This is a genomic window from Tenacibaculum sp. Mcav3-52 (genome assembly GCF_022347665.1).
Taxonomy (GTDB): domain Bacteria; phylum Bacteroidota; class Bacteroidia; order Flavobacteriales; family Flavobacteriaceae; genus Polaribacter; species Polaribacter mesophilus.
In genome coordinates, this window is record NZ_JAKRGE010000003.1 from 173,015 (window position 1) to 230,685 (window position 57,671).

General features: G+C 31.4%; 48 protein-coding genes and 1 pseudogene (2 of these 49 running past the window's edge). 15 read left to right on the top strand and 34 right to left on the bottom strand.

Annotated features, from left to right (window positions below; all coding sequences use genetic code 11):
• Nucleotides 1-536, bottom strand: the start of a protein-coding gene (locus MHM83_RS09925; protein ID WP_239179543.1) for a helix-turn-helix domain-containing protein. 1,168 nt of this gene lie to the left of the window's left edge; 536 of the gene's 1,704 nt are visible here — the first part of the coding sequence; its start codon is at nt 534-536; the stop codon falls past the left edge of the window.
• A gap of 253 nt (nt 537-789) precedes the next feature.
• Here MHM83_RS09925 and MHM83_RS09930 point away from each other — a divergent pair, with 253 nt between their 5' ends.
• A complete protein-coding gene (locus MHM83_RS09930; protein ID WP_239179545.1) occupies nt 790-1,224 on the top strand; it encodes a hypothetical protein in 435 nt (144 codons plus the stop codon).
• Between the two features lie 66 nt (nt 1,225-1,290).
• On the opposite strand, the gene MHM83_RS09935 is transcribed toward MHM83_RS09930, so the two are convergent.
• The 6 genes from MHM83_RS09935 to MHM83_RS09960 all read right to left on the bottom strand — a co-directional run bounded on the left by MHM83_RS09935 (nt 1,291) and on the right by MHM83_RS09960 (nt 7,374).
• Complete coding sequence (locus tag MHM83_RS09935; protein ID WP_239179547.1) at nt 1,291-3,519, bottom strand: M1 family metallopeptidase; 2,229 nt, start codon at nt 3,517-3,519, stop codon at nt 1,291-1,293.
• A 71-nt stretch (nt 3,520-3,590) separates the two neighbouring features.
• Nucleotides 3,591-4,082 (bottom strand): DUF6702 family protein, encoded by a 492-nt coding sequence (locus tag MHM83_RS09940; RefSeq protein WP_239179549.1) that lies wholly within the window; start codon nt 4,080-4,082, stop codon nt 3,591-3,593.
• Nucleotides 4,083-4,111: 29 nt separating this feature from the next.
• Nucleotides 4,112-4,909 (bottom strand): carboxypeptidase-like regulatory domain-containing protein, encoded by a 798-nt coding sequence (locus tag MHM83_RS09945; protein ID WP_239179551.1) that lies wholly within the window; start codon nt 4,907-4,909, stop codon nt 4,112-4,114.
• A gap of 90 nt (nt 4,910-4,999) precedes the next feature.
• Nucleotides 5,000-5,776: a carboxypeptidase-like regulatory domain-containing protein gene (locus tag MHM83_RS09950; protein WP_239179553.1), complete on the bottom strand. Its 777-nt coding sequence runs from the start codon at nt 5,774-5,776 to the stop codon at nt 5,000-5,002.
• A 4-nt stretch (nt 5,777-5,780) separates the two neighbouring features.
• Nucleotides 5,781-6,593, bottom strand: a complete 813-nt coding sequence (locus MHM83_RS09955) for a carboxypeptidase-like regulatory domain-containing protein (protein ID WP_239179555.1) — start codon at nt 6,591-6,593, stop codon at nt 5,781-5,783.
• Nucleotides 6,594-6,597: 4 nt separating this feature from the next.
• Nucleotides 6,598-7,374 carry a carboxypeptidase-like regulatory domain-containing protein gene (locus MHM83_RS09960; protein WP_239179557.1) on the bottom strand — a complete coding sequence of 259 codons (777 nt, stop codon included), beginning with the start codon at nt 7,372-7,374 and terminating at the stop codon, nt 6,598-6,600.
• 145 nt (nt 7,375-7,519) lie between these two features.
• Here MHM83_RS09960 and pepE point away from each other — a divergent pair, with 145 nt between their 5' ends.
• Complete coding sequence (gene pepE / locus MHM83_RS09965) at nt 7,520-8,227, top strand: dipeptidase PepE (protein WP_239179559.1); 708 nt, start codon at nt 7,520-7,522, stop codon at nt 8,225-8,227.
• A gap of 409 nt (nt 8,228-8,636) precedes the next feature.
• Complete coding sequence (locus MHM83_RS09970) at nt 8,637-9,263, top strand: JAB domain-containing protein (protein WP_239179561.1); 627 nt, start codon at nt 8,637-8,639, stop codon at nt 9,261-9,263.
• 144 nt (nt 9,264-9,407) lie between these two features.
• Here the strand turns inward: MHM83_RS09970 and MHM83_RS09975 are convergent, their stop codons facing one another.
• The 8 genes from MHM83_RS09975 to MHM83_RS10010 form a co-directional block, all read right to left on the bottom strand.
• Nucleotides 9,408-10,628 (bottom strand): DNA cytosine methyltransferase, encoded by a 1,221-nt coding sequence (locus MHM83_RS09975; protein WP_239179563.1) that lies wholly within the window; start codon nt 10,626-10,628, stop codon nt 9,408-9,410.
• A 3-nt stretch (nt 10,629-10,631) separates the two neighbouring features.
• Complete coding sequence (locus tag MHM83_RS09980; RefSeq protein WP_239179564.1) at nt 10,632-11,420, bottom strand: Eco47II family restriction endonuclease; 789 nt, start codon at nt 11,418-11,420, stop codon at nt 10,632-10,634.
• A 386-nt stretch (nt 11,421-11,806) separates the two neighbouring features.
• Nucleotides 11,807-11,986 carry a hypothetical protein gene (locus tag MHM83_RS09985; protein ID WP_047787850.1) on the bottom strand — a complete coding sequence of 60 codons (180 nt, stop codon included), beginning with the start codon at nt 11,984-11,986 and terminating at the stop codon, nt 11,807-11,809.
• A 145-nt stretch (nt 11,987-12,131) separates the two neighbouring features.
• The gene (folD, locus tag MHM83_RS09990) at nt 12,132-13,016 is read right to left on the bottom strand and encodes a bifunctional methylenetetrahydrofolate dehydrogenase/methenyltetrahydrofolate cyclohydrolase FolD (RefSeq protein ID WP_239179565.1); all 885 of its coding nucleotides are present in this window, start codon (nt 13,014-13,016) and stop codon (nt 12,132-12,134) included.
• 88 nt (nt 13,017-13,104) lie between these two features.
• Nucleotides 13,105-14,433: a signal recognition particle protein gene (ffh, locus tag MHM83_RS09995; RefSeq protein WP_073182820.1), complete on the bottom strand. Its 1,329-nt coding sequence runs from the start codon at nt 14,431-14,433 to the stop codon at nt 13,105-13,107.
• Between the two features lie 171 nt (nt 14,434-14,604).
• Entirely contained in the window at nt 14,605-15,159 is a 555-nt protein-coding gene (locus MHM83_RS10000; protein WP_159616684.1) for a DUF1572 family protein, read from the bottom strand.
• A gap of 149 nt (nt 15,160-15,308) precedes the next feature.
• The gene (msrB, locus tag MHM83_RS10005) at nt 15,309-15,776 is read right to left on the bottom strand and encodes a peptide-methionine (R)-S-oxide reductase MsrB (RefSeq protein WP_159616686.1); all 468 of its coding nucleotides are present in this window, start codon (nt 15,774-15,776) and stop codon (nt 15,309-15,311) included.
• Nucleotides 15,773-16,645, bottom strand: a complete 873-nt coding sequence (locus tag MHM83_RS10010; protein ID WP_239179566.1) for an alpha/beta hydrolase — start codon at nt 16,643-16,645, stop codon at nt 15,773-15,775. The genes msrB and MHM83_RS10010 overlap by 4 nt, the downstream gene beginning before the upstream one ends.
• A 132-nt stretch (nt 16,646-16,777) precedes the next feature.
• Between MHM83_RS10010 and MHM83_RS10015 the strand changes: the two genes are divergently transcribed.
• Both MHM83_RS10015 and MHM83_RS10020 read left to right on the top strand, forming a co-directional pair.
• Nucleotides 16,778-17,587 carry a M48 family metallopeptidase gene (locus MHM83_RS10015; RefSeq protein WP_239179568.1) on the top strand — a complete coding sequence of 270 codons (810 nt, stop codon included), beginning with the start codon at nt 16,778-16,780 and terminating at the stop codon, nt 17,585-17,587.
• A 68-nt stretch (nt 17,588-17,655) separates the two neighbouring features.
• Nucleotides 17,656-18,951, top strand: coding sequence for an MFS transporter (locus MHM83_RS10020; RefSeq protein WP_239179570.1), 1,296 nt, complete (start codon nt 17,656-17,658; stop codon nt 18,949-18,951).
• On the opposite strand, the gene MHM83_RS10025 is transcribed toward MHM83_RS10020, so the two are convergent.
• From MHM83_RS10025 to MHM83_RS10045, 5 genes are all read right to left on the bottom strand, one after another.
• Entirely contained in the window at nt 18,952-20,574 is a 1,623-nt protein-coding gene (locus MHM83_RS10025) for an RluA family pseudouridine synthase (protein ID WP_239179573.1), read from the bottom strand.
• 44 nt (nt 20,575-20,618) lie between these two features.
• A complete protein-coding gene (locus MHM83_RS10030; RefSeq protein ID WP_047787841.1) occupies nt 20,619-22,391 on the bottom strand; it encodes an AMP-dependent synthetase/ligase in 1,773 nt (590 codons plus the stop codon).
• 72 nt (nt 22,392-22,463) lie between these two features.
• Nucleotides 22,464-24,236, bottom strand: coding sequence for an AMP-dependent synthetase/ligase (locus MHM83_RS10035; protein WP_239179575.1), 1,773 nt, complete (start codon nt 24,234-24,236; stop codon nt 22,464-22,466).
• 66 nt (nt 24,237-24,302) lie between these two features.
• Entirely contained in the window at nt 24,303-25,004 is a 702-nt protein-coding gene (locus tag MHM83_RS10040) for a LytR/AlgR family response regulator transcription factor (protein ID WP_239179577.1), read from the bottom strand.
• Nucleotides 24,997-26,127, bottom strand: a complete 1,131-nt coding sequence (locus MHM83_RS10045; RefSeq protein WP_239179579.1) for a sensor histidine kinase — start codon at nt 26,125-26,127, stop codon at nt 24,997-24,999. Before MHM83_RS10045 ends, MHM83_RS10040 begins: the two co-directional genes overlap by 8 nt.
• 207 nt (nt 26,128-26,334) lie before the next feature.
• On the opposite strand from MHM83_RS10045, the gene MHM83_RS10050 reads away from it, so the two are divergent.
• Both MHM83_RS10050 and MHM83_RS10055 read left to right on the top strand, forming a co-directional pair.
• Nucleotides 26,335-27,216: an ABC transporter ATP-binding protein gene (locus tag MHM83_RS10050; RefSeq protein WP_159495142.1), complete on the top strand. Its 882-nt coding sequence runs from the start codon at nt 26,335-26,337 to the stop codon at nt 27,214-27,216.
• A gap of 3 nt (nt 27,217-27,219) precedes the next feature.
• Nucleotides 27,220-30,777, top strand: a complete 3,558-nt coding sequence (locus MHM83_RS10055; RefSeq protein ID WP_239179581.1) for an ABC transporter permease/M1 family aminopeptidase — start codon at nt 27,220-27,222, stop codon at nt 30,775-30,777.
• 37 nt (nt 30,778-30,814) lie between these two features.
• Here the strand turns inward: MHM83_RS10055 and thrC are convergent, their stop codons facing one another.
• From thrC to MHM83_RS10085, 6 genes are all read right to left on the bottom strand, one after another.
• Nucleotides 30,815-32,095, bottom strand: a complete 1,281-nt coding sequence (gene thrC, locus MHM83_RS10060) for a threonine synthase (protein ID WP_239179583.1) — start codon at nt 32,093-32,095, stop codon at nt 30,815-30,817.
• A gap of 49 nt (nt 32,096-32,144) precedes the next feature.
• Complete coding sequence (locus MHM83_RS10065) at nt 32,145-33,074, bottom strand: homoserine kinase (protein ID WP_239179585.1); 930 nt, start codon at nt 33,072-33,074, stop codon at nt 32,145-32,147.
• A gap of 2 nt (nt 33,075-33,076) precedes the next feature.
• Nucleotides 33,077-35,521 (bottom strand): bifunctional aspartate kinase/homoserine dehydrogenase I, encoded by a 2,445-nt coding sequence (gene thrA / locus MHM83_RS10070; protein WP_239179586.1) that lies wholly within the window; start codon nt 35,519-35,521, stop codon nt 33,077-33,079.
• 306 nt (nt 35,522-35,827) lie between these two features.
• Nucleotides 35,828-36,073 (bottom strand): hypothetical protein, encoded by a 246-nt coding sequence (locus tag MHM83_RS10075; protein WP_239179587.1) that lies wholly within the window; start codon nt 36,071-36,073, stop codon nt 35,828-35,830.
• Nucleotide 36,074: 1 nt separating this feature from the next.
• Entirely contained in the window at nt 36,075-37,010 is a 936-nt protein-coding gene (locus tag MHM83_RS10080) for a hypothetical protein (protein WP_239179588.1), read from the bottom strand.
• A 70-nt stretch (nt 37,011-37,080) separates the two neighbouring features.
• Nucleotides 37,081-39,513, bottom strand: coding sequence for a PAAR domain-containing protein (locus MHM83_RS10085; RefSeq protein WP_239179589.1), 2,433 nt, complete (start codon nt 39,511-39,513; stop codon nt 37,081-37,083).
• A 647-nt stretch (nt 39,514-40,160) separates the two neighbouring features.
• On the opposite strand from MHM83_RS10085, the gene MHM83_RS10090 reads away from it, so the two are divergent.
• Both MHM83_RS10090 and MHM83_RS10095 read left to right on the top strand, forming a co-directional pair.
• Entirely contained in the window at nt 40,161-40,817 is a 657-nt protein-coding gene (locus MHM83_RS10090; protein ID WP_239179590.1) for a hypothetical protein, read from the top strand.
• Entirely contained in the window at nt 40,814-41,929 is a 1,116-nt protein-coding gene (locus tag MHM83_RS10095) for a DUF262 domain-containing protein (RefSeq protein WP_239179591.1), read from the top strand. Before MHM83_RS10090 ends, MHM83_RS10095 begins: the two co-directional genes overlap by 4 nt.
• A 151-nt stretch (nt 41,930-42,080) precedes the next feature.
• On the opposite strand, the gene MHM83_RS10100 is transcribed toward MHM83_RS10095, so the two are convergent.
• A complete protein-coding gene (locus MHM83_RS10100) occupies nt 42,081-43,073 on the bottom strand; it encodes an IS110 family transposase (RefSeq protein WP_239179592.1) in 993 nt (330 codons plus the stop codon).
• 255 nt (nt 43,074-43,328) lie between these two features.
• On the opposite strand from MHM83_RS10100, the gene MHM83_RS10105 reads away from it, so the two are divergent.
• The gene (locus MHM83_RS10105; RefSeq protein WP_239179593.1) at nt 43,329-43,919 is read left to right on the top strand and encodes a hypothetical protein; all 591 of its coding nucleotides are present in this window, start codon (nt 43,329-43,331) and stop codon (nt 43,917-43,919) included.
• A gap of 163 nt (nt 43,920-44,082) precedes the next feature.
• Nucleotides 44,083-44,709 (top strand): hypothetical protein, encoded by a 627-nt coding sequence (locus tag MHM83_RS10110; RefSeq protein ID WP_239179595.1) that lies wholly within the window; start codon nt 44,083-44,085, stop codon nt 44,707-44,709.
• A gap of 65 nt (nt 44,710-44,774) precedes the next feature.
• On the opposite strand, the pseudogene MHM83_RS10115 reads toward MHM83_RS10110, so the two are convergent.
• The 3 genes and pseudogenes from MHM83_RS10115 to MHM83_RS10125 all read right to left on the bottom strand — a co-directional run bounded on the left by MHM83_RS10115 (nt 44,775) and on the right by MHM83_RS10125 (nt 48,988).
• Nucleotides 44,775-45,740: pseudogene (locus MHM83_RS10115) on the bottom strand (IS110 family transposase).
• Nucleotides 45,741-46,163: 423 nt separating this feature from the next.
• Nucleotides 46,164-47,342: an aspartate aminotransferase family protein gene (locus tag MHM83_RS10120; protein ID WP_239179597.1), complete on the bottom strand. Its 1,179-nt coding sequence runs from the start codon at nt 47,340-47,342 to the stop codon at nt 46,164-46,166.
• 5 nt (nt 47,343-47,347) lie between these two features.
• The gene (locus MHM83_RS10125) at nt 47,348-48,988 is read right to left on the bottom strand and encodes an OstA-like protein (RefSeq protein ID WP_073184167.1); all 1,641 of its coding nucleotides are present in this window, start codon (nt 48,986-48,988) and stop codon (nt 47,348-47,350) included.
• Nucleotides 48,989-49,126: 138 nt separating this feature from the next.
• Here MHM83_RS10125 and MHM83_RS10130 point away from each other — a divergent pair, with 138 nt between their 5' ends.
• The 4 genes from MHM83_RS10130 (at nt 49,127) to MHM83_RS10145 (ending at nt 53,673) form a co-directional block, all read left to right on the top strand.
• Nucleotides 49,127-50,557 carry a pyridoxal phosphate-dependent decarboxylase family protein gene (locus MHM83_RS10130; protein ID WP_239179599.1) on the top strand — a complete coding sequence of 477 codons (1,431 nt, stop codon included), beginning with the start codon at nt 49,127-49,129 and terminating at the stop codon, nt 50,555-50,557.
• A gap of 139 nt (nt 50,558-50,696) precedes the next feature.
• Nucleotides 50,697-52,151 (top strand): copper-containing nitrite reductase, encoded by a 1,455-nt coding sequence (nirK, locus tag MHM83_RS10135; RefSeq protein ID WP_125345082.1) that lies wholly within the window; start codon nt 50,697-50,699, stop codon nt 52,149-52,151.
• A gap of 29 nt (nt 52,152-52,180) precedes the next feature.
• The gene (locus tag MHM83_RS10140; protein ID WP_239179601.1) at nt 52,181-52,957 is read left to right on the top strand and encodes a formylglycine-generating enzyme family protein; all 777 of its coding nucleotides are present in this window, start codon (nt 52,181-52,183) and stop codon (nt 52,955-52,957) included.
• On the top strand, nt 52,954-53,673 hold the full coding sequence (locus MHM83_RS10145; RefSeq protein WP_239179603.1) for an SCO family protein: 720 nt from the start codon (nt 52,954-52,956) through the stop codon (nt 53,671-53,673). Before MHM83_RS10140 ends, MHM83_RS10145 begins: the two co-directional genes overlap by 4 nt.
• A 57-nt stretch (nt 53,674-53,730) precedes the next feature.
• Here the strand turns inward: MHM83_RS10145 and MHM83_RS10150 are convergent, their stop codons facing one another.
• From MHM83_RS10150 to MHM83_RS10165, 4 genes are all read right to left on the bottom strand, one after another.
• Nucleotides 53,731-54,264, bottom strand: a complete 534-nt coding sequence (locus MHM83_RS10150; protein WP_047788908.1) for a DUF1572 family protein — start codon at nt 54,262-54,264, stop codon at nt 53,731-53,733.
• Nucleotides 54,265-54,297: 33 nt separating this feature from the next.
• A complete protein-coding gene (locus MHM83_RS10155) occupies nt 54,298-55,569 on the bottom strand; it encodes an adenylosuccinate synthase (protein WP_125067667.1) in 1,272 nt (423 codons plus the stop codon).
• A 23-nt stretch (nt 55,570-55,592) separates the two neighbouring features.
• Nucleotides 55,593-56,042, bottom strand: a complete 450-nt coding sequence (locus tag MHM83_RS10160) for a Fur family transcriptional regulator (protein WP_125067666.1) — start codon at nt 56,040-56,042, stop codon at nt 55,593-55,595.
• Between the two features lie 74 nt (nt 56,043-56,116).
• On the bottom strand, nt 56,117-57,671 hold the 3' portion of the coding sequence (locus MHM83_RS10165; RefSeq protein ID WP_239179605.1) for a RelA/SpoT family protein. The gene runs 662 nt beyond the window's last position; the window shows 1,555 of its 2,217 coding nt (coding positions 663-2,217); the start codon falls outside the window, past its right edge — the gene reads right to left on this strand; its stop codon occupies nt 56,117-56,119.

A 57,671-nucleotide genomic window follows, 5' to 3' on the forward strand; every position in this document is an offset into this window, starting at 1 on the left:
ATAAGGTCAAGAGTTTCTTTTGCTTTATTAAGAGCTTTATCAAGCTCTCCCATGTCTTGATAAATAAGTGCGATGTTCCCTTTTATTTTAATAATTCGCTCAATATCTTTGGCTAACAAAGCGTAATTTTCGGCTGTAATATAATTTTGTAAAGCTGGTTTAATTAACTTTCTTCTTTTATTAGAGTTGCCTAAGAGAATATGAATATCAAACAGTAAAGGAAAATTTTTATTTACTCTTACTATTTTAGGAAGATATTTATTAATACTATCTTTAAAAGAAGTGTTTATAGATTGTTTTTCTCTTACTTTTAAATATTCTATAGCAGCATATCCAAAAGTTTTATAAGCAGTATTATTACTTAGTAGAAGCTTGTTCATATAGTATAAAGAACTATCAACACCAATTTCTTTATTTAAATAGAACTTTTTTTTAATTTTTATCAAGTCACTTTCGTTATACTTCTCTATTTCTTGAGAAAAAGAAAGAATACAATTAAAAATTACTAAGAAGAGAAATAAAATTTGCTTTAACATAATTTTTTTGAAGGGTTAGAGGAAAATTAATAGTAGTTGCAAAATAAAAATAATTTAACAAGAAAGCTATTTCTTCTATTCTATTTTTGATTTACAGTAAGTTAGTTTATTTCTAAAAAAATGTTATAAGAACATAATAAGATAATATGTAAATAAAAAGAGAAAATACTTTTTATAAATAAAAAGCGTTGTTGTTTTAGTTATATTTAAAAAATTTTTAAAAAGTAATATAAAACTTAAACCCTTAAATTTCATGAAAAAACTTTTTTTATTAGCAGGTCTTTTATTTTCTGTAGCCTCGTATTCTCAGATTGAATTTATTGAAACTACTAAAACAGAAATAGTAGGAAAAATAGAGTACGTTTATTTAGAGAAAATAGGAGATAAAGCTTACAACTTTTACTATAAGAATTTAAATGATCCTATTCATGAATATGTTCATTTTTCATTTAAAAACTTAGATAATGATGTAGAAAAATTACATCAAATAATTGTAAAAGGCTTTGAAGAAAACCCTAGAGATCCTTATAAAATTAAAGCAAATGGAGATGTAATCTGGTTAAAATATACTAAAGTTGATGGAGTAGTAATGTTACAAATTCAACAGTATGTAAGTAGAGATCCAGATATTATGACAGTTTCTAAGTTACTTACATATGAAGAAGTAAATAAGTTATTTAGCAAATAGTTAAAATAACAGCAACAAAAAAGCAGCCCATAGGCTGCTTTTTTGTTAGGTTTAAATAAAACTATATTAGTTTTTAGCTTTCTTTTTAAAAGCATCAAACTTATTTGTTGTTTGTTTAGGCCAACTGTTATTTGAAGTATCAATATCGGCAGTTTCTAAATCAGGATCTACAACAATACTTTTAATTTCTTGAGTAGATGTAAATACTCTTTTTACTTTATGCTCATTTTTTTTCCAAATTTGAGCAGGGAAAGTTTGGCGTTTTTTAGAACCATCTGCATACGTTAATTCCACAATAATAGGCATTACTAAACCACCTGGTTTTTCAAACTCAACTTGATAAATATAATTAGGTATATTTTTTAAATTAGCTTTCTTGTCTGATGGTAAGCTATTAATATATGCTTCTATTTCAGATTTATCAGCATCTTCTTTTTTAGTAGTTAAGTAAACTAACTTACCTAATTGCGCAAAATAAGAAGGATATTGCTGTTGTAACTTCTTACTTTCTTCATTTGGCTTATTGGTTAAATATAAAGGCTTAACCTCTTTAATTCCAATATCAGTATAATCAGTGGTGTAGAACCAACCTCTCCAAAACCAGTCTAAGTCCATACCAGAAGCATCCTCCATTGTTCTAAAGAAATCGGCAGGGGTAGGGTGCTTAAACATCCATCTTTTAGAGTATGTTCTAAAAGCATAGTCAAATAACTCAGGTCCCATAATTGTTTGACGTAACATGTATAAACCAGCAGCTGGTTTTGTGTAAGCATTAGGTCCGAAATTATGTACATAATCACCTTGAGACATGATAGGGCTTAACCTATCTTGATCTAAACTCATGTAACGAACAATATCTTTAGGTAAGTTACCAGTGTTAAAGTTTGGATCGTAGTCTAATTCAGCTAAAATTTCAACAAATGAATTTAAGCCTTCATCCATCCAAGTCCACTGACGCTCGTCAGAGTTAACAATCATAGGGAAGAAGTTATGACCAACTTCATGAGTAATTACTCCAATCATTCCGTTTTTAACTCTATCAGAATAGGTTCCATCAGGATTTGGGCGTCCGTAGTTAAAACAAATCATAGGATACTCCATTCCTTGACGCTTAGCGTGTACTGATACTGCTTTAGAATATGGATAATCAAAAGTCATTTTAGAATACTCTTCTAATGTATTAGCAACAACACGAGTAGAGTGCTCTTCCCATAGCGGATTTCCTTCTTTTGGGTATAAAGATAATGCCATAACGGTTTTACCATTAATATCTACAGCCATAGCATCCCAAATATATTTTCTTGATGAAGCAAAAGCAAAATCACGTACTTTATTTGCCTTAAAGTGCCAAGTTTTAGTTTTAGTAGTTCCTTGCTTTTCGTTTTCTTCAGCTTCTTTTTGAGTAACAATAAACACTGGGTCTTTAAAAGATTTTCTAGCTTTTTCAAGACGTTTACGTTGTTCTCTACTTAATACCTCTTTTTCGTTTTGTAGTTCACCAGTAGCCTCTAAAATATGATCGGCAGGAACAGTAATTTTCACATCGTAATCACCAAATTCTAAAGCCCATTCACTACGCCCCCAAAATTGCATGTTTTGCCATCCTTCAACATTGTTGTACACACATAATCTTGGGAAAAATTGAGCAATAGTATAGTTTTTATTTCCGTCAGGAAAAGATTCAAAACCAGAACGACCACCGTCTTCAACAGAGTTGTTAATTAAGTAGTTCCACTTAATTTTGAATTTAAAAACCTCACCAGGAGCTAATGGTTTAGGTAAGTTAATACGCATCATCGTGCGGTTAATAGTATGAGGTAAATCTCTACCATCAGCATATTTTACGGCTTCAATATTAAAACCAAATGCTTTTGGCTTATCCATATTGTCACTCACAAACTTATCAGGAGTTTGAAAACTTCTTGCTGCATTAGATTCTGCCAAGGGAGATTTAGAATCAGGAGCTCGCATATTTTGATCTAACTGTAACCATAAATACTCTAAATGATCTTTAGAGTTGTTGTGGTAAGTAATATCTTCATCTCCGTACAATCTATCTGTAGCTTCATCTAAGCGTAAGTTCATTACATAATCAACTTTTTGTTGTGTGTATGCATGACCAGGTGCTCCTGATGCTGTACGTTGATCGTTAGGAGTAGCTAATACATCTTTTAATTGTCGAAATTTGTTTTGGTCGGTATGACCTTGTTGACGTTCTTTTTTAGGTGCTTCTTGGGCAAATAAAGAAGCTGATACAAAGAGCGCTGAAAATAATAGCGTAGAATATTTTCTCATTATATGCTTGTTAGTTTTTGAATAAATAAGCGGAAAGTTAATGAAATCTTACTACTAAAAAAGAAGCTTTATTAAAAATTTAACAAACCTTTATCATTATTGCTCGATAAAAACAAACTTTTGCGCTCCTTTTTAACAGTTGCTTTAATAAGGTTTTGTTGATCAGGGAAGTGGTCTATTAAAATATTGTTTTCTATTTTTATTGATTTTGGTAATGAAACATTTTCTATCTCTAAATAAAAGTAAACAATATTACGATCGTATTCCTTACCTATAAACTTGTAGTTTTTTTCTTCATTGTTAATAATAACTTTAAAATGAGTTTTTAAGTATTTGTAATAGTATTCATTAATAGACGGTAATTCGTTTTTAGTGGCAATTTGTAGGTTGGTATTGTAATCTTTATTTATAGCGAGCTCAATATCATCCATAAAAACATTCATAATCATTTGTACGCTTTGAGTATCTTCTCTGTATTCAATTTCAGTTAACGCAACATAGTATTTATGCAGGGTGAATGATAGTAAGGGAAGGACTAATAAGAGAACAAAAAGTTTTTTCATGGTTAATAAAGGTCAATTATTGCGCCAAATTAATCTTTTCCAATAAGTTTGAGGTACCCTGTATGTTCTTTTCTAAATATTTTAATAACTTTTAACACTTCACGGTTTTGATATAGTTTTTCTATTCCTAACGGATTACAATATTCTAAAAAGTGATAATATTTATCAACCGGAATTTTAAGTTCAACAAAAAAGAAGTCTTCTCCTAATTCATTAAGTAATTTAGCAGGCATATTTTCTTTAAAAGCTAATTCTTTACGAAGTTTTATTAGTTTTTCTGAGTTTTTTACAGGAAACGTGTTGGTAGTACCCATTCCTTCAAAAGCTTTTGTAGGGTCAATATTTACCACATTAGGTTTTACGTGTTTACTTATATAATCGTCTGAATGGTAATTACTGTAATTAACATTTGAAAAGTCGGTAGCTTTACTTGCTATTTCTAAGTTTTTATCACGCTTTACCTTTCTAAGGTCTTTGGCAAGTTCACCTGATAATTCGTTGTTTCTTAGTAAAACTTCATCTAGTTCATAATCTTGTTTTTCAAGAGTAGTTCTTTTTCTGTAGGTATTAAAGTCGGCTTTGGTTAGTTTTTCATAAATGGTTTTATAACCTATACTACTATATCTAATAGAATCTGTAGGTCTAGCAAAAAGTCTGTATTCTCCATTCTCGTTAGAAAACGTGGCTTGGTTTGTTGAAAAGTTAACAATATGAGCATTTTCTAGCACACCATTTTCATCATAAACAATTCCAAAAAGTGTTTTTCGTTCTTCTTGAGAGAATACGAATTGTGATAAAAATAACAAGGCTATTAGAACTTTCTTCATGGTACTTTATTAGGTTAGATTAGTATACACCTAAAGGTACGAAATATTTTAAGAAAGCGTAACCAATAACAACGAAATAGGGAAGAGGTTTTAATTGTATTTTTTAGGGTTAAGTTTTTTAAATTCGTCTGATTTCTTTTGTAAAAATGTAATCATTGCTACTTCATTATTTAAATAAAGAGTATTGAAGTCATCGGCAGATTCAGCAAAATAAATAAACCTGTCAATATCTTCTTTTAGTATGTTTAGTTCGTGTTGAATGAGTATGTGGTAATTACGGCGTATGTTTTCTATTCTTTTTTCTTTGTCTTCAATAGCCTTAAGTTTTTTTAATTTTTTTAGTCTTCCAGAAATCCAATTTAGTAAAGGGTCAATTGCTATACCTCCATAACTTGAAGTAGCAGTGTGTAACCTCCTTTCAGCAGGAGTAAGTATTCTAGAACCGGCAAAGGGCAGGTTTAATGTTTCGGCATTAATTTCTTTTTCAGATTTTATATGTTTTGTGTCTGAGGAAATATGCCCGAGTAAATTATGTTTTTTTATCGCTACTTCATCCAGTTCAATAGGTACTTTTTTTAATTGAATGTAATTTTCTTGCATTCCGAAGTGATTAACACCTACCACAATTTTTTTAGTTTCATAACCTACGAACGTAATTTGTATAGTATCATTTGCTTTGGCTAAAATCCTAAACTCACCATTATTATTAGTAAAAGTTCCCTGTTTAGTGTTAAGGTTTATTACATGTGCGTTAGGAACAGCACTTACTTCATCTTGTATTATAGCGTAAAAGAATTTTCTACTTTCTTGTGCTGTAGCTTTTATTATAAAAAACAGACAAATAATTGAAGGGAGTATATTTTTCATGTGTTTAGTTATTAATTGCTTTTAAATAGCTCTTACTTTCTTGTTGTAAGATAGCAATGACTTTTAAAAGTTGTTGTTCTTTATATAATTTTTCTATTTCTAGTGGATTGCAATATTCTAAAAAATGAAGATACTTGTCTTTAGGTATGTTAAGCTCTTTAAAAAAGAAGGACTCTCCAAATGCTGAGAGGAGCATTTTAGGAAAACTTTCCTTAAACTGTATTGTTTTTCGGGTTCTTTTTAGTTGTTCAGAATAATTATCTTTCCCTAAACTAATTGCGCCTCCAACACCAGCAAATTTAGCAGTAGGGTCAGTTACTTTTCTCATATTAGGAACCCCCATTTTATCAATCTCATCAATAGGCATAATAATAGGGTCTTGAAAATTAATCATAGAAAAATCAATAGCTTTTTTAGCTTTTTCCATACCAATATCTTTAGGTGTTTGTTTAGTATCTATAGCAAGTGAACCTATTAAGTTGTGTTTTTTTACTTCCACTTCATCCAATTCAAAAGGAACTTTAACTAGGGTAATTTTATTTTCTTGTATTCCAAAATGAATATGGGTAAGCTTAATTTTTTGGGTTTCGTATCCTACAAAAGATATTTGTAAAGTATCGTTAGGTTTTGCTAAAATTCTAAATTTACCAAAGTCGGTACTAAATGTACCTTGTTGGGTATTTAGGTTGATAATATGAGCGTTGGGTATAGCACCAAGTTCATCATTTAAAGTTCCGTAAACGAATTTTCGTTTTTGTTGAGCCGTAGCTCCTAAAGTAATTAGTAGTAAAAGTGTGATGGGTAGTTGTTTAATCATGCAATTATTTTTTGGTAACTCTTATATTTTCATTTTCTAGTAGGTAAGGGGATGATTTACTATTTTCAATTAAAACAGCCGTAAGTTCTAATACTTTGTCTTTATTATACAGGTTTATAATTCCTTTAGAAATACAAGCTTGTAAAAACTGATTGATGTTTTCTTTCTTTATTTTTAGTTGACGTATAAAAAAGCCATCTGTAAAGTGTTTTCTAATTTTTTCAATATTTCTATCTTCAACAGTAATCTTTTTTAATTGTTTTTTTCGTTTGTTTGTTCCGTTAAGTGCATTTATAAGTCCCGTTACACTAATAGCTAAGCCCGATTCTACCTTTACTGTTTTTTCATCTTTTGGTTGTATAACATTGGCATAAGGTAGTTTTAAGGTTTTAGCATTTACAACAGGGGCGTTGTTAAGAATGTCGGGATCAATTTCTAAAATACTTCTTTGCTTTTCAAGCACAACCTCATCTAACATGTGCGTTTTACTATCAACAAAAATTACAATGTTTTTAGCTTTAATATGCTCTTTGGTAAGGGTAACCTCTTTATACTCTAAGTTAAGATGAGAAATAAGTAAAACGTTGTTTTCAGAAGCTAAAATTTCAAAACGTCCGTTTTCATTAGAAACAGCACCAAGCGTTAGTTTTTTATTAATAATATGTACATCTTGGGTAGCAATACTATCTATAAACACAGTACCCGTAATAATTTTAGGAGTGTTTTGAGCAGTTATAGCACAGGTAGTTATGGTAAAAAGAACAAGTAACAATTTTCTCATATCACAAATAAACTACCTACTTGTCTTAAAAATGTTTTAAGGACATGGTAAATTTTTGTTAATTTGAAGTATATAAAGCATAATTAAAGATTGATTTTGAGGAGTTAAAACTCATATTAATTAAACTTAAATAGATAGTAAACAAATGAAAAAACTACTTATAGCAAGCACATCTACCGTTCATGGTAGTGGATACCTAGCATATATTTTACCAACCTTAACTAACTTTTTTAAAGAAGCCTCTACCATATTATTTATACCGTATGCACGTGCAAGCGGAAAAACCTACGATGAATATACCTCTGTAGCTCGTAAGGCTTTTGCTACTATTGATAAAAAAGTTGTAGGTATCCATGAGTTTGATAATCCGAAGGAAGCTGTTCAGCAAGCGGAGGCTATTTTTACAGGAGGAGGTAATACGTTTGAATTGGTAAATCAACTATATAAAAACGATATACTTTCTGATTTAACTACAGCAGTTGAAAACGGAACTCCGTATTTAGGTACCAGTGCAGGAAGTAATATTTGTGGAGTAACGATGATGAATACGAACGATATGCCTATTGTGTATCCACCAAGTTTTAAAACCTTAGGGTTTATTCCGTTTAATATCAACGCACATTATTTAGACCCAAATCCAGATTCTACGCACATGGGTGAAACGCGTGAAACACGCATTAAAGAATATCATGTATTTAATGAAACACCAGTGCTAGGGTTACGTGAAGGTAGCTGGCTAGAGGTTAACGGAGATTCAATTATATTACGAGGAATTTACACCGCACGTTTATTTAAACAAGGAAAGGAAGCTGAGGAGTTAGCCACAAATACAGAGGTTAGCCAGTATTTTTAACCCCTTAAAAGAAATACTTCATAGTTAAAAAAGAGTTTTTATAAGCTATTTTTATTGTTACTGTGGCTTACTATAAGAAAACAACCATTTAAAGCCTGATAAGTTAAGAAACGAACTTGTTGGGCTTATTTATTATCAAGACTTTTCCATTAGGCACCAAATGTCACTTCTACTAAGCACTAAATATCTTTCGCATTAGGCACGAAAAGACATTTCCATTATACATATCAAGTTTAATAGTACTTTATAAATTGAAATTTAAATAAACAGTGTCTCCTTATAATTCAGGTTTAATAGGTAACAAATGTTGTTTTAAGCTATAAAAAATGAAAGAATAACGTATGCTAAAAAAAACTACTTTCTATAAAAACTATATAGGCTATCTTTGAAAAAATCCTATTTTTACGATATGGACATAAAATTGACAGAACGAGAGAAGATAAAAATCTTAAATTCCGATGATATCTACGGAATAATGCAAAAAATATTACTTCGTGAAAGTAAGATAGACCAAAACCGTGAACACTTTTGGGTAATTGGTTTAGCTAACAACAACCGTATTCTTTTTATTGAGTTAATAAGCTTAGGTACTATTAATGCTACTTTGGTAGAACCTATGGAAGTTTTTAGTCTTGCATTGCAAAAAAGAGCTGTAAAAATAATGTTATGTCATAACCACCCAAGTGGTGAGTTAACTCCGTCAGACAATGACAAAAACCTAACAGATAGGTTAATACAAGTGGGTATTATAGTAAATACACATGTAATAGATCATTTAATTATTTCTGATAAAAGTTACCTAAGTTTTGCTAATACTGGTCTTTTACAAGAGTTAGAGAAAAGCACCAAATATGTACCTAAATATGTTTTAGAAGAACAGATAAAAAAGGACATGGCTAAAATAATTGAGAAAAATAGAAATATTGAAATAGCCAAAGCTTTTAAAAGAAGTGGTCTTGATAATGAGTTAATCGCTAAAAACACAGGTCTTACCATTGAAGAGGTGGAGAAGTTGCGTGTTAGGAGGGGGAAGTAGTGTGAAGTGTGTTGTATAAGAATAGTAGCAGATTTAAAGTACTAACTTTTCGGTTTTTATTATAATTAACCTTTACCTCATTATTCTTTTTTAAGTACTTAAACTGCTATTTTCTATATACGTTATTACAGTTGTATGTAGTTTTTATTCTATTTTATTTAAAAAGTCAACTACACTTAATCCTAATGCATAAGCAAGATTTACAGGAACAGCATTTCCAATCTGTTTATATTGTTGTCCTTTTGCTCCTTGAAATTTCCAATTATCTGGGAAGGTTTGGATTCTTGCACTTTCTCTAATGGTTAAAGGTCTTGTTTCTATTGGATGACATCTTTCAGTTTGTTTCATTGCTGGTGAACAAACTAATGTTAAGGATGGTTTTTTCATTGATAATCTTCTTGCTAAACCAGTTTTACCACCACCTAAAAAATAGCTTCCTCCCATATATTCCCTTTGAAGTTCATCAGATAAATCTCTCCAATAACCGCCTTCAGGAACCTCTTCCATAATTTCACGTTTTCTTTGAGGATAAACAACACCTTCACTTTTTGGAACTTTTCTATTGTATAGTTCTCCTTTTTTAAAAGCGTCTGCAACTGTCAAAACTTTAGGGTATTTCTCGGGGAATTTAAACTTTTCAAGATTATGAGCTAAATCATTTCTAACTCCAACAAGTATTAATCTTTCTCTTTTTTGAGGTACTTTATAATACATTGCTTTTAATATTCTTGGTTCAATTAAAGTGTAACCAATATCTTTGATTGATTGTTTTATTACTTCAATCGTTTTTCCTTTGTCATGTTTTAAAAGCCCTTTAACATTTTCTCCTATAAAAATTTTAGGTTGTACTTCATTAATACACCTTGCAAAGTCAAAGAATAAAGTTCCTCTTGTATCTTCAAACCCAAGTTTTTTCCCCGCACTTGAAAATGCTTGACAAGGGAAACCACCTGTAACGATGTCAATTTTACCTTTATATTCTGAAAAATTTAAATTTTGGATATCATCCTCAATTACATTCCATTTTGGACGATTATATCGTAAAGTTTTACAAGCATTTTTTTCAAACTCATTAAGTAAAACATGTTCGATTCCCGCTTTTTCCATTCCTAATGCCATACCGCCAGCACCTGCAAATAATTCAATTGAAGTATAGCTTTTATTAGGTTTTATTTTAATGAAATTATCCCAGTCCGAATTAAAAATCTCATTGGCTATTTCAAATTTATAAAGATTTTTTTTATCGTAATATTTGACACCGTTTAGTTTGGAAGGATATAATTTACCATTATTTGCCCAAGAGTTAAGACGGCTTAATGGAACGTCTAATAAATTACTTACTTCATATTCATCCAATAATTCCATAGTTTAAAATTTAAATTTATTGAACCCTTCATACTTTTTGAATGATAGAAGATAGATACTAGTTAATAAATCAGATGATAAATTCTTTAATTCTTTAAAAACAGTATTTTTCTTATTCCTTGATTTTAAATCATCAACAACATCTTTGATTACTGTTGGTAGAATGTAACAAAGTTTTTGAAAAGCAAATTTATCTTTTGTAACAATCTCATAAAATTTATCAATAGAAACTCTTCTAATACTTTCATTTGTCGGTTGTTTTACCTTGTCTAATGTTACTACCCAAGGAATATTTTGACTGTTTTTAGCAATTATCTCCACTAAAAAACATTTAGCATCTCTGTCTTGTAGTATGGTATTTTGAAAACGCATATAAGTTTTTGCACTTGAGGAAGAATTCATAGTGTTGTGTTTATTCTTCATTTCTACAAAAATTTTTTCTTTTTTGTTTTCTATATCATAACCTTGACTAGGGACATCCCAATCATCTGAAAAATATTCAAATATATTTTGATGAAAATACCCAATAAGATTTGAATTTGTCTTATCTAATTGTCTTAAAACTTCATTTTCAATTGTATCCTCATAACTTTGTTCATAAACAATAGAGTCAAATGTTAGCTTAATTGGGTCTATTAAATTTTTATTGAATTTTTTTAAATCCATTTCAAAACTATATGCTTGGACTGTTTTTGAAACGTGTTTGTATAAATCTTTATCAGATATGAATTGTAAGTTATATTCGCTCATTTCTATTTTCTTCTTGAATACAAATCTACTTATAAAACTCATTAGTTTTTAATACAAATTTGTTTTTTCAAAGGGATGTTACTTATTTATATACTTTTAATATTCTAAAACAACCTAAAAGAAGTATGAGTATACTTTTTACATTTTTTGGTGTTTTAGTGTTGGCTAATATAGTAAGAAAGATAATTAACGATGAAGAGTTTGTGTATTAAAATGTTGACCTAAAATAAGAGGTAATTTGGTTATTACTAGTAGTTACATAAGTACACTACCGCGTTTGTGTTCGTATAAGCTTCGTGCAAAACTAATTGATAGTTCTTAGTATACAACAATTTATAGTAAATAACCTAAAAATCACTTCCATTATGTAAATAAATAACATATCTAACAAACATTTATACTATCAAATTTAGGAGTTTTAATATGTATTAAGTACTTGTTATTTTGTAAATCATTTGTCCAATAGATTCTCCAAAGTTATACATAAGTGCAACACCTATTAAAACTATATAAATCCAAATAAAAAGTTTTTTTCTGTTTGTTTTCTTTTCTCCTTTAATAGATAAAAAAGCTGCTATAACTAATAGTAATATGTAATAATAATCCATGTTTAAAATAATTTAGTTTTAATAATTAGTATGGAATAAATTGTTATTATTACAATTATTACTGTTTTTGTTGTTTAACACGAGTTTATATAACAAAAAAGACCGCCCTCAGGCAGTCTTTTCAATTATATATAAAGTTGTTTTATTAAGCTTTTTCTTGTCTACGTTCGCAAGCTAATAAAGTGTTTTTTAATAGCATTGCAATCGTCATAGGACCTACACCACCCGGTACGGGTGTAATGTGCGATGCTTTTTCTGCTACTTCGTTGAAAGCAACATCACCTACTAATCTAAATCCTCTTTTCTTAGAAGGATCAGCAACACGAGTAATTCCTACATCAATAATTACTACATCGTCTTTTACCATGTCACCTTTTAAAAACTCAGGAATACCAATAGCAGCTATAATAATATCTGCTCTTTTAGTAACCTCTTTTAAGTTTTTTGTTCTACTATGTGTTAAAGTAACCGTTGCATTTCCTACTTTTCTTTTTTGAGATAGTAAAATACTCATTGGGCTTCCTACAATATGACTACGACCAATAACTACTACATCTTTACCCGAGGTTTCAATATTATAACGGTCTAACAATTCTAAAATTCCGAAAGGAGTTGCAGAAATATACGTAGGTAAGTTTAGAGCTAACTTACCAACATTCATAGGGTGGAAACCGTCTACATCTTTATCAGGGTTTATAGCCATTAATACCTTTTGTTCGTCAATATGATCGGGTAGGGGTAGTTGTACTATAAAACCATCAATATCATTATCTATATTTAAAATAGCAATTTCGTTTAATAGTTCTTCTTCAGTAGTATCTTCAGGAAGACGAAGTAAAGTAGATTCAAAACCTACACGTTCGCATGCCTTTACTTTTGCATTTACATAGGTTAAACTTGCTCCGTCATTACCTACGATAATCGCTGCTAAATGCGGTGTTTTTTTATCGTTTGCTTTTAATGCTGCTACTTCTAAAGCAATTTCTTCTTTAATGTCTGCTGATGTCTTTTTACCGTCTAGTAAAATCATTTGTGTGTGTTGTTGTGTGTTATTCAGTGTGTTGTTGTTAATCAAAAAAGAAAAAAGAGAAGTCGACAAAACTTCTCTTTTTTTTATATTATCTCATGCCTTTCATCATTTGCATCATTTTTCTTCCGCCACCACCTTGCATCATCTTCATCATTTTGCTCATTTGGTCGAATTGCTTCATCAACTGGTTAACTTCTTGTACCGAAGTTCCGGAACCTTTGGCAATTCGTTTTTTACGACTCGCATTTATAACAGAAGGCGTACTTCTTTCTTCAGGAGTCATAGAGTGTATAATAGCTTCAATTCCTTTAAAAGCATCGTCGTCAATATCAACATCTTTTAAAGCCTTACCAGCACCAGGAATCATACCTACTAAATCTTTCATGCTACCCATCTTTTTGATTTGATTGATTTGATTTAAGAAATCATCAAAACCAAACTGATTTTTAGCAATCTTCTTTTGTAATTTTCTAGCTTCTTCTTCATCGTATTGTTCTTGGGCACGCTCTACTAACGAAACAACGTCTCCCATTCCTAAAATACGATCAGCCATACGACTAGGGTGGAATACATCAATTGCATCCATTTTTTCACCCGTACCTATAAATTTAATAGGCTTGTCTACTACCGATTTAATAGATAAAGCAGCTCCACCACGAGTATCACCATCTAACTTAGTTAAAACAACTCCGTCAAAATTTAATACATCATTAAAGGCTTTGGCAGTATTTACAGCATCTTGCCCTGTCATAGAGTCTACCACAAATAAAGTTTCTTGTGGGCTTACAGCTTTGTGAATGTTAGAAATTTCTGTCATCATTTCTTCATCAACAGCTAAACGACCCGCGGTATCAATAATCACCACGTTTTTACCGTTTGCTTTTGCATGCTTAATAGCATTTTGAGAAATTTCTACAGGATTTTGATTTCCTTCCTCAGCGTATACTTCAACACCTATCTGCTCTCCAACAACACGTAACTGGTTAATTGCGGCAGGACGATATACGTCACATCCTACTAATAAAACTTGTTTAGTTTTCTTAGTTTTAAGATAGTTAGCTAGCTTACCTGAAAAGGTTGTTTTACCCGAACCTTGTAAACCAGACATTAAAATTACAGTAGGTGAACCACCTAAGTTAATACCAACGGTATCACCACCCATTAATTCGGTTAATTCATCCTTAACTAATTTTACCATTAGTTGCCCAGGGTTTAACGTTGTTAATACGTCTTGACCTAAGGCTTTTTCTTTTACTGTTTTGGTAAAATTCTTAGCTATTTTAAAGTTAACATCGGCATCTAATAAAGCTCTACGAACTTCTTTTAAAGTTTCTGCAACGTTAACTTCGGTAATTTTTCCGTGTCCTTTCAGCGTATGTAACGCCTTATCTAACTTTTCGCTTAAATTATTAAACATGTATCGGCTTCATTTTTTAGAGGCACAAATTTAGTTATTAGTTGTTAGTTTTTAGCAATTTGTTAGTAGATTTTTTCTGCATTATTGTATAAAAGTGTCCGATTTTTAATAATTAGTAAGAGTAGTAGTCACTTTTTTTAGTTTTTGTATTGGTAACAAGAGGAGTAAATACTATAAATCATCCGTAAAATGTTTGCGACTTTTCTCTTGACTGAATTTTTCTTGATTGAAGTTTTTAGAGGCATTTTTAGGAATGGATAGCGATACCCATTTTTCGTTTTGTAGCATTTTGCCTAAAAATACAATTTGCCCAATGTGATACGGATAATGGCAAATTTGACGGTTTATTGCTTCGGTTACTGTATGCCCTTGGTTTCTTATGTAGATGATTTTTTCTAAATCAGTTTCTTCTAAAGAGTTAATAGTGTTTAAAAAACAATCCCAACCTTTTTCCCAATAGGCAATCATTTCTTCTTTGGTTGTAAAAGTATTTATAAACTCATCATCTCTATTTCTCCACGATTTTTCTCCATCTTCAGTAAAAAAGTTAGTCCAACGAGATAACATATTACCCGCAATATGCTTTGCAATTACCGCAATAGAGTTGCTTTCTTGATTGTATTGGTAAAATAGCGCTTCTTGGGTAAGTTGATTAAAAGTTTTATCGCCTAAACTTTTATAGTAGGTTATTTGTTTTTTTACACTTTCTAAATAAGAGTTTTGCATGGTATAATTTTTTAGTAAACTACCTCGGGGCAAGCTCACGAGGCATTTACGGGAAAAAAGTTCTTGATTTTTGAGGCAAGCCTCTGGTATTAAATTCTTTGATGGTGCTAATAAAAAAGACTGGTTAAAACCAGCCTTAATTTACAATTTTATTTATTAGGAATGAACTCTAAAGCAACTCCATTAATGCAGTGACGTTTACCAGTAGTTTTTTTAGGTCCATCATTAAAAGAGTGTCCTAAATGTCCGCCACAAGTATTACATTTTAATTCTGTTCGAGCATATCCTAGTTTATAATCTGTATCAAGCTCTACATTTCCTTTAATGGCTCTATCAAAAGAAGGCCATCCACTACCTGAATCGTATTTGTTTTCAGATTTATATAATGGGGTTTTACAGGCTGCACATACATAAGTTCCTTCTTTTTTGTTAAAGTTTAAAGGACTTGAGTTAGGTCGTTCTGTACCCGCTTCTCTAAGTACATAATACTGTTTTGGAGTTAATAACTTTTTCCATTCACTGTTGGTTTTGTCTACCGCGTACTTTTTCTTGTTTTGGGCATTTACAGTAGTACTAACTGTTATTGCTAAAAGGAATAAAACAACTAATTTTCTCATGGTTCTTTACTTATAAAATCAACAATTTTGGAAGCAACTTTCGGATTACGAAGAATTTTGGTGTGTCCTAAGCCTTCCGTAATTAAAAGTTTTCCATTCTGTAAGTTTTGACGTATTGCTATTGCACAACTTACATCAACATCGCCATCAAATGAATCATGAACAACTAAAGTAGGTATTTTTACATTTTTAGCTTTTACGCTAGAAGAGTGTATATCAATATCTCGTTGCCATTTTTTATCAAACAAGCGTTTCATTTTACGAGCTATAACTGGTTTTACTTGTAAGTTTTTAGTAAAGTTTAAAATAACATCCGATATTTTATCAGCTGCACCAACAGTAACTAGTTTGTTTACAGCAAAATTTTCTGAAAGAGCGTTATACAAGCATACTCCACCAAAAGAGTGCCCTATAGCAGCATCAAAAGGTCCAAATTGTTTGTTGAGTTCAGTAATGGTTTCTAAGAACTCTGGCATTTCGGTAGTTTTTCCTGTAGACTTTCCATGCGCAGGTCCGTCAAAAGAAATAACCATGTAGCCTTTTTCCAATAGTTTGTCAGCAATCATATATAATTGAGTACTTCTTCCTGCCCAACCATGTACCCATAATACTTTTTTAGTTGAATAACCATATGATAGTACTTGAATATCTCTTGAAATGGATGGTACATTTATTGTTTTCTTTTGAGCACTCTCTAACATTATTTTTTCTCTCTTAGGAATAGGAAAGTTAACAGGAGTTGTAAAAAGCCGTGTACCAAATTTAGCTGCTTTATTAGTAGATATAAACTGCAAAACCTTAGCTAAAAGTATGACAGGTTTAGGAATTTTAATACTAGGTAAAGCAGTTTTTGAATGCGTAAAATTCATGAATTAGTTTTTAAGATAAAGATAGAATTTGTAGCTTTAAAGACATAATATATTATCAAGTTTGTGACAAATAAGTTAATTTCGTGTCATAAAAGATACAACCAAGAACATAGAATTTTAAACTATTAAACAATGAAAAAAATTATAGCCCTAACATTTTTAGCTGCTTTTTTAGTAGCGTGTAGCACTGTGCCAATTACGGGAAGAAAAAGATTAAATTTTGTAAACGATGCTCAAATCTTACCTGCAAGTTTTGCGCAATACAAAGGGTTTTTAGAAGAGAATAAATTATCTACAAATACAAAACAAACAAATCAAATAAAACGAGTAGGGAAAAATATTTCAGCAGCAGTAGATCGTTTTATGAGAGCTAATGGAATGACTACAGAAGCAAATGCTTATGAATGGGAATTTAATTTAGTAGAAGATAAAACAGTTAACGCTTGGTGTTTACCTGGTGGAAAAGTGGTGTTTTATACAGGAATTATGCCAATTTGTGCTAATGAAGATGGGGTTGCTGCTGTGATGGGGCACGAGGTTGCTCATGCATTTGCAAAACACGGACAAGAACGTATGTCTACAGGTCAATTACAACAATTAGGAGGAGTTGCTCTAGCCTTAGGTACTCAAAATAGCAAAAATGCTGAAATGTGGAATATGGCGTATGGTTTAGGAACTCAAGTAGGAGTAATGTTACCATTTAGTAGAGAACATGAAACCGAAGCAGATAAGTTAGGGTTAGTTTTTATGATTATGGCAGGATATGAAGGAGAAGAAGCTGCTGAAGTATGGGTACGAATGAGTGAACGCTCAGGTGGAGGAGCTCCTCCAGAGTTTATGAGTACACACCCATCTAATCAAACTCGTATTCAGACTTTAAGAAACTTTTTACCAGAAGCTAAAAAGTTAGCAGCAAAATACAACGTGCCTACGAGTAAATAAGATTGATAAATTATAGTATATTGCAAACCGTTCATGTTATATGAGCGGTTTTTTTTATTAGAATTTATATGTATAAAATAGGAGATAAGAAGCTAATTAACGGATGGGCATTTTACGATTGGGCCAACTCAGTATATTCATTGGTAATTAGCACAGCTGTTTTTCCGTTGTATTATAGCGGAGTAACGGAAAGTAAAATTGTAAGCTTTTTAGGAATGGACTGGGAGCATCCAGATAGTTTATATAGTTATGCATTGTCTTTTTCGTTTTTAGTAGTGGCTTTTATTTCTCCAATATTATCGGGTATTGCAGATTATACAGGAAGTAAGAAAAAGTTTATGAAGTTTTTCTGTACCCTAGGAGCATTATCGGTAATGAGTTTGTACTTTTTTGATGGAATTGATACTGTATGGATAGGTATTTTATTTACTGTTTTAGCAAGTATTGGCTTTTGGGCAAGTTTGGTGTTTTATAATGCTTATTTACCCGAAGTAGCCCATCCTGAACAACAAGATAGAGCCAGTGCCAAAGGTTTTGTATATGGTTATGTAGGTTCTGTAATTTTATTACTCATCAATTTGGCGATGATTATGTTCCCAGAAACTCTAGGAATTAGTGCAGGAATGGCATCTAGAATTTCTTTTGTCATGGTAGGTTTATGGTGGTTAGGCTTTGCTCAAATAACCTTTAAACGATTACCTGGTAATGTGTATAATAAAAAGCCTGAAAAAGATTATATATGGAAAGGATACAAAGAGTTACAAATAGTGATAAAAGAAGTATTAAACTATCCAACGTTAAAACGTTTTTTAATTTCTTTCTTTTTGTTAAGTATTAGTGTACAAACTATTATTTTAATGGCTGCTATTTTTGGTTCTTCAGAATTAGGTTTGTCGTCTACAAGTTTAATAATTACCATTTTATTAGTACAAATAGTAGCAATTTTAGGAGCGATTTTATTTTCAAGGTTTTCAGAAAAATGGGGAAATATTACTGCTTTGAAAGTAACTATTGTAGTGTGGATGTTAGTTTGTTTCTGTGCTTTTATGTTAGATAAATCTCAAGAAAATGTAGCTATTTACTTTTACGGACTAGGTGGTTTACTGGGGTTGGTACAAGGGGCTATTCAAACCTTAACACGTTCTACATATTCAAAATTATTGCCAGAAACAGAAGATCATGCTACGTATTTTAGTTTTTATGATGTTACTGAAAAAATAGCCATTGTTTTAGGAACTGCTGTATATGGAACACTAAATTGGATTACAGGTTCTATGCAATGGAGTGTGTTGTGTTTAGCTATTTTCTTTTTGGCCTCATTTATCATTTTAAGCACACTAAAAAAGACAAAATACGTAGAATAACTAAAAAGGAACTGGAGAGGTAAAACTGACTTGTTTTTTTGAAGTAGGGTGTACAAATGTGATTTTTTCGGCATGTAAATACAATCTATCTGCTTTGTTTCCGTATAAATCATCACCTACAATAGGAGTGTTTAGTCCCAAATTATGTGCAGCATGCACACGTAATTGATGTGTGCGTCCAGTTATAGGATAAAAGTATACTTTTGTTTTGTTGTTTAGAACTTCAACTTTTTCCCAAGTAGTCAATGCTTCTTTTCCGTGTTGGTAACACACAAGCTGTTTAGGGCGGTCGTTTAAGTCTACTCTAAGTGGTAAATCGATTTTTCCTTTAATGTCTTTTAAAACACCATCTAATAAAGCTATATAGCGTTTTTGCACAGTTTTATTAATGAACTGTGCTTGTAAAGCTTTATAAGTTTCTTCATTTTTTGCTATTAATAATATTCCTGAGGTTGACATGTCTAAACGATGCACAACTAATGGACCTGTAGCACTTGGATATAGCTTTTGAATACGACTGAACACAGAGTCTTTTATTTCTTTTCCAGCTACCGATAATAATTCATGTGGTTTGTTGATGACTAACAAATCTGAATCTTCATAAATAATTGTAATTTCTTTTTCTTCCTTTAATAGAGCAACTAACGGATTTTCTTCTACAGTCATTCCTCGTAACATATGCGTTAGAATAGGCTTGCATTTACCAGTGCACGCAGGATAAAAATATTGATGTTTTCTTATGGAAGTTTTTAAAGGTTTTCCCCACCAAAATTCAGCCATACAAATAGGTTTTAATTGGTGATTGTATGCATATTGAAGTAATTTAGGAGCGCAACAATCACCAGCACCAGCAGGAATGTTTTGGGTGGAGTCTGTAAAAACATCTAATAAGTTTTTAGTTTCTCCTCGATAGTTAAGAAAAGCATATTTTTTAAATATTTCTTGTTGCGCCCAAGCTGAAAGGTTTGTGCGCTGTTGTTTTAACTCCTGAGCTTGATGTTGCTTTTCTTGATACGCTTTTTTTAATGCTGCTATTTTATCGTTTAAATACACTTCATATTCACGCAAGTAAAACTCTTCATTTATATTTAACTGATTGTTTTGTTGCCCTAGTTTTTTTCTAAGCTTTCTCCGTTGTTTGATTCTTGATTGTTCTTCAGTTAGAAGTTTTTTGTGCAGTTGTTGTGTTTTTTGATATGCTTTTTTTGCTTCAATAAAACTAGAGGAGCTTTCTAGATTTTCTATTTTATGGGTTAACTCATTAAGTTGTTCTTCTGTTGTAAGGTAGAATTCATTTTTATCTAAAACATCAAAAACAGGCGGAACAAAATGTTTGTGTTGTGTGCTTTCAGCAAGTTTACCAGAGAATGCAGCTAAATAGCCTAAGGTTCCATTTTGATCTTGCACAACTAAGACTCCAAACATTTTTCCAAGCGAGTTGGTATCCTCAGGATTTTTAATTCCAAAGTTGTGCGAAAAATCAGTTTGATTTGTTAAATATTCTTGTAATTCTTTAGCAGCTATTTGTGCTAGAGTATGAGGTGAATAATTATAAGGATAATCGAACTTTTTAGGTAACTCAATAGTAGAAACATCCGAAGAAAAGGAAATAATTTTAGTCATAATAAAAAGAAAAAGTGTTGCTCTCACAACACTTTTTTAAACGATTAGTCTCTATAAATTTTATCGTATAAGTCTTTATACATTTCTTTGATAATGTTTCGTTTCATTTTCATGGTAGGGGTGAGTTGTCCTCCATCAATAGACCATTCTTCTTCAGTTAATTCAAACTTTTTAATAGTTTCCCACTTACCAAATTTAGTATTGGCATAGTCTACTTCTTCTTGAATACGCTCTATTACTTTAGGGTTATTTACCAAGTCTTTATTATCTCCAACAGTTATATTGTGCCTAATTGCCCATTCACGAACAAATTCAAAATTTGGTTGAATAAATGCAGCAGCCATTTTTTCACCTTCACCAATAACCATTACTTGCTCAATAAAGCGAGATTGTTTTAATTGACCTTCTAGTAATGGTGGAATAATGTATTTACCACCTGAGGTTTTAAACATTTCTTTGGTACGTCCAGTTATTTTTAAGAAACCATCTTCACATAATTCACCTTTATCACCTGTATGGAAGTATCCGTTTTGTAAAGCTTCAGCAGTTTTTTCAGGATCTTTATAATATCCTTGCATTACATTTGGTCCTTTTACTAAAATTTCTCCATTATCGGCTATTTTAACCTCAACACCATCAATTAATCGACCTACAGTTCCTAATTTAAAACCTCCATTACGCATATCGTTTACAGCAATTACAGGTGAAGTTTCGGTAAGACCATAACCTTCCATTACCGGCATTCCAGCAGCTGTAAATACTCTAGTTAAACGTGGTTGTAACGCGGCAGAACCCGAAACCATTATTTTTAATTCTCCACCTAAAGCAGCTTGCCATTTAGAGAAAATAAGTTTTCTAGCAATATTTAGTTTCTTTTCATACCACCATCCGTTAGCTCCATAAGGTTCGTATTGTAAACCTAACTCAATAGCCCAAAAGAACAATTTCTTTTTAATTCCTGTTAAGTCGGCTCCTTTGGCATAAATTTTATCATAAATTTTTTCATACAATCTAGGAACCGCGGTCATTACATGCGGTTTAACCTCTTGAGCATTTTCACTCAATTTATCAATAGCTTCAGCAAAATAAATAGAGATACCACAGTATTGATATAGGTATAGAAGCATACGTTCAAAAATATGGCACACAGGTAAGAAACTCAATGCACGACCTTGTCCATATACTAATGGTACTCTTTTCTCACTACTTAAAACATTTGATACAATGTTCTTATGACTAAGCATAACGCCTTTAGGGCGTCCAGTAGTACCAGAAGTATAAATTAGGGTTGCTAAATCGTTAGTTGTAATAACATTTTTACGTTCTTCAACTTCATTTTGATTACTTTCGTCTTCTCCTAATTTTAAAACCTCTTTCCAGCTTTTTTCGTCAGTTATATCGTCAAAAGTAAATATTTCTTTAAGTTGAGTATTTGCTTTTATTTGGTTTAGTTTTTCTAGAATAGTTTCATCAGAAACGAAGCAATAAGTAGCTTCTGAGTGATTTAAAATATATTCGTAGTCTTCTTTAGAGATAGTTGGATAGATAGGAACGTTTTGAGCTCCTGTTTGTAATATTCCAATATCACAAACATTCCATTCAGTTCTATTATTTGTTGAAATTACAGCAATTTTATCATTAGGTTGTACTCCTAATCGTAACAAACCTCTACTTATAGCATTGGCTTGTTTAATATATTCATTGGTTGAAATAGATTGCCATTTACCGTTGTATTTTGTGGTAAATGTGTTATCTAAATTATAGTTTTCTTGTTGATAATAAGGAAAATCAAAAAGACGTGTAATTTCAATCGACATATGTTCAAATTTTTGGGCTCTGCAAAGTATGAAAAATACCCCGATTGCACAAGTTGTAGTTTACTGGTTGATTTATTGAGGATTATATATTTTTTGACACAAACTATTGTATTTTTCTAAGATTATTTTTCGTCTCATTTTTAATGTCGGAGTTAAATGACCCGAATTGATAGACCATTCATCAGGAGTAATTTCAAAGCGTTTTATTTGTTCCCACTTCCCAAATTTTTCATTGCAAATATCAATCTCTTTTTGAATTCGTTTGAGTAGTTTCTCATCTGTAGTAATATCTGCAATTGTATGGTGGTGTCTTTTTGACCATTCTTGAACAAATTCAGTAGCAATTTGAATTAATGCAGCCGGCATTTTTTCACCTTCACCAATTACCATAACTTGCTCTATAAAACGTGACTTCTTCAACTCACTTTCTAAGATAGCAGGAGCGATGTATTTACCACCTGAAGTTTTGAAGATTTCTTTTTTTCGATCCGTAATTTTTAAAAATCCGTCATTGTCTAGTTCTCCAATGTCTCCTGTATGGAAATAACCATTTATAATAGATTCGTTAGTTTTTTCTATATCTTTATAGTAGCCGATCATTACATTAGGTCCCTTCACTAAGATTTCCCCATCCTCAGCTATTTTTACAGTTACATTTTCAATTACCTTCCCAACAGTTCCTATTTTAAACCCGTTGTTTCGCATATCGGTAACAGAAATTGCAGGAGAGGTTTCGGTAAGTCCGTAGCCTTCAAAAACAGGAATGCCTGCCGCAGTAAAGATTCTTACAAGCCTAGCTTGGGTTGGAGCGCTACCTGCTAGCATAAATTCTAAATCTCCTCCTAAAGCTTCTTTCCATTTAGAAAAAATAAGTTTTCGTGCTATAGAAAGCTTGAATTCGTACCACCAACCGTTTGCTTTATAGGGTTGATATTGTTCACCTAATTGTAATGCCCAAAAGAACAATCGCTTTTTTAGACCAGATAAGTTACTGCCTTTATCTACAATTTTATCAAAAACTTTTTCTAATAAACGAGGTACTACAGCCATAAAATGAGGTTGAATTTCCCGTAAATTATCTCCAACTTTATCAATACTCTCAGCAAAATGAATTTCAAAGCCCATATATTGACAGTAATAAGAGGCTGCACGCTCAAAAATATGACAAATGGGAAGGTAACTTATCACTTTTTTTTGATTGTCTTGTAGATTAAGTCTTTTTCCAACAGCAAAAACGTTGCTAACAATGTTATTATGTGAGAGCATAACCCCTTTTGGAGTTCCAGTAGTGCCTGAAGTATAGATAATAGTAGCTAAATCAGATGGATTTATAGACTCTTTTAATTCGTTTACTTTTGTTTGAAGAGCTGTTTCGTTACCAAGACTTAAGAAAGAACTCCACCCATAATCTACATCTAATTCTTCAAAAGTGAATACTTTTTTGAGCTGTGTTTGTTCTTGAATTTTGATTACTTTTTGATAGAGTTCATCATCAGAAACAAAACAATACACACTATCGGAATGGTTTAAGATATATGCATAATCTTTTTCTGAAAAAGTAGGGTATAAAGGAACATTTACTGCACCAATTTGCATAACTCCAATATCTAACAAATGCCATTTTGGTTGATTTACAGAAGTAATTACAGCAATTTTATCTCCTGGTTTCACTCCAAGATTCAATAAAGCTTTACTTATGATGTTAGCATCTTCAATATATTTTTTAGTAGAAATACTTTTCCATTCATTATTCTCTTTAGAAACTAAGCAATGTTGTTGTGGGTAGTTTTCTAGTTGGTGATATGGGAAATCAAAAAGACGTGTAACTTTTGAAGATATATGCATGTAAATGATTTTGGTGATGCATAAATCTATGAAAATAAAAGAGATAAAAGAAAAATAAAATAAATGTTAGTTGTAAAGTTTACTAACTAGGCTTTTATAGGTTTGACCAATAGGAACCTTATGCTCATGAATTATAATACGATTCCCTTCTATAAACTTTATTTTATCTACAGCAACAATAAATGATTTATGTACTCTTAGGAAATTGTTTTCATCTAAGATAGTTTCATAATGAGAAATCTTTTCGTGGCTTACAATCATTTCATCTATTAAAAATAGTTTAGTATAATTTCCGTAAGCCTCTATAAATAACAAATCATTTAAATCAACTTGATGGTGTTTTTTATCTCCTTTGATAAAAATACGAGTATTGATTTGACTTGTCTGTATACTTTCTTTGTTAATTGTTTTGATAGGTAAAGTGTCTGATACTTTATTGACAGCTTTTACCAAACGATCAAAACTAAAAGGTTTTAAAAGGTAGTCTACGACATTGAGTTCAAATCCCTCAAGTGCGTATTCTTTGTAGGCAGTAGTGATAATAGTTTTAGGTGGATTTGAAAGTGTTTTTAAAAAATCTAAACCTTTTAACTTGGGCATGTTTATGTCTAAAAACATAAAATCAACGGTATGTTCATTTAAAAATTGCATAGCCTCCATAGCATTATAGCAGCTTTTTACTAATTGAACATGAGGTAGCATGCTACAAAATTCTGTTATAATTTCATGAGCTAAAGGCTCATCATCAATAATTATATAGTTAAGCATGCTTTGGTGTTTTTAACTGTGTTTTATAGATATTATTTGTGGAACTAATGCTTAGTTCATGTTGTTGCTTGTATAGCAAAGATAATCTTCGTTTTAGGTTTTGTAATCCAATTCCTTTAGAATTATTGAGTTCACTAGAATCAAAATTATTTTCTATATCAAAGTAAATAAAATGAGCATCTTCGTATAAATTAATATGTATAAAAGCATTTTCAGCAAGTGTTTCTATACCATGTTTGAAAGCATTTTCAAGTAAGATAATATACAGTAAAGGAGGGATGTTTAAAGAGGTATCGATGTCGTGATTAAAAGTAATTTCTACAGACTTTTTATATCGGATTTTATGTAGTTCGATGTAATTATTTAGGTATTCTATTTCTTCTGAAATTTTTACTGTTTCTTTTTCTCCATCGTAAATGGTATAGCGCATCATGTCAGATAGTTTTAAAATAACTTCTGGTGCTTGAGGAGAGTTTTTTACTGTAAGCGCGTACAAGTTATTTAATGTGTTGAAGAAAAAATGCGGGTTTATTTGGGTTTTTAATAGTGATAATTCAGTTTTAGATTTTTCTTTTTTTAACTCTTGTACCCATTTCCATTGTTCAAAAATCCAAAGAAAAAAGAAAATAGGAATAGGTAAAAAGAATATATAAAAAGGAGTTTCTTGTTTTACTTTTAAATAAGCATCTAAATCACCAGAAAACAATCTGAGATAAAAAAAGTATAAGAGTAATGGAGTATATAGAAGGGCTATGAATTTCCAATATTTTTTAATGAAGCTAGGTACTAAAAAATAAGCCAATCCACACCAAAATATTATTAATAAAATGAATGTGATTGGATTATCTGGGAGCTTCATAAAAGAATCAATAACTATTGTAATAAAAAATAGGATAAAAAGAACAGTAATACCAATTACGGCTTTCTTTTTCCTTTTTAAATATTGATAATTATGTATGGGTAATCCTACAACTAACGCCCAAAAAATAATGATTACAATAACCTCAACTGGCTGGTCATTGGGGATATTTAGAACATTTATGTAATCCAATAAAATGAACAACGGAATTATAATTAAAAAGCCAATAAGAAAAGCTTTGTATTTCTTTAAAAAATCAATCATACTTCAAAATTACTCATGTAAAACTGTTTTCACAATTATATTGACAAACACTATTGTTTTTTATACGAACAAGTAGCTTTTTTAGTTGAGTTTTAGTTAGTACTTAAATAAATATTATGTGTGTTAAAAATAAGCTGATATATCATTTTTAATTTATCAGAAAGGTAAGGTATTGGAAATTTGTAGAAAACAAATACCTAACCACATATGAATACATTAACAATTAGAAACCTTACAAAAACATATCCTAACGGAGTTAAAGCATTAAACGGAATTAACTTAAAAATTTCGAACGGAATGTTTGGCTTGTTAGGTGCCAATGGAGCAGGTAAATCTTCTTTAATGCGTACTATCGCTTCTTTACAAGAGCCTTCTTCTGGAGAGCTTGTGTTTAACGACTGTAATATTATTAATAAGCCAGAAGAAATACGAAAATACTTAGGGTATTTACCTCAAGAATTTGGTGTGTACCCTAAAATATCAGCCGAAAGATTGTTAGATCATTTAGCTATTCTGAAAGGTATTACAAATAACTCAGCGCGAAAAGAGCAAGTAACTTCTTTATTACAGCAAGTAAACCTCTATCAACACAGAAAAAAAGCGGTACATACATTTTCAGGAGGAATGCGGCAACGTTTTGGAATTGCGCAAGCTTTGTTGGCAAACCCTCAAATAATTATTGTAGATGAGCCTACGGCAGGTTTAGATCCAGAAGAAAGCAATCGTTTTTTAAATCTTTTAAGTGAAATAGGAGAGAATGTGATAGTCATCTTATCTACTCACATAGTAGAAGATGTTAGAAACCTATGCACTAAAATGGCAATATTATCTGAAGGACAAATTATATCTCAAGGAAACCCAAAAGAGCTGGTAGAGAGTATTCAAAACAATATTTGGACAAAAATTATAGCTAAAAGTGATATTGAACACTATAGAAAGACATATGATATAATTTCAACCAAATTAGTATCAGGCGAAACACAAATAAGGGTTTTCTCTGAAGTTACTTTATCAAATGGATTTGAAAGAATTACTCCAAACTTAGAGGATTACTATTTCACTACGTTGTTTCACCATAAAAAAGTCTAGTCTATGTTTAAGAAATTATTACAATTTGAAACGTATTATCAATTAAAACAACGAGCCTTTCCAATATTTTCAATATTATTTTTAGGATTAGGCTATTTTACAGGAAGTCAAGGTTATGCGCCTACTGGAGTAAACTTTAATGCTGTTTATCAAGTTTATTTTCATACAGGTCTTTTTACTTTAGGAAGTGTTTTTATTATTATGTTTTTTACGGTAACTGCTACCATAAGAGATAAACAACATCATATGGAGGGCTTAATTTATAGTTCTTCAATAACAAAACAGCATTATTTTTGGAGTCGCTTTTTAGGAGCATTTATATTTAGTGTTTTGGCTTTTTCTCCTTTTATAGTCGGATATATATTAGGGAACTACTTTTCTGGTTTAGATGCAGAAAGGTTAGGAACTTTTAGTTTACTTAATTATATACAGCCTTGGTTTTATATAGTGCTACCTAATATTTTTATATGTACTTCTTTAATATTTTCTGTGAGTATATTTACTAAAAATAGCATTGCAACTTACGCAAGTGCAGTATGCATTTATATGTTATATTTTGTGAGTTCTATTTTTTTAAATTCACCCTTATTAGCCCAATCTGTTCCTGCATCACCAGAAATGATGTCGGTAGCCGCAATAGCAGATTCTTTTGGAATAGCAGCTTTTTTTGAGCAAACTCAGTATTGGACAGCTCATCAGAAGAATACGCAGTTACTTTCTTTTTCAGGATTGTTTTTATGGAATAGAATACTTTGGATAGCTTTTTCTCTTGGAATATTGTTCCTTACCTATAAAAGGTTTTCTTTTAGAAAAATTACGAAGAAAGTAAAGAAACAAAAAACATTAAAAAATAATATAAAACAGCTAACTCCTTATAAAGCAATAGAAGGAACATACAATTTTATAGCACAAATAAAAGGGCTTTTGTCATTAGTACGTTTAGAGTTAAACAGTGTATTTAAAAGTTTACCTTTTTTAGTAATTGTAGCTATGTGGTTACTAATTGTTTTTTCTGAGTTGTATGCAAACTTTGTTGAAGGACGTGAATACGGAGTAAGTGTATATCCATTTACAAATCAACTAATAGAACTTATTACAAATCCGTTAACCCTTTTCGGTCTTTTATTACTAATTTTTTATGGTTCAGAAATAGTATGGAGAGAACATAGCGTAAATTTTAATTTAATTATTGGGGCAACTCCAACTAAAAACTGGGTGTTTTTTGCTGCTAAGTTTATCAGTTTATCAGTATTACCCATATTATTAATTGCTTTAGGAATATTTATGTGTATTACTTTTCAAGTTAGTTTAGGTTTTGAAAGTATAAACATTGGTATGTATGCTTCTGTATTTTATTATTATGGTTTACAGCTTATCATATACGCTATGCTAGCCGTGTTTATAAATAGTATAGCTAAAAGTAAGTATGTAGGAATGGGAGCTTTTGGTTTGTTAGTTATAATAAGTATGAAAGCTAATCTTTTAGGTCTAGAACACCCTTTAACAAGTATTGGTTTTATGCCTAGAGTAGCCTTGGGAGATATGGCTATGTATAATAGCAATACTACACAGTTTAATCATTTAGGGTTGTATTGGCTAGGGATAGGAGTCTTATTTGTTTTAATAGCTTTTAAAGTTTGGAATAGAGGAATGGTAAAAGGTTTTTCGTATAAAATAAAGCAACTAAAGCAAGGTTACAACTTAACAGAGAGGATATTACTTTTAAGCTTTTCTTTGTTAGTTATTGGAGCAGGAAGCTTAGTGTTTTACAATACCAATTTTCTTTCAGATTATCATACGAATGATGATAACTTAAATCTTAACGAAGATTACGAACGTAAGTATAAACATTATCAAACGTTAGAAAAGCTATATCCAGTTTCTCAAAAAACAGAAGTAGCTATTTTTCCGAAGAAAAGAAAGTATACTGTCAAGGCAAATTATGTGTTAAAAAACAAGAGTAATGAAGCAGTATCCAAATTATTAATAACTGAACGAATATCTATAAAACAAATTCATTTAGAAAGAGCTCGTTTATCAACAAAAGATACTACACATGGAGCCTATGTGTTTGAATTTAAAGAGAAACTACAACCCAACGATTCTGTAGCTTATACTTTTGTTATAGAAAAAGAACTAAAAGGATATGAAGAAGACAAAAGTATTGTTAACAATGGTACCTATATAACTTTTAGAAATTTTGAGCCTATTATAGGATATGCTTCTGGATTTGAAATTTTGGATAAAACAGAACGTAAAAAAAGAGGATTACCAGAAAGAGATGAGGATGATAACTCAGATGTGCATATAGCCTTAGAAGATATTAAAATTGAAAAAGTACGTTTTGAAACAGTTGTTTCTACAAATAAAGACCAAATAGCCATAAGCTCAGGAGATTTAATTAAAACTTGGTCAGAAAAAGATAGAAACTATTACCACTACAAATCAAAAGGAAAAATATTACCTATGGTAGCCTATTTTTCTGCAAATTATACAACTAAAAAAGCAATATATAATGGAATCTCTATAGAACAATATTACAACGCTAGTCACGATTTTAATATTGATGAAATAGAGAAAAGTACAAAAGAAACCTTAGCATATTGTCAAGAAAATTTTGGAACGTATAATTTTAAACATGTTCGAATCGCAGAAGTTCCTTCACATTGGGGATTTGGTGGATTTGCACATCCAGGGGTTATTAGTATGACAGAAGATCGTTTATACTTGTCAGATGTTCGTGATGAAAACACCTTTAATTTAGTCGCTAAAAGAACAATTCATGAAGTAGCACATCAATGGTGGGGGCATACGTTAATAGCTAAGCCAGTAGCGGGTGGTTCTTTATTAGTAGAAGGATTAGCGAAATATACAGAAGCCGTAGTGTTAGAAAAGATGTACGGAAAAGGTGTTTTATATGAGTTAGCTGAAGATGCACGCAGGAGATATTTTTTAGGAAGAGCGTTTGGTGAAAACATTGAACCTCCAATTTATAAAGTACAAGAAGAAGGTTATATTTCTTATGGTAAAGCTTATACCGTATTAATGGCATTAAGAGATTTGATAGGGGAGAAGCAAGTTAATGACATAGTAAAAACCATTACACACCGACATCGATTTGAAAGTTCTCCCAAAGCACATACAATAGAATTACTTGAAGAAATATATAAGATTACTCCCAAAGAATATCACCCATTGGTAAATGATTGGTTTAAAAGGGTAATAACTTATGATATAGCTGTAGAAAAAAGTTCGTATAAGGAGTTGCCGGATGGAACCTATGAAGTTAAAGCAACAATAAAAGCGAAACGATTTGAAACACTATCAAACGGAGATATTAAAGAAATAGGAATTAACGAGCCTATTAAAATAGGAATCTTTTCAGCCCATCCTTTACAAGTAAAAGATAATAGTACTGTGTTGTATTATGAGTCTAAACAAATCAACCGAGAACTCATAGAAGTTTCGTTCATAGTAAATGAAAAGCCTAATTATATTGTGATAGACCCTTATGGAACTAGAAATGATGAAAATTTAGTAGATAATATAGTTAGATTGTAAGAATTAAAAATGCCTCACTTTTGAGGCATTTTTTGTGTTAAGCATTTAAAAAATCTTTCAATTCTTGATAGGAACTAATTTGTATAGCTTCTTTTTGTTTGTCTATTACAGATGCTATTTGTGGTGGAATTTCAACAGTTACATTTAAAACTTCTTCCACAACATCTAAAAATTTTACGGGATGTGCTGTTTCTAAGAAAATTCCATACTCGTTTTGTAATCCGTATTTTTTCAAACCTAAATATCCAACAGCTCCATGTGGATCTGTAATATAACTTGAGTTCTTATAGATGTTTTTCATAGTGTCACGAGTTTCGTCATCAGAAAAAGAAAAAGAAGAGAATACTGATTTTAAAGTATTTAAATCATTATCAAATAATTCTTGTATCCTGATAAAATTACTTGGATTCCCAACATCCATGGCATTAGAAATGGTCGCTTTAGATGGTTTAGGGTGGTATTCACCACTTGCTAAATAATTAGGAACCGTATCATTTACATTGGTCGAAGCCACAAAATGCTTGACAGGTAACCCTAGTTTTTGCGCCATAATTCCTGCGCAAATATTCCCGAAATTTCCACTAGGTACTGAAAAAACTACTTCTTTATGCTTTTTATAAACTTGTTTATAGGCAAAGAAAAAGTAAAACATTTGGGGTAACCAACGAGCAATATTAATAGAGTTTGCTGAGGTTAACGTACGGTTGATTTCAGCATCTAAAAAAGCAGTTTTAACCATATCTTGACAATCATCAAAAACACCATCAACCTCTAAAGCAGTAATGTTTTGCCCTAAGGTTGTTAATTGTTTTTCTTGAATATCACTTACTTTTCCGCTAGGGTAGAGAATGACCACATCTACACCTTTCACTCCTAAAAATCCATTAGCAACAGCACCTCCAGTATCGCCTGAAGTAGCTACCAATACGGTTACTTGTTGATTTTTATCGCGATTAAAGTACCCCAAGCAACGAGCCATAAAACGAGCTCCCACATCCTTAAAAGCCATGGTTGGTCCGTGAAATAATTCTAGTGTACCGATATTTTCTTCAATAGATACTACAGGAAACTCAAAATTGATGGTTTCTTTAATGATTTTTTGTAAAATGCCTTGCGGAATTTCATCACCTACAAATTGTTTAATGGCTTCATACGCAATTTCTTCATTAGAATACTCATCAATGTTTTCAATAAATTCTTTAGGTAATGGCGTAATGTTTTCAGGAAAATACAATCCTCTATCTGGAGCTAATCCGTTTACAACAGCTTCTTCAAAGCTAACATTAGGTGATGTATGATTGAGACTATAATAGTTCATAATTTTGTGTTTGTTTTTCACTTCGACTACGCTTAGTGAACATTCAATATTAGTTAGTTTCTAAAATTTTAATTCCTTCTGTGTTGATTTTTGAAAGAATCATGTTAAAATCAATTTGTTTGTCTTGATACGTGTTTTGAATGGTTTTATAAACGTTTTCGGCAGTTGCATCCCCTTTACATAAAGTGAAAATTGTAGGGCCTGAACCTGAAATTCCTGCTCCTAAAGCTCCTGCTTTAATTGCTTGTTGCTTCACTTCATCAAAATGAGGAATCAGATGTTTACGAGCAGGTTCAACAATGATATCTGTTAAAGAGTCTGCGATTAATTGATAATCGTTGGTATACAATCCACTAATCAATCCGCCAACATTCGCCCATTGTGTAACCGCATCTTTTAAAGGAACTTCTTTCGGTAATACCTCTCTAGCGTCTTTGGTTTTTACTTCAACTTGAGGATGGATAGCCACCACTCTTAAATCAGCAGGTACAGGAATTTTTACAATGCTCAAAGGTTTGTAACTACGTACCAATGTAAAACCACCATAAATAGCGGCAGAAACATTATCAGCTATCGGAGTTCCGCAAGTAGCTTCTTCTCCTAGCATAGCAAACTGAGTCAATTCAAGAGGAGAGAAGCTATTTCCTAATAACTGATTTACACCAAATGCAGCTCCCGCAGCACTGGCAGCACTACTTCCTAAACCACTTCCAGGAGTATATCCTTTGTGAATGGTGATGTCGATACCAAAATCAACTGGATGCTTTTCTAACATCGCTAGCGCAACCACTCCCGCAGCATTTATTTGTGGGTTAGATGGTAAATCAGCTCCAGTTATTTTTGTGATTTTAACACCTTTTGTAATTGTTTTGGTAAAAGTCATCGTATCACCAACCGTTTCGAGCGCTAAGCCTAAAGCATCAAATCCGCAGGAAACATTGGCAACGGTTGCTGGTGAAAATATTTTTAAATAGTTCATTTTTATATATTATTTCCAATTCGTATAACATCAGCAAAAATTCCAGAAGCAGTTACTTCAGCACCTGCACCGGCTCCTTTTATTTGTAGCGGATTTACAGGATATCTATCTGTAAAAAACAAGACAATGTTGTCGCTACCCTCTAAATTATAAAAAGGATGATCAAACGGAATGTGTTGTAGGCCAACACACGCTTTTCCATTGTTAAATTCAGCAACATATTTTAAGCGACAATTTTTGTCGGCAGCTTCTTTATATACTTGTTGAAAATGGCTTTCAAACTCGGTTAAAGAAGCATAAAAATCATCATTATTGGTAGTTTCTAAACTCTTTTTAGGTAAAAATGCATTGTTTTCAATATCTGAAAGCTCTAAATCATAACCGCTTTCACGGGCAAGAATTAATATTTTTCGAGCTACATCAACACCACTCAAATCAATTTTAGGATCTGGTTCCGTGTATCCTTGTTCTTGTGCTTGTTGTACGACATCCTGAAAAGAAATACTTTCATTAAAATTATTGAAAACAAAGTTTAAAGAGCCCGATAACACCGCTTGTATTTTATGCACTCGATCACCAGAAGCAATTAAGTTTTTAAGCGTATCAATAATAGGTAAACCAGCACCCACATTGGTTTCAAATAAAAATGGTGCACTGTATTTTCGTGAAATGTGTTTTAACTTTTTATAATTGTTGAGTTCAGAAGCACAGGCTATTTTATTGCAAGTAACCACCCCTATATTGTTGGCTAAATAGTGTTCGTATATTTCAGAAACTTTTTGATTGGCTGTATTGTCAATAAAAACTGAATTACGAAGGTTCAACGCTTTTGTTCTTTGGAAAAAAAGCTCTAAAGAACTTTTTTCTCCGTTTTGTAATTGTTCTTTCCATGATTTTAAGCTGATACCACCTTCATCAAAAATCATTTGTTTAGAATTGGAAATCCCTACAACGCGTACATTCAGTTTTAACTGTTCTTTTAAGTACTTTTTCTGCTGATGAATTTGTGCTAAAAAGCGTTCCCCAACATTTCCTACACCCGTAACAAACAAGTTTAATTGTTTTATATTCTCTTCAAAAAACTGTTCGTGTAGCGTATTTAATGCTTTTTTGGCATCTGAACTATTGATAACAGCAGAAATGTTTTTTTCCGAAGCACCTTGGGCAATGGCACGAATATTTACGTTGTTTTTGCCTAAAGAACTGAACATTTGTCCGCTCAAACCTTGATGATTTCTCATTTTATCACCTACTAAAGCAATAATTGCCAACCCTTGTTCTACAATAATCGGATCTATTTTATGACGCTCTATTTCAAAGGCAAAAGCTTCGTTAATTTTTAGAGCTGCTTTTTCAGCATCTTCATCATAAATCCCTACACAAATAGAGTGTTCAGAAGAAGCTTGCGTAATTAATACCACATTGATATTATGTGTCGATAACGTTTCAAACAAACGTTCAGAAATGCCAGAAACACCTACCATGCCACTTCCTTCTAAGGTTAATAGCGTAATATTTTCGATATGAGAAATTCCTTTTACAGGTTTTCCGTTTTCGGTAATTTTTGAAATGAGTGTTCCTACATTTTCAGGTTTAAAAGTGTTTTTTATACGGATAGGAATTTCCTTTTCCAACACCGGTTGAATGGTAGGAGGGTAGATAACTTTTGCTCCAAAATGTGACAATTCCATGGCTTCTTGATACGAAATATGTGGAATAGGGAATGCCTGCTTTACCATATACGGGTTTGAAGTGTACATTCCACTAACATCTGTCCATATTTGCAATTCATTAGCATTTACAGCAGCCGCATAAATAGCTGCAGAATAATCGGAACCTCCACGTCCTAAAGTAGTCGATTTTCCTTCTTTTGTACGAGCTATAAATCCAGGTAACAAGGTTACTCGATGCTTATTATTTTCAAAATAGGCTTTACAATTAGCATTGGTTACTTGAAAATCAACTTGGGCTTTATCAAAAGCGTTGGAAGTGGTGATTAACTCTCTACTGTCTTTATATACTACATCCAGTTCTTTACTAGCTATACTTGCAATAATGTATGAAGATAATAGTTCACCAAAACCACTAATAGTAGCTAGAGTTTTGGGGGTAATTTCGTTTAGTAACAAACAACCTTCTAACAAGGTTTTTAATTGTTTAAAAAGGGATGCTATATAGGTTTTAACTTCTTCTTGCTGATTTTCAGGAACTAATTTTTCAATTACTTCAAAATGTAATTGCTCAACTTCTTGGTAGTTGTCAAGATAATTAGCATTGTTTTGAGCAGCTTGTTCTGCCGATGCAATGAGTTTATTTGTTGTTTTACCAAAGGCAGAAACCACCACAATAAGTTGGTTATTTACAGAAGCATTGGCAATGACTTGTACTACTTTTTCTATGTTTTGAGGGTTGGCTACAGAGGAACCACCAAATTTTAAAACGTTCATTTTAAAATGAATAATAAATTAAAAATAAGATTTTTTAAGCTATTTATCTGTTTTCAAGTCTTTTGAAAAAATAAATATATACGGAAATGATATGTAGAAAAATAACCCCTAAAGGGTTGTAATAATAATTGTAGTTGTTGTGCCAACAAAAGAAGCCGTAGTTACAGCTGGAATAGAGATAATATGTCTTTTGTTGTTTAACATTGAGCCAAATGTATACATTATGTTCTAAAAAACAAGAAAAGTTGTTGTTTTTTTGTTAAAAATAAAACTTTGAGTGTTTTAGTAGAATTTATGAAGCCAACATTAATTATTTTGTTTTTTCTTTTTAATGTAGTGATAGATGTAATGAAAAGGTAGTGATAGAAAAGCTCCGATAGTTGAAGCTACTCCTAAATACAATAACAAAATAATAAACTCACCTAAGCCAGTACAAAAACTACATTTACCAGAGATATATTTTTCATGCCATATAATTATAGCAATGATATCAAAGAAAACAATACCATATGTCACATGTGTACAACCAAAATTATCATTTTTTTTATTCATGTTAATTTTTTTTCTCTTTTTCGGAATATGATTTATACTCAGGTAATTCTTTGTAATTTTTAGGTCGTATGGCATAAAAACCAGCAAAGGATTTATCAGGATAAGTTTGTCTTGGTAATTGTTCTATAAAAAAAACTTCGTCGCTACCACCTAATTCTTTAGGTATTTGATATATATTCATATCAGCATTAAACCCCATGGCACCATAACGTCTAAATTTTAAGATATCCCCTTGTGGTAAATGTAATTCGAACATGTAATAACCAGAGGAAAAACTAATAGGGTTTAAACCACTACTTTTTTGTTTGTCCATTTCTACATATTCTGATAACTGTAGGGTTTTGTTTTCTAGTAAGTTATCAAAGACCTCAGGAATTTTTACCATACGTACTTCTTCGGGAGCTATTTTGGAAGGATACTGTTTTTTTATATCAATATTTAACTCTTTTGCTTTTTTATAAGTTTGAATTAAATACCACTTTTCTTTGATTTTAAAATAATAATCATATGAGTCAATATGTACATATGAGGCATCTAAATATAGTTCTTTGAACTTTTGTAACCATTCTCTTTTTTCTACATTTTTGAAATTATAATCTAAAGGATCTTTAATTTCTTTATTTAAAAAAGGGTCTATATATTTATTTAAAGTAGTGTCATTATTAATGAGCCAGTTTCCATATGTTTTATACCCAGACATAGTACCATCTATTAGTGTTTCAGAAGATAAACCTGTGCCTAATAGGTTTCCGAAAAAATCTACTTTTATTCTTTTAAACTTTTCTTTTTTTTTACCTATAACAGATAAAAATAGTTGTTTTTGTTCAGCTAATTTCTCTTCAATTATAGAGTGTTCTTTAAACAACGTAATTACATCATAATTTTCTGTTCCTTGATGTTTATGTAAATCTTGATATTCTGTATATTCTTTTTCCATTTTTTGTATAGCTTTTTTCTTTTTTAAATAATTACAACTAGAACTAGTTAACAAAAGCAAACAAATAGCACTAATTTTTATTTTTACTTTCATCATATAACTTAGATTCATAACTTTTCTTTTTGTGTACGTATGCTTTGATAACATTATTTATATATTCTGTGTCAGCAATAGAAGAATCAATAAGTTTATCTTTTAGTTCTTCAACTTTCTTTTTTTCTTGTTTTCGTTTTTCTTCATCTGTTAACTCTTTTCCAAGTTCTACTTTATATTTCATTCTATAGAATTTATCTTTTCCAGCATTCTTTATACGTTCAAATATAGAAATATTACCGTACTGGTCATAAAAACTCCCACTATTGTCTTGTAATAATTTTGTGTGTAAAATATGTCCTACAGGAGCAAAGTGAGCATATAAATCAGCACTTTGTAAGGGAGCGTATTGTAGTAGCATGTTTTGATAAGTTACATAGGCTAAATTGTATAGAATGATAGCATATTTTTCGTCACTAGAATATCTCCATTTATGAGTGAGGTGTTTTGGTATCTTAATAGGAGTTTTAAAATGTCCTTCAAACAAATTAGTAAGGTTAGTTTTAATCGTTTTGTTTTTATAATTAGCAATTAGTTTTTTGTACAACGCTATTTTTTTATGATTGTTTTCTATAAACGTATAAGTCCCAATTAAAAGATCACCAACAGCACTTGCGGTAAATTTATGTTTTGTATAGTTCTGGTAGCTTGATTTAGCTAGTTTGAAGGCATTCATAGCTACACCCCAACGTATGACTACTCTACTATAACCCTTCCAATGTACACCGTGTATTTGTTGATTTATAGTGGGGGAGTCTAGCTTTTCTAAAGCATCGTAATCGTAACGTTCTTCAGCTACATAAGGAGGAATAACTACATAGCCACTTTCAGCTCCATACATAGACAAATCAATGATTTTTTTATTTTGTTGTGTTTGATAATACGAAGGAATACTATCTTGTTTATGAAAATATTCAGCACTAAATAACGTTTTATCCCTTTTAGGATGACAGGCACTTTTTATTTCTGGTATATCTCCATCTATAGTTACTAAATCACCTCTGTCGTTCGGAAAAGTAAATTGTACAGCTCTACTTTTATAAGCGTTCCAATCGTAACAAATAGCTTTTACATGTTCAAATAAACCTCGTTTGTTAAAAACCTTTTTATATTTAGGACTATATAATTCAGAAATAGCACTTAAAAATTTATGTCCGCTATCTTCATTTTTTCCTCTAAGTACTGCATTTTTGTAAACCATGTACTCTTGTGTTTTTTTCTTAATAAGACTATCGTAGTTTTTTCCATATAACCCTTTAGGTTGATGCACTCCTAAAAAAATGGTATTTATGGCTACTTTTTTCCATCCCATTTCGTTAGCATACTTAATAATACCCAGTTTTACACCTGCTGCCATACAAGCACCTTGACTATGACCAACAATAGTTATGGGTTTATAATGTGGAGAATAGCTTTCTATTTGTGGAGATTCTTCTTTTTTAGCATCAACCTTTTCTTTTTTGATGAGCTTCCAATTATAACGAGCCCATTCATAGCCTAAAGCAATACCATGATCAACTCTATGTGCTCCGCTACTTCCTAGCCCATGTGAACCATTAATGTAGTGTACTCTACCTTCTGCATTAAAGTATTTGGCGTAGGTTTCTGTAGCTTTGTAGTCATTAGCAATATCATTCCAGTAACCATAATATTTACTTTCGGGAGTTTTAAAAATTAACGTATTAGGATTTCTAAACTTTTCTTCAACAATTTTTCTAAATTTACTTTTGTGGAGGTCTTTTTCACGTTGTTCTGCAGTATAATAATCATCATGATCAGTACGTTTATATTCATTAGTGTTTTCACCTCTTGAGGTAAACCAACCTGGTTTATCAGGGTTTAAATCCATTATAGCATTCCAGTGTGATTCGCTGTTTGTTTTAAAGTCGCTTAAATAACCATTTATAAAAATAATTTCACCTTGTAATTTTGGGAGTTCTTTTTCTTTTTTTTCTTGCTCTTGTTGCTCAGCAAGTTCTTTTATTTTTTGTTGATTGGCTTCAGCTTGTTTAAACATTTTTGTGTTACCAGTAAAAGCAGCCCCAATTCTGTCTTTAAAACTAATATCAGGAAATGGAATTTGATCAATAGGCATCACTACAGTTGATTGTGGGGAGCTACTACTAACAAGAACATTATTCTCACCAGAAGTAATAGTTCCCCCATGTGCAGTCATATCACCTATACATGCTATAGGTTTACCATTAGCAAGAATGCTTGGGTTTCCAGTGACTATAGTATCCATACCTACATTACATGTACACATGCTACCAATAGTTGCCACAGGTTTACCGTTAATTAAAATGTTTTGCTCTCCTTGGGTAACAGGTCCTCCAACATGAGGTGTAGACCCACTACACATTGGACATTGGTGATTACTACCTAAAGTTACAACTGGTTTTTTAGACATAGCTTTTTATTTTTTGCGAACTAAAATAATAAAAAAAGTGTTAATTATCAGTTGTTTATGTTTTTTTAGTGAGGTTATTTGTAGAGCCAAAAAAAGAAACCATGGTTACAGCTAGAAAAGTAATGATATATCTTTTGTTCTTTAACATTGAGTTAAAAGCATAAATAATGTTCTAAAAAACAATGAAAATACTTTTAGCTTATTATATCCTAAGAAAAAAAATAATAACATAGTAGAGAAAAGTATTAACTAATCGTAACGAGATAATAACGACTCATGCCGTAGTGTCTTCGGAGCATGCCGTGATATTAGCGACCCATGCCGTGGTGTCAACGGAGCACGCCGTGATATCAGCGACCCGTGCCGTGGTGTTAACGGAGCATGCCGTGATATCAGCGACCCAATGGGGGAGTATTCAATAAAGTGTGTCAACTTGTTTAAAATTGCTTTTATTATTGAAGAAGGAAGACAACCTAATTAGGCTTAGTTTGTAATCCCGATAAAAAAATTACACTTTTTTATCTTATTTCTTTATATTTGAAGGTGTTAATAAAATTGCTAAAAGTTCCGCATATCCTACCGTAAAAGGAATATATAAGTAATTTTATTACGCATATAAACTAGTTACCAAACATTAGAAAAAACTAATGATAAAAGATAGAATAACCTCTTTAAAAACTGATTTAATTGAAAAGAATTTTTCTATTGAAAGAGTTTTACAAAAACATATAATTGAGATTGAACCGTTTCTTTTTACAGCAGAAAATAGAGATTTAGAATATAATATTCGAACAATTATTTCAAAAGCTCTACAAGTGCATCTAAATGAAGTGGTTATTGTAGGATCCGCAAAAATTGGCTATAGCTTATCACCTAAAAAGCTATACAATGAATTTGATGAAAAATACAAAAACACAAAAAAAATTAAAGACAAATCTGATATAGATATTGCTGTAATTTCTCCTTCGCTTTTTGACTCTTTAAATAAAACTCTATATAATTTTACAAATGGATTAAAAGATGGTTGGATTGACAATGAGTATTATAAAAAAAGTAGATTTCCTGTACCTCTTAATTATCAATTTTATAAATATTCATACAAGGGTTGGTTTCGACCTGATTTCAAGCCATCAGGTTTTGAAATATGTAAAGAAGGTAATTTTGAAGAACTAAAACGAGAGATACAAGAATTAACTGGACGTAAACTAGGACTTGGTATATACAAAAACTGGTATTTTTTTAAAAATTATCATATTGCTAACCTTGAAGATTTAAAATTACGTGCAGAAACTGAAATATTATGACAAAAAAATTAAACACAAGCATTCCAGCAAATAACTGGAAAATAATTGAACTTTATAACAAAATAAAGAAAAACGAATTGGATCCGTCACCTGACTTTCAAAGGAAGTTAGTTTGGAAAAAACAACATAAATATAAATTCATAGAAACTATTTTAATGAATTTTCCGTTTCCAGAAATATACATTGCACCTGGTGAACTTGACACAGAAACATTAAAACTCAAAGATTTAATAGTTGATGGTCAACAAAGAACTACCACTATATTAAGTTATATAAAAGATGAAGATGTTTTTGCTCTCAACAGATTACCCATTAAAAAATTCTCTGAACTAACTAAAGAGGAAAAAGAAGATTTCCTTAATTATGAAGTTTCAGTACGTTATATGAAAAATGCTAACACTGAACAAATTAAAGAAATATTTCAAAGAATTAATAGTACAGAATATTCACTAAACTCAACCGAACGTCTTAATGCACAATGGGGTGATAGTGAGTTTGTTTTCTTTGGAAAACAAATAATTGAAAAGAAAAGTAATTTAAACTACGATATTATATCATATCAACTTTCAGAAGAAAACAGAAAACTATTGCATAATTTCTTCATTGAAGAGTTTAGGATATTTACGGACAATGATATTAAAAGAATGCTTGCTCTACAATACATTTTAACTATCATTACAACAATTGTAGAAGAAAAATATTTTAGAAGAAATGAAAAAACTCAAACCTACATCGAAATATACAATGAAGAATTTAATGGAGCAAGTTCTATAGAAATCGGACTCACAAATACAATTAAATTTATTCAAGGACTTGGCTTTGATAAAAAATCATATTGGTTTAATAAAGCAAATATTTTCACACTAATTATTGAACTAATTCAATACGACTTAACAAGTATTGATAAAGAAGGCTTTGCTAGAGATTTAAAAAATTTTGAATTAGAATACAACGAATATACCAAGCTAGAAGCTAAAGAAAATTTTAAGGAAAGTTTAGATGGACAAATTAAATACTTTGAATTTGCTCGTGAGGCAGTAAACGAAATACCAGCAAGAGAACATCGAGGAAAAATAATAAACTCATTTATAACAAAGAATTTAATTAAATAACGTTTGGTAACAATGGCTATAAGTAATTCCTTGTTATCGCCTACTTCTGAAAATCCTCGCGGATTTTCAGTTTGGTGTGTACTTGCAAAGTTATGTGCTAAACCACACAACTACTCATAGCCGTATTCCAAGGTAAAAAACAAGTTTTTTTTTAGAAATTTACTGCTGCTATATTTACAAAGGGAGTACCTCTTTTAATTACTGCAAAACTGCGTGCTAAAATTTTATTTCTAACGTTGTTTAATGCAATCATTTTATGTTTGCCTTCCTCTAACTTTCTGTGATAATAATTCTTTAACTCCTGATCAGACTGTATCGCTGAAACAGCCGCCATACTTAATAATGTCTTCATTTTTCTATCGCCTATATAGTGGCTTTGTTTTCGTCGCCTAATAGAGCTTCCTGAGCTATATTCAAATGGGGCGATTCCACAATAACTTGAAAATGAACGCCAATTATTAAATTTCATAAAATTGGATGTATGATAAAGTAATTGACAACTTAATATCAGACCTACTCCTTTTACAGTCCTTAACAACTCATAGTTGTGCTGTAACTTATCATCTGTCTTTAATAATTCTGTCATACGTTTCTCTATAGATAATACTTGCTTGTCAATGTACTTTATTGAGCGTTCTAATATCTTACAACAAGGGTCTGTTGACGGACTTGAAAGCAAATGCTTTTGCTCTTTTAAAGTAGATTTTAAACCACTACGATCTCTCACCATTTGATCTCGTAAAGCTAAAAGCCTACCAATCTCTTGAAACTCTTTTGGCTTTACATTACTGGGTTCTAATTCTTCTCGGTACATCCATCCAAATCGGGCAATCATATAGGAATCTAGTTTATCTGTCTTCTCTCTAGCAAGACCTGTACTACGTTTAATTCGCATAGGGCTTTCTTCTACATAAATAAGTGATAGCGAAGACAAAAAAACCGATAGCTTTAAGGAATAATTCCCTGTGTTTTCAAAACAGAAAAAATACTCTGATGTTTCTAAATGGCGTTTACTCCATCGGATAAGCTCTTCATATCCCTCTTCATCATTTGAAAATACTGCATGTTGCCTACTGTGGTATAAGGTGGCATCAATGGTCTTTTTTGATACATCAATCCCAATCACATCTCTTACTTTTTTCATATATTTAAAAAATTAATGATTAATGACGTTTTGCAACTATTTCCTTTAATGAGCCATAGTGGCTAGGTATTCCAAGTAGTTCAACTAAACGTCGTGCAAGAAGTAGAGAGGACTATTACGTGTAATAGGTATTACCTAAAGACCGTTCGAGTTCTCCTCTCTACTCTTGTTAAATTTAATAATATCAAAGTAAAGGAGACCGTTCTACGCAATTTGAGAAAAATCGTGCTTAAAATAATAATTCTGACTTTAATTTTGATTAGTTGTAAACAAAACAACAAATCGGAATTAAATACTCGTGAATTAACTCAAATTAAAATTACCGATGAATATAAGCTTGAATTTCTGAATCAAATCTTGTCAGATAGTTCAAAATCGAGAATAATATTTGATAAAAAGGAACTGATTTCTAATTTATCTATTAATATTCCACCAACTTTACCAATAGACTTAAAAAATCCAAATCAGACCATATCTCATTCGGAATTCATATCTGATACTTTAAAAATAAGTGATATTGACTTTGTAAAAGGACAGTTCAAAAAGAACAAGGATTTCAACATTTCGAAAATAAAAGAATATGGATTTAATGTAATTGATATCAAAAAATATACTGATAACAAAATTGAGTGGGATTCTATAAACAAGATTGCTGAAAAATATTATGCGGAAAACAACCTCGAAAATATTTATTTAATTTTATATATAGCTAAACCTATTTTCAATAAGGAACTGAATTTGGCTTATGTAGGAATTAGACAAGGTTCTGGAGGAATGACCAGAATTTATAAAAAAAAGAATGGAATTTGGAAATTAAAATATGAATTATATAATTGGGTGGAATAAAAACTGCGTAGAACAACGTATATAATTCATTGCTAGGTATAGCCTACTTACGAAAGTCCTCGCGGACTTTCTATCTGTGATTTATATGCTAACTTTAGTGCTTAAACCACGCAACTAACCATACACAAACACGTTGTGTGCCATTTGAGAAAACCGAAAATCATTGACAAAAACAGAAAAAATTGGACAAATTTTAAGAACGGTTGAAATTCACGAAAAAATAGTGAATGAATCAACTGAAATGGAAAATGATACAAAATCTCATTTTTTAAATCTTTCTGAGTTTATAAAAAGCTGTTTAAATGATAAATCAAAAACGGAAAAACTCAATTCCTATCAAATCAATTCATTGAAAAACGAACTATTAACTTATTGGAATGAGACAATAAGTATGGAAACAGAAAAGTTTTGGACTGAAGTTAAAAACGAGAAATTTAATCTTGAGAGAAAAGAACCTTTAAAATTCGCTTTATCCAAAAACAGGTTTCGAAATGTAGAACAAGGAATTGGAGCAAGAAAATATTGGAATTCTTTAAAATCACTTGCATCTATACAGCATGAATATTCGGATTTGGAAATAAAAAAAATTGACCAAATAATTTTTGAAGATGAGAAAAAGCGAATTGGAATTTTAAAAAAATGTTTAGCGAAAAAGAAAATTCCTAAAAGCCAATATTTAAAGTTTGGAGAATGTGTCGCATATTTTGGAAACTGTGGATTATTTGAAAAATATTTGACCGAAAAAGAAGTAACTGAATTATATACGATTTGGGAAAATTTCAAATCATAAACTGAATAAAAAAACGGACACACAACAAAGAACTGAGGTAAAAAACAAGTACATTTTATATTTTTTTAAACCAACGTGCTTTTATAATTTGCGTCATAAGGCAAACCACTTTTTACAATGGCAAAAGCTTGTTTTAGTAGCTTATTACATACCGCTATTAAAGCTAGTTTTTTACTCTTACCTTTAGCAACTATTCGGTCATAAAGCTCTCTACATGCTTTGTTATATTTACAAGCATTAAAGCTACACATAAATAATAAATTTCTAAGCTTTGGATTCCCCATTTTACTTATTCGAGGGCGTCCTTTTATACTACTGCCTGATTCTCTAATAGTGGGTGTAATACCTGCGTAACTACACAACTCTTTTGCTGAAGTAAAACGCTTAAATCCATCGGTAAAAACTAATAACATTAATGCTGTTTTATCCCCTATTCCTGGAATAGACTTTAATAAAGTTATTTCTTCTTAATAACTCTTTTTTACATTCTCTAGCAACAAGTCTTCTAATTTAACTATCTCTTTTTGTATGTTTTTCAGCTGCCTTTTTAAGGAATTAACTACCAATTTTGAGGGAGTTCCTAATACTGATTCGCCATGAAGCTTGTTCTTTAATTGAGTAGATTGTTTCGTATAAACACTCAACAAACGTACTATTTGTAAACACTCTTGTTGTTCCTTACTATCTCCTTTCCATATAGAAGGAGATTGACTTACGCCATAATTATATAACTGCTTTGCATCACTCTTATCCGTCTTTACTTTTGATAAATTCATCTGAATAAAACGCTTAACCTTCAACGGATTTTCTACCGATAACAAAACTCCTTTTTCTGTTAAAAAATAAGCTAAGCGTACATGATAATATCCTGTAGCTTCCATTATACAATGTGTTAAATCAATTGTGATTAACAACAGCTCTTTAAAACCTGATGCATCATTTTTAAACTGATACCAATTTCCTTGATAATCATATACATCTAAAACGTCTTTACTTACATCGATTCCTAAAAATTGTTTATTTTTACTCATAAGAAAAAAGGATTGGAAAGAAAATAACTACTATCAATTAAACAACTTGAAATCGAGATCTTGGTCTCACAGAACTGAACGAATTCGAAGTAGTAAAAGCGTAGGGATTATCAATGTTGACGAAATCTAGGTTTCAACGTATATCATAACCTTACTCTACGCTTTTTTCTTTCTGGTTTTTATTACTAAATTTAAACAATTGCTAACTTAAGATGTATAACCGCAATTACGGCGGATTCGACTACGTCCGAATCCACTCGGAGTTGCTAACGCTAGTGAATAAAAGAAAAACAATTACTAATTTAACTCGCAACTGACGGTTATACGAAGCCGTTGTACATAATGCGAAAAAAAGAATCCGAATTCAAAAACGGAGTAAAAACACGCTTAATTTTCAATTTAAGATGTTGAATTATTGATAAACTACAATTTGTCTAATTCACTCAATATAAGATCACATCCTTTTTCTATTTCCTCGTCAGAAATGGTTAGTGGAGGTGTAATACGAATTGCTTTTCCTTCAAAAAGTAACCAGAATAAAATTAGCCCTTTATCTAAACAGTTTAAAATTACTTGCGAGGCTGCTTCAGGAGTATCTACTAATAAAGCAAGCATTAATCCTTTTCCTCTAATTTCTTTAACCGCAGGGTGATTCTTAAAGGCATCGCGAATAATTTTTTCTTTTCGTAAGGCTTCTTCCATTAAGTTAGAGGAAGTGATTTCTTGTACGGTCGCCAATCCAGCACTCGCAATTACAGGATGGCCGCCAAACGTAGTAATATGTCCTAATTTCGGGTGTTCTTTTAAACAGTTCATTACTTCAAAAGAAGCAATAAAAGCGCCAATTGGCATTCCGCCACCTAAACCTTTACCCGTAATAATAATATCTGGAGTAACATTGTAATTTTCAAATCCCCAAAATTTTCCTGTACGTCCAACTCCAGATTGGATTTCATCCAAAATTAACAAGGCGCCAACTTCATCACAACGTTGTTTTACTTTTACTAAGTAATCATTTTTAGGTTCGATAAATCCTGCACCTCCTTGAATGGTTTCTAAGATAACACCTGCTGTATTGGCAGTGATTTTTTCTAAATCTAGCTCGTTGTTGTATTCAATAAACTTACTTCCTGGAACTAACGGACGAAAAGCACGATTTTGTTGTTCTGCTCCACACACACTCATAGCACCTTGTGTATTTCCATGATACGCATTTTTAGCGGCAACAATTTCACTTCTGCCTGTAAAACGTTTGGCTAATTTTAGAGCACCTTCAGTAGCTTCAGTACCAGAGTTTACCAGATAAACAGACGAAAGGTTAGGAGGTAAGGTAGCAGCCAAAGCTTTACACAATTCTAATTGTGGTTTTTGAATAAATTCTCCATACACCATTACATGTGTATACTGCTCTAATTGATTTTTTATAGCTTCATTTACCTTAGGATGATTATGTCCTAAACTATTTGCAGAAACTCCTGCAACAAAATCTAGCATCGCTTTTCCGTTGCTATCATAAATATAACTTCCTTTGGCATGTGAAATTTCAATAGCTAAAGGATTTGGGGTTGTTTGTCCTTGGTATTTAAAAAAATCGTCTTTCACAGAAATTATTTTATTTTTTTAAGATTAAGCTTTTTTTGTTCTTTCTTATTTTTTGAAGTTTCTTCGATAAACATTTCCTTAGCTTCTTTTACAACATCAGGTTGTTTTTTTCTTTTTGAAGGAACAGTAGAAGTAGCGTCTTTTATAAAAATATCTTCCACAGTTAAGGGTTGTTCATCTCCTCGCCATAAAAAGCCTTTGAATTTTTTTTCGTCAGAAGGGAATTCAGAAGGAGGAAAAGTTTTTCCTTCAGATTTTTTAAAGTATTTAGTTTGTATTATTTCTCCATCTTCTAAAATAAACTCAATATCACTTGCTATTTCTTTGGTAATTGTTTCTAATTCTTGTGTTTTTTCGTTGTTACTGTAGTATAAAGATTCTGCATTACCCTTAACTAACATTGTTCTTAATTCTCCTTTTTCAAACTTACCATAAATATTTCTTCCTTTAATTTGATTAAAGTTTTCTGTATGAACGGAGTCTTGTTGAATCATAAAACCATTTTGTAATACTTTTAAAGAGTCAAGTTTATTTGTTTCTTTATTAGATACTAACTGAATGCTGTCTCCTGTAATTTGACTTTTATTAGACCATAATATGGGATTTTTAAACATTCTGGTTAATCCCGTTTCTTGACTACTGTGAATAGAGTCACATTTTCCTTGTAAATCGGACTTGAATATTTTTACATTGTTAAAAATTCTAGCAATACGTTTTTCTGGTTTACCAGTAAGTAAAATTTTATCGCCCGCAACATGCATAGAGTCTTTTTCAAATACAGAAATAGCAACAGCTCTATCAATTATAAATAAAGAATCTTTGAGTTCGTATAATTCAGCATAATTTCCTTTTGCTACCATATTTTGAACGGTATCAACTACTTTTATATTGTTGGTTGCAGAAGCAAAACCGTTACGTTTATCATAGTACAAACTATCGGCAGAAACGGTTCGTTCTTTTAAAAATAATTTTGCACGTTTTACAAAGTATGAAACATCGGTATTCGTATCGTAAAAACCTCTTTCAGAATATACTTTAGTGCTATCTTTTAAATTAGTAATGGTACTTGGCCCGTATAAATAAGCTAAGTTAGTATTAGTATAATAATCTAAATGGTTAGACTCTAAATGATTTTCAGGGTTTACAACTGTTACTTTTGTTTTAGCAGTAAACTTTTTTTCTCTTAATAGATAAGTTCCTTTTACACTTTTTAGAGTGTTTTTTGTATCACGGATAGTTCCTCCATTTGGGTAGTATAATACTTGGTTGATTCTGTCAAAATGAAGCGTATCAGTTTTTAGCGTCATTTCTTTATCATTAATTTCTACGTTCCCCCAAGATTTTGCCTTTTTTGTATTTCCATTATAAGTAGCAAAATCACTGTATTGAATAATACTATCTCCTTGTTCAATAATTACTTCACCAATGGCCTTAAATAAGTTTTTGTCTTTGTAAAGTAGAGCTCTTTTACAATCTAAAGTAGCACCTTCGTGTGACATTTTAACTTTTCCTATAAGTATAGTAGCTCCAGGGTACTTGCTTTCATCGGCAGTACTTAGTTCGGTAGAAAGGATTTTGATTTTTTTTGTTTGAGAAAAACTTACAACAGAAAATAATATAAAAGTTAGTAGAAATAGTTTTTTCAAAATAATACGATTTAATGCACAAAAATAATGAAAAGAATATGCCAAAATCTTAATAAAGAAATAAAATTATCAAGATAAATAAAAGGTTGTCATTTGGTAAATGGTTAATTTTGTAGCAAATTAAAAAATTATAAAGATATGAGCGCTCATTTTGATTTATCAAAAGAAGAGATGAAGTCTTACGGATATAAAATTGTAGATATAATTGCAGAACATTGGGCTACTTTAGAGCAAAAAAAGCCTGTTGCTAGTGCTTCTAGAAAAGAAATGGATAGTATTTTCTTACAAGAAGCACCAAACGAAGGAATGTCTGCTGAAAAGGTACTAGATTTTGTAATGGATAATGTAATACCAAACAGTACAGTTATTTCTCACCCTAAAGCATATTCATTTGTACCTGGACCTAGTAACTTTATTAGTACTATGGCTGATAGTTTAGCTACTGGATTCAATATTTTTTCTGGTGGATGGATGGTTTCTCCAGCAGCAGCTGAGTTAGAAATTGTAACAATGAACTGGTTACTACAAATGTATAATTTCCCTGTTGAAAAAGGAGGAGGAATTTTTACCAGTGGTGGTTCTATGGCAAACTTAACAGCTTTGGTTACCGCGAGACGTTTGAAATGTGGAGATGATTTTTCTAAAGCGGTGATTTATTTGTCTGATCAGGCACACTCTTCAAATATTAAAGCAATTCGTGTTTTAGGGTTTAAAAAGGAACAAATTCGAATTTTACCAACAGATTTAGAGTTTAGAATTAGTATTAACAAATTAAAAAATGCTATAGCAAAAGACCGACTAGAAGGGTTGCAACCATTTTGTTACATCGCTTCTGCGGGAACCACCAACACAGGTACTGTAGATCCTTTAAATGAAATAGCTGACATTTGTGAAGAGGAAGATTTATGGTTCCATATTGATGGAGCTTATGGTGGAGCCGCTATTTTAGCTGAAAAAGGAGTAAAAGCTTTACGAGGAATTGAAAGAGCTGACTCTCTTACTGTAGATCCGCATAAGTGGTTTTACCAACCTTATGAAATTGGTTGCTTATTAGTAAAAGATGCTTCTTGGTTAAGTGGTACTTTTAGTGAAAAACCAGAATATTTACGCGATATTGAAGGAAATGAATCTGAGATTAACTTTTACGATTACGGAATTCAGTTAACAAGACGTTTTAGAGCTTTAAAATTTTATATGTCTATTAAAACATATGGACTAGATGCTTTTAAAGAAGCAGTTACTTACAACATCCAATTAGCTGATGACGTAGAAAAAATGTTACGAAAAAGTAGAAATTGGGAAATTATTTCACCAGCTACGTTGGCAGTAATTAATTTTAGATATAATCCTATTGGATTAAACTTATCAGAAAAAGAAATTGATGAATTAAATCAGAAAATTTCTCAAAAGATAATGGAATCAAGAGAAGCGTTTTTAGTAACTACAATATTAAATAAGCAAGTAGTGCTTAGAATGTGTCTGATAAACCCAAAAACAACTATGGATGATGTGAAAGAAACCTTGGAGTTGTGTCATCAATTTGGTAAAGAAATTTTAAAAGAAAAATAGATTAAAAGGAGCTTAGAGCTCCTTTTTTTGTTTTTATGATAAAAATCATATTTCAAAAGCTTTTCTCTTAGTAGCTTTGTTTGTATAAAAGATAAAAAAGTCTTTTATAAGATTATTAATAACTACATCAATAGAAGAGATGAAACAAGTGAAAACAATTTCAATGGTTTTAGCAGCTATGTTTTTAATGGCAAGTTGTAAAAATGAAAAATCTGAAAGTATTGCAATGAAAAGTGCTTCAGATATAGCAGTTAAAGGAACGATAGAAGCAGAATTAACAGCTCCGCCTCATGTTCCAGCACCTGTTGGTAATAGATCAGCTAAGAAGTTACTGGTAAATATGGAAATTCTTGAAAAAGAAGGAACTATGACAGATGGTGTAGAATATGTGTACTGGACGTTTGGTGGTTCTGTTCCAGGTAGCTTTATAAGAACTAGAGTAGGAGATGAAGTAGAATTTACCTTATCTAATCACCCAGATAATAGATTACCTCATAATATTGATTTACATGCAGTAACAGGTCCAGGTGGGGGAGCAACTTCATCATTTGTAGCGCCTGGTCATGAAAAAACATTCTCATTTAAAACATTAAACCCTGGATTATATGTGTATCATTGTGCTACTGCACCTGTAGGAATGCATATTGCGAACGGAATGTATGGACTAATTTTAGTAGAGCCTGAAGGAGGTTTACCAAAAGTAGATAAGGAATACTACATTATGCAAGGAGATTTCTATACAAAAGGAGAAAACGGAGAACCTGGTTTACAACCTTTTGATATGAGAAAAGCAGTAGACGAAGATGCAGATTATGTAGTGTTTAACGGAAGTGTAGGAGCTTTAACAGGAGATAATGCAATTACCGCTAATGTTGGCGAAACAGTACGTTTATTTGTAGGTAACGGAGGTCCTAACTTAACATCATCTTTCCATGTTATTGGTGAAATTTTTGACAATGTTCATGTTGAAGGCGGTTCTGTGATTAATAAAGATGTACAAACAACTTCTATTCCGGCAGGAGGAGCTGCGATAGTGGATTTTAAGGTAGATGTTCCAGGTACTTTTATTTTAGTAGATCATGCTATTTTTAGAGCGTTTAACAAAGGTGCTTTAGGAATGTTAAAGGTAAAGGGAGAAGAAAGCAAAAAGATTTATTCAGGAGTAAAACAAGAAGGTATTTATAACCCAGAAGGAGGTACTATTCAAGAAATGCCTAATGGTAAAGAAGATAAAGCAGTAGCTTCTAAGCAAGAAAAATCATTAGCACAAAAAATAGCAGACGGTAAACAGATTTATACGAAAACGTGTTTTGCTTGTCACCAAGCTAATGGTGAAGGAATTCCAAATGCATTTCCTCCTTTAGCTAAATCAGATTATTTAAATGCTGATGTAAAGAGAGCTATAGATATTATTTTACATGGTAAAACAGGAGAAATTACAGTTAACGGTCAAAAATATAATAGTGTAATGACCAAGCAAGCGTTGAACGATCAAGAAGTAGCAGATGTACTAACCTATGTTTACAATTCTTGGGGCAATAATAAAACCAACGTTAGTGTAAATACTGTAATGGAAGTAAAAAGTACTCACTAAAATTGTAGTTAAACTCTAAATTATAAGAAATGAAAACTATTTTAAGATTGACAATTTGTATATTTTTCTTAGGCATTTCCCATATGAATTGTCAATCTAAAATGGTTCCTATTAAAGGTGGTAGTTATATTCCTTTGTACGGAAGAGATTCAGCAAGAGTAACGATTCAAGATTTTTTAATGGATGTATATCCTGTAACTAATGAAGATTTTTTACAGTTTGTAAAAGAAAACCCAAAGTGGAGAAAATCAAAAGTAATTAAACTTTTTGCAGATAAAAGTTACCTGATTAATTGGAAAAATGATACAGAAATAGGGGAGAAGGTTAACTTAAAATCACCTGTAACCAATGTTTCATGGTTTGCAGCAAAATGTTACTGTGAAAAGCAAGGAAAACGATTACCTACTGTAGATGAATGGGAATATGTGGGAATGGCAAATCAAAAACTATCAGATGCAAGAACTTTAAAAACGTATAATGAATACATTTTAGGATGGTATGAAAAACCAAGAACATTTAATAATGTTATAGGGTCAACATTTAAAAACTATTGGGGAGTGTATGATATGCACGGATTGGTTTGGGAATGGACCTCTGATTTTAATTCAGTATTAGTATCAGGAGAATCTAGAAAAGATGTTGATAATGATAGTAATTTGTTTTGTGGTAGTGCAGCAGTAGGATCAACAGATTTAATGAATTATGCAGCTTTTATGCGGTATGCTACCCGTGGAAGTTTAAAAGCTAAATACACAATGAGAAACTTAGGTTTTAGATGTGTAAAAGATAAAAATATAGCACAATGAAAGTAGTAAAATATATAACGATACTTCTTTTCTCAATTACTTTATTAAGTTCTTGTAAAAAAGAGAAAAACAATACGAGTTCGGCAATAGTATATGAATGTCCTATGCTTTGTGAGGGAGATAAAATATATACAGAAGAAGGAAGTTGTCCTGTTTGTAAAATGGATTTAACACAGAAAAATAAAAAAGAGGCTAAAGAGTTAGCTTTGGCTACTGATATTTCTGAAAGTTCTATATTCAATTTAGCATCAGAATGGAAAACCGAAGAGAATAAAACTATTCATTTAGAAGATTTAAGAGGAAAAACTTTGGTAATGGTTATGATTTATACTACGTGTAAAGCTGCTTGCCCCAGATTGGTTGCTGATATGCGTAATATTGAGGCTAAAATACCTAAAGAATATAACGAAGACTTACAATACGTTTTAATTAGTATTGACCCTAAAAATGATACTCCTGAACGATTAAAAGCTTTTGCGAAAGAAAACTTTATGGATGATGAGCATTGGACTTTTTTACAAGGTACCAAAGAATCTGTTAGAGAGTTTGCCAATGTACTAGCTGTGAAATACAAACAAATTTCTCCATTAGATTTTTCACACTCAAATATCATAAGTGTATTTAATCCGGAAGGGGAGTTAGTGCACCAACAAGAAGGTTTAGGTGTAGATAATAAAGAAACTATAGCGAGTATTTTGGAAACAGTAAAAAATTAGTTGCCATAAACATGTTTCCTATTAAAAACGTCTTTTAAAAATTTAAAAGACGTTTTTTTATGAGTTGTTTTTTTCAAACTGAGCTTGTATAAACTCTTTAGATTTTCCTTTGGCAATAGAAGCTGTTTGCCATTTATCATTTAAAATCATTTTACCTACATAAGCTATCTGACCAATGTGATATGGAAAATGAGCTATTTGCCTCGTAATACTTTCAATTAACTTAACTTGTTTATTCCTGATAAGAATAGGTTGATTGAAGTTTTCCTCATTTAATGAATCTAAAGCAGCAAAAAGACAGTTCCAACCCTTTTCCCATTGAGCAATCAATTCTTTTTTTGATAAATCATGAGTTTCAAACTCAGCATCTCTATCTCTCCATTCTTTTTCTCCATCAGAAGTAAAAAAATCCGTCCAACGCGACAACATATTTTCAGATACATGAACAATAATAGCAGCTATACTGTTACTTTCTTCATTGTATTTCCAGTGTAAGTCTTTTTCTTCTAATTGAGCAATCGTTTTATCAGCAACTTCTTTATACGATTTAAACTGGGTAGTGATATTCTCTAAGTACTCTTTTACCATCATAAAAAAGGAGCTCAATTGAGCTCCTCTAAATTTTTATCTATTAATTGTTTGTTTCCTATCAGGTCCTACTGAAACTATTTTTACAGGTACACCCGTTTCTTTTTCAATAAACGCAATGTAGTCTAATAAGTTTTGAGGTAATTCATCAGCAGAAGTCATTTTTGTTAAATCATCTTCCCAACCTTTGAATTCTGTATAGTTAACACTTACATTTTCAGGTTCAATATTATAAGGTAAGTGAGAAATTTCTTCTCCTTTATAGTTGTAAGAAGTACAAACTTTTAAAGTGTCAAAACCAGATAATACATCACCTTTCATCATCATTAATTGCGTAACACCGTTTACATCAACAGCATATTTTAAAGCAACTAAATCTAACCATCCACAACGACGAGCACGTCCAGTTGTAGCTCCAAATTCATGACCAACTTTCGCCATAGTAGCTCCATCTTCATCAAATAATTCAGTAGGGAAAGGTCCAGAGCCTACACGAGTAGTGTATGCTTTAAAAATACCGAAAACCTCACCAATTCTATTAGGAGCAACTCCTAAACCAGTACAAGCACCAGCAGCAGTGGTGTTTGAAGAGGTTACGAAAGGATATGTTCCAAAATCAATATCTAATAATGACCCTTGAGCTCCTTCAGCTAAAATAGTTTTACCTTCTTTAATAGCATTGTTTAAAAACTCTTCAGAATCAATAAACTGTAATGTTTTTAATTTTTCAATTCCTCTAGAAAATTCAGCTTCTAACTCGTCTAAATCGTAATCGATTTGAACATCAAAGTATGCTAACATACTTAAATGCTTTTCAGTTAAAGCTCTATATTTCTCTTTCCAGTTATCTAATTCTAAATCACCAACACGCATTCCGTTTCTACCAGTTTTGTCCATATAAGTAGGTCCAATCCCTTTTAAAGTAGAACCGATTTTTGCTTTTCCTTTTGAAGTTTCAGAAGCTGCGTCTAATAATCGGTGAGTAGGTAAAATTAAATGTGCTTTACGAGAAATTAATAATTTAGATGTATAATCAATATTATGCTTATCTAAGTTTTCTAATTCTTTTTTAAAGATAACAGGGTCAATAACCACTCCGTTACCTACTACGTTTAAAGCTGTTTTATGAAAAATTCCTGAAGGAATGGTATGTAATACATGTTTGTTTCCGTCAAAAATTAGTGTGTGACCAGCATTTGGACCTCCTTGAAAACGCGCGATTATATCGTAGTTTTTTGTTAAAACGTCTACAATCTTACCTTTTCCTTCGTCTCCCCATTGTAGTCCGAGTAATAAATCTACTGCCATTTAGTGTGTTGTTAAGTGTGTTTTTATTTGTTGTTTCTTTTTGTTCCGTAGAAATAAAGTGAATGGTTGTGAATGTCTATATCAAAAACATCTTCAATAGTTTTTTTGATAATTTGAATTCTTGGATCGCAAAACTCTTTTACTTCACCACTATCAGTAAGTATTACATGGTCGTGATTTTTATCGAAGTAACTTTTTTCGTATCGCGCCATTGATTGACCTTCAAACTGGTGTTTACGAACCAAACCACAGTCTAACAATAAATCCATCGTATTATAAAGAGTAGCTCTACTAACACGATAGTTTTTGTTTTTCATTTTAATGTATAAAGATTCGATATCAAAATGCTCATCAGCATCATAAATCTCTTGTAAAATAGCGTAACGTTCTGGTGTTTTACGATGCTTGTTCTCTTCTAAAAAAGAAGTGAATACTTTTTTTACAATTTCTTGATTTTCGGCTGAATTACTCATTTATTTTTAAATTTTACGAAAGGACAAATTTACGTTTATTTCTTGATAAAATACAAGGATGTTAAAAACGAAATTTACAAAGTATTCACACGTTCAACTTTTTGAACGCCTTCTACTTGTTTCATGTTATTAATTAATTTATTGAGCTGTGTCTTATTTTTTACACTTAACGATAGTTTTCCTTCAAATACACCGTTATCTCCAGATATATTAATACTATGTATAAATACATCCATACTATTGGAAATTATCTTAGTAATATTATTTACTATTCCTTTATTATCAATTCCCGAAAGGTGTAAAATGGCTGTAAATTCTTGCTTTGTAGAATCAATCCATTTTGCAGGCATAATTCTATAAGCATAGTTTGATTGTAACGAAATAGCATTCGGGCAATCGTTCTTATGCACTTTTATACCTTCATTAATAGTTACAAAACCAAAAACTTTATCACCAGGAATAGGAGAGCAGCATTTAGCTAAAGTATAATCTAGTGTTTGTTCTTCTTTACCAAAAACTAAAGCATCGTATTGGTTGGTAACTTCTTCTTTTTCGGATATTTCTTTTGAAGGAGAACGTCTAAATGTACTTTTAATGAAGCCCATGAAACGATTACTTCTCTGAGCAACAAAGTCTTTAAGTTGTGTGTTGTCTATGGCTCCATTACCAACTCGATAGAATAAATCGAAACTAGTTTTTAGTCCAAAATAACTTGCTAATTCGTGAATAACCTTTTCACTAGAGTTGATTTTTAAATGACGTAGTTTTCGTTGTAAAATAGCTTTTCCTTCTTCTGCTATTTTCTTTTCTTCTGCCTTTAAAGCTGATTTAATTTTAGCTCGTGCTCTTGCAGTAATAACAAAATCTAACCAACGTACATTGGGCTTATTATTAGAAGCGGTAAGTACTTCTACTTGGTCTCCACTTTTTAATTCGTGACTTAACGGAACTAATTTTCCATTTACTTTAGCTCCACGACATTTTAATCCAACATCGGTGTGTACAGAAAAGGCAAAATCTAATGCTGAAGCTCCTTTTGGAAGTGATTTTAAATCTCCTTTAGGAGTAAATACATAAATCTCTTTAGCATAAAGGTTCAGTTTAAAATCTTCAACAAAATCTACAGCATCTAAACTTTGATTTTCTAAACTTTCTTTTAAACGATTTAACCATCCTTCTAAACCATTTTCTTTAACAGACCCTTGTTTATATTTAAAGTGAGCTGCATAACCTTTTTCGGCTATTTCATCCATTCTTTCAGAACGGATTTGAACTTCTACCCATTTAGCTTGAGGACCAATTACAGTTATATGCAATGCTTCGTATCCAGTTGATTTTGGCTGAGAAATCCAATCTCTTAATCTGGCAGGGTTTGGTTTAAAAAAGTCTGTAACGATTGAGTATATTTTCCAAGCATCAAACTTTTCATCGTCAGAAGTGGGTTTGTATATAATACGAATAGCAAACTTGTCGTACACTTCATCAAAAGTTACGTTTTGTTTACGCATTTTTCTACGGATAGAAAAAATAGATTTAAAACGTCCTTTTATTTCATAAGCAAATCCTTCTTTGTTTAATGCTTCTTTTAAAACACTAGTAAAGCTATCAATATATCTCTGTTGATCTTCT

Excerpts from the sequence above, each read along its gene's own strand:
- MHM83_RS09980 (WP_239179564.1), bottom strand. The coding sequence starts at position 11,420 with ATGAGTTTTATAAGTAGATTTGTATTCAAGAAGAAAATAGAAATGAGC.
- MHM83_RS10130 (WP_239179599.1), top strand. The coding sequence starts at position 49,127 with ATGAGCGCTCATTTTGATTTATCAAAAGAAGAGATGAAGTCTTACGGA.
- MHM83_RS10100 (WP_239179592.1), bottom strand. The coding sequence starts at position 43,073 with ATGAAAAAAGTAAGAGATGTGATTGGGATTGATGTATCAAAAAAGACC.
- MHM83_RS10085 (WP_239179589.1), bottom strand. The coding sequence starts at position 39,513 with ATGTCTAAAAAACCAGTTGTAACTTTAGGTAGTAATCACCAATGTCCA.
- MHM83_RS10050 (WP_159495142.1), top strand. The coding sequence starts at position 26,335 with ATGAATACATTAACAATTAGAAACCTTACAAAAACATATCCTAACGGA.
- MHM83_RS09935 (WP_239179547.1), bottom strand. The coding sequence starts at position 3,519 with ATGAGAAAATATTCTACGCTATTATTTTCAGCGCTCTTTGTATCAGCT.
- thrC (WP_239179583.1), bottom strand. The coding sequence starts at position 32,095 with ATGAACTATTATAGTCTCAATCATACATCACCTAATGTTAGCTTTGAA.
- MHM83_RS10015 (WP_239179568.1), top strand. The coding sequence starts at position 16,778 with ATGAAAAAAATTATAGCCCTAACATTTTTAGCTGCTTTTTTAGTAGCG.
- MHM83_RS10155 (WP_125067667.1), bottom strand. The coding sequence starts at position 55,569 with ATGGCAGTAGATTTATTACTCGGACTACAATGGGGAGACGAAGGAAAA.
- MHM83_RS10010 (WP_239179566.1), bottom strand. The coding sequence starts at position 16,645 with ATGAATTTTACGCATTCAAAAACTGCTTTACCTAGTATTAAAATTCCT.
- MHM83_RS10160 (WP_125067666.1), bottom strand. The coding sequence starts at position 56,042 with ATGAGTAATTCAGCCGAAAATCAAGAAATTGTAAAAAAAGTATTCACT.
- MHM83_RS09975 (WP_239179563.1), bottom strand. The coding sequence starts at position 10,628 with ATGGAATTATTGGATGAATATGAAGTAAGTAATTTATTAGACGTTCCA.
- MHM83_RS09940 (WP_239179549.1), bottom strand. The coding sequence starts at position 4,082 with ATGAAAAAACTTTTTGTTCTCTTATTAGTCCTTCCCTTACTATCATTC.
- MHM83_RS09985 (WP_047787850.1), bottom strand. The coding sequence starts at position 11,986 with ATGGATTATTATTACATATTACTATTAGTTATAGCAGCTTTTTTATCT.
- MHM83_RS10020 (WP_239179570.1), top strand. The coding sequence starts at position 17,656 with ATGTATAAAATAGGAGATAAGAAGCTAATTAACGGATGGGCATTTTAC.
- MHM83_RS10040 (WP_239179577.1), bottom strand. The coding sequence starts at position 25,004 with ATGCTTAACTATATAATTATTGATGATGAGCCTTTAGCTCATGAAATT.
- MHM83_RS10145 (WP_239179603.1), top strand. The coding sequence starts at position 52,954 with ATGAAAGTAGTAAAATATATAACGATACTTCTTTTCTCAATTACTTTA.
- thrA (WP_239179586.1), bottom strand. The coding sequence starts at position 35,521 with ATGAACGTTTTAAAATTTGGTGGTTCCTCTGTAGCCAACCCTCAAAAC.
- MHM83_RS10035 (WP_239179575.1), bottom strand. The coding sequence starts at position 24,236 with ATGCATATATCTTCAAAAGTTACACGTCTTTTTGATTTCCCATATCAC.
- folD (WP_239179565.1), bottom strand. The coding sequence starts at position 13,016 with ATGATTTTACTAGACGGTAAAAAGACATCAGCAGACATTAAAGAAGAA.
- msrB (WP_159616686.1), bottom strand. The coding sequence starts at position 15,776 with ATGAGAAAATTAGTTGTTTTATTCCTTTTAGCAATAACAGTTAGTACT.
- ffh (WP_073182820.1), bottom strand. The coding sequence starts at position 14,433 with ATGTTTAATAATTTAAGCGAAAAGTTAGATAAGGCGTTACATACGCTG.
- MHM83_RS10025 (WP_239179573.1), bottom strand. The coding sequence starts at position 20,574 with ATGACTAAAATTATTTCCTTTTCTTCGGATGTTTCTACTATTGAGTTA.
- MHM83_RS09950 (WP_239179553.1), bottom strand. The coding sequence starts at position 5,776 with ATGAAAAATATACTCCCTTCAATTATTTGTCTGTTTTTTATAATAAAA.
- MHM83_RS09960 (WP_239179557.1), bottom strand. The coding sequence starts at position 7,374 with ATGAGAAAATTGTTACTTGTTCTTTTTACCATAACTACCTGTGCTATA.
- MHM83_RS10080 (WP_239179588.1), bottom strand. The coding sequence starts at position 37,010 with ATGGAAAAAGAATATACAGAATATCAAGATTTACATAAACATCAAGGA.
- nirK (WP_125345082.1), top strand. The coding sequence starts at position 50,697 with ATGAAACAAGTGAAAACAATTTCAATGGTTTTAGCAGCTATGTTTTTA.
- MHM83_RS10095 (WP_239179591.1), top strand. The coding sequence starts at position 40,814 with ATGACAAAAAAATTAAACACAAGCATTCCAGCAAATAACTGGAAAATA.
- MHM83_RS10045 (WP_239179579.1), bottom strand. The coding sequence starts at position 26,127 with ATGATTGATTTTTTAAAGAAATACAAAGCTTTTCTTATTGGCTTTTTA.
- MHM83_RS10000 (WP_159616684.1), bottom strand. The coding sequence starts at position 15,159 with ATGCAAAACTCTTATTTAGAAAGTGTAAAAAAACAAATAACCTACTAT.
- MHM83_RS09970 (WP_239179561.1), top strand. The coding sequence starts at position 8,637 with ATGGACATAAAATTGACAGAACGAGAGAAGATAAAAATCTTAAATTCC.
- pepE (WP_239179559.1), top strand. The coding sequence starts at position 7,520 with ATGAAAAAACTACTTATAGCAAGCACATCTACCGTTCATGGTAGTGGA.
- MHM83_RS10065 (WP_239179585.1), bottom strand. The coding sequence starts at position 33,074 with ATGAACTATTTAAAAATATTTTCACCAGCAACCGTTGCCAATGTTTCC.
- MHM83_RS10140 (WP_239179601.1), top strand. The coding sequence starts at position 52,181 with ATGAAAACTATTTTAAGATTGACAATTTGTATATTTTTCTTAGGCATT.
- MHM83_RS10090 (WP_239179590.1), top strand. The coding sequence starts at position 40,161 with ATGATAAAAGATAGAATAACCTCTTTAAAAACTGATTTAATTGAAAAG.
- MHM83_RS10075 (WP_239179587.1), bottom strand. The coding sequence starts at position 36,073 with ATGAATAAAAAAAATGATAATTTTGGTTGTACACATGTGACATATGGT.
- MHM83_RS09955 (WP_239179555.1), bottom strand. The coding sequence starts at position 6,593 with ATGATTAAACAACTACCCATCACACTTTTACTACTAATTACTTTAGGA.
- MHM83_RS10150 (WP_047788908.1), bottom strand. The coding sequence starts at position 54,264 with ATGATGGTAAAAGAGTACTTAGAGAATATCACTACCCAGTTTAAATCG.
- MHM83_RS09930 (WP_239179545.1), top strand. The coding sequence starts at position 790 with ATGAAAAAACTTTTTTTATTAGCAGGTCTTTTATTTTCTGTAGCCTCG.
- MHM83_RS10030 (WP_047787841.1), bottom strand. The coding sequence starts at position 22,391 with ATGTCGATTGAAATTACACGTCTTTTTGATTTTCCTTATTATCAACAA.
- MHM83_RS09945 (WP_239179551.1), bottom strand. The coding sequence starts at position 4,909 with ATGAAGAAAGTTCTAATAGCCTTGTTATTTTTATCACAATTCGTATTC.
- MHM83_RS10055 (WP_239179581.1), top strand. The coding sequence starts at position 27,220 with ATGTTTAAGAAATTATTACAATTTGAAACGTATTATCAATTAAAACAA.